The organism is Pseudomonas sp. dw_612 (assembly GCF_018449725.1).
GTDB lineage: Bacteria > Pseudomonadota > Gammaproteobacteria > Pseudomonadales > Pseudomonadaceae > Aquipseudomonas.
The window spans coordinates 115344-172117 of the sequence record NZ_JAAVVC010000005.1 but is presented as its reverse complement, the minus strand read 5'-3'; the positions used below and the strand labels follow the sequence as shown (position 1 = coordinate 172117).

Sequence of the window (56774 nt, the reverse complement as noted above, 5' to 3'; positions counted from 1 at the left end):
AGGGTAATGCGATCGGTGTTCACCGGCAGGCCATAGAAGCGCGGGCCGTTGAGGCTGGCGAACGCTTCGAGCTTGTCCAGCGCATTGCGCTGTTCGAACGCTTCGGCGTACATCTCGATCGCCGCATAAGCGGTGTAGCAACCGGCACAGCCGCAAGCGGCTTCTTTGGCGTGCTGGGCATGCGGCGCCGAGTCGGTGCCGAGGAAGAACTTCTCGCTGCCGCTGGTGGCGGCGTCGAGCAGGGCTTCCTGGTGCGTGTTGCGCTTGAGAATCGGCAGGCAGTAGAAGTGCGGCCGAATCCCGCCCACCAGCATGTGGTTGCGGTTGTACAGCAGGTGATGCGCGGTGATGGTTGCGCCAACGTTGGCAGGAGCCTCGTTGACGAACTGCACGGCGTCGGCGGTGGTGATGTGTTCGAACACCACTTTGAGCGTCGGGAAACGCTCGACCACGCGGCGCATGTGCTCATCGATGAAGATTTTTTCGCGATCGAACACGTCGACATCGCCACGGGTGACTTCACCGTGGATCAACAGCGGCATCCCGACTTCGGCCATGGCCTCGATCGCCGGGAAAATCTTGTCGATGCTGGTGACGCCAGAATCGGAGTTGGTGGTGGCGCCGGCCGGGTACAGCTTGGCGGCGTGAACGAAACCGCTGGCCTTGGCCTCACGAATTTCTTCGGGCTGGGTGCGGTCGGTCAGGTAGAGCACCATCAGCGGTTCGAAACGACTGCCGGCCGGGCGTGCAGCGAGAATCCGCTGGCGATAGCCGTCGGCTTCAGCGGCGTTGCGCACCGGAGGTACCAGGTTGGGCATGATGATGGCGCGACCAAAGGTGCGCGCGACATCCGCAACGGTATTGGACAAAACAGCACCATCGCGAAGATGAATATGCCAGTCGTCGGGACGCAGCAGGGTCAGGCGGTCGGACATGAGGGGATTCCAGGCGGGTCAAACTGAGGGGAATGCTACCGGAAAAGACTCTCTCAGGCACTCGCTATCAAGTTTTGCGGCAAGCTTCCGATATCCATTGGGTATGCCGTAAACGTATGTGTCGGTCTTTTTGTTGTAGAAGCCAGTGGAGCCTCCCGTGCGCCAGCGTTATTTAGCCTTGCTCAGTGTGTTTGCCAGCCTTCCTGCGATGGCGCTCACTTTCCAGACCCGTCTGGAGAGCATCGAGTGGACGGTCGAAGGTGACAAATTCGAATGCCGACTGACCCAGCCGATTACTGATTTCGGTTCCGGCGAGTTCGTGCGTCGCGCGGGTGAGCAGGCGATTTTTCGCCTCAAAGCCTATAACTCGATGATTGGTGGCGGTTCGGCGACCCTGCTCGCGGCCGCCGCGCCCTGGCAACCGGGGCGTGGCGATATCAATCTGGGCTCGGTGAACATTGGCAGCGGCAACGTGCTGTTCAACAGTTCGCAAGTGCAGGCCGGACGCCTGATCAGTGGTTTGATGGACGGCCGCAGCCCGGTCATTCGCCGCGCTTCGGGCGATGGTCGGGTGTCTGAAGTTCGCCTGCTGCCGGTCAAGTTCAGCAAGGCCTTCAATGACTATCAGGGTTGCGTGGCCAAGCTGTTGCCGCAAAATTTCGAGCAGGTGAAGCAGTCGGAAGTCGGTTTCCCCGGCGAAGGTGTCGATCTGGATCCCCAAGCCAAGGCCAAGTTGCAGGTCATGCTGGAGTTCATCAAAGCCGATCCGACGGTCAATCACATCGAGCTCGATGGCCATTCCGATAACAGCGGCAATCGCCTCACCAACCGCGAACTGTCACGCCGCCGGGCACTGGCGGTGATGGACTTCTTCAAGGCCAATGGCATCCAGGAATCGCAGATCACCATGCGTTTCCACGGTGAACGCTACCCCCTTGCGCCGAACACCAATGCGGCCAACCGGGCCAAGAATCGGCGGGTCGCGGTGCGTCTTGAGCGGGTTGCGCCCACCGAGAAACCGGCCCCTCAGTCAGCCTCTTCTGCGGGTGCGGCGACGACCTCCTGAACCTGCTGTAATCGTCGCTCGTTCGACATAATCTGTCGCTTCGTCGTCATTAGCTGTCGCGCCTCTGTAAATTATTGCGCATGAGCGGTAGACTTCACGGCTTTCCGTAAACCCCGTGGAGTGATGGCATGGCGGACGTAAACAAGGTCGTTCTGGCGTATTCCGGCGGCCTGGACACTTCGGTGATCCTCAAGTGGCTGCAGGATACTTATAACTGTGAAGTAGTGACCTTCACCGCTGACCTGGGTCAGGGCGAAGAGGTCGAACCGGCCCGCGCCAAGGCTCAGGCCATGGGCGTAAAAGAAATCTACATCGACGATTTGCGCGAAGAATTCGTGCGTGATTTCGTGTTCCCGATGTTCCGTGCCAACACCGTTTACGAAGGCGAGTACCTGCTGGGTACTTCCATCGCTCGTCCGTTGATCGCCAAACGCCTGATCGAAATCGCCAACGAAACCGGTGCTGACGCCATTTCCCACGGCGCCACCGGCAAGGGCAACGACCAGGTTCGTTTCGAACTCGGCGCCTACGCACTCAAACCAGGCGTGAAAGTTATCGCCCCTTGGCGCGAGTGGGACTTGCTCTCCCGTGAAAAGCTGATGGATTACGCTGAAAAGCACAACATCCCGATCGAGCGCCACGGCAAGAAGAAATCCCCATACTCGATGGATGCCAACCTCCTGCACATCTCCTATGAAGGCGGCGTGCTGGAAGACACCTGGACCGAGCACGAAGAAGACATGTGGAAATGGACCGTCTCCCCGGAGAACGCTCCTGATAAAGCGCAGTACCTCGAACTGACTTACCGCAACGGCGACATCGTCGCGCTGGACGGCGTCGAAATGACCCCGGCCACCGTGCTGGCGACGCTGAACAAAATCGGTGGCGAACACGGTATCGGCCGTCTCGATATCGTCGAGAACCGTTACGTGGGCATGAAGTCCCGTGGCTGCTACGAAACCCCTGGCGGCACCATCATGCTGCGCGCGCACCGTGCGATCGAATCGATCACCCTGGACCGCGAAGTGGCTCACCTCAAAGACGAGCTGATGCCGAAATACGCCAGCCTGATCTACACCGGTTACTGGTGGAGCCCTGAACGTCTGATGCTGCAACAGATGATCGACGCTTCCCAGGCTCACGTGAACGGTGTCGTTCGCCTGAAACTGTACAAGGGCAACGTGATCGTCACCGGTCGCAAGTCCGACGAATCGCTGTTCGACGCCAACATCGCGACCTTCGAAGAAGATGGCGGCGCCTACAACCAGGCCGATGCGGCGGGCTTCATCAAGCTCAACGCCTTGCGCATGCGTATTGCAGCCAACAAGGGTCGCAAGCTGTTCTGAGATCTTTGCCGCGGTAATTGAAGTGGTGACCCTGTTCGACAGGGTCACCACTCAACAAAAAAAGCGGTATCTCAAACATTAAATTTTCTTTGCACATCAGTCAGTTAGTCTTTCCCTGATTACTCATCAAGCGTCTGATCCAGTACCGTCACGCTCTGTGAATTCAAGTTGTAAACAACACAAAAGGTTTCGCACGCGCCTTTCTTTTTGTGTTTCGAACACTTGAGCACGCCTTCCTTCAGTAACTTCTCCGATTCGTTGCATGCGACAAACACGATCACCTTCGTGGGATGACCGCGCGGTTTGCGGATTTTCTCCATCAGGCTGGTGACGTCCGCCGGTGTGTTCGTCACGCGAGTATCAATGATGCTCAAATCCTTCATCGGCCCCGGCAGCGCGACGCTGTGTTGCACCCAGGCGTTTGGTTGCACGGTGTTTTGGGTCGGCGGGTCTTGCGCGTTCCAGAACCAGCAACGAAACCCTCTCACTTTGGTTGAAAGACCGGGAGGGGGCGGGCGCTCGGCATGATCAATGACTTTTATGAAGTACTTGTCTTTATCAAAGTCAGAGGGGGCGTAGAGCGATCGATAATTGAAGTTGAGCGTGAGAAAAAAAAGAAAGAGTAAGTAAAACGGAAAGCTGATCAAAAACCAGACATAGATTGCCCGTTCTTCGTTGTCAAGAAAAGGCAGGGAGATCGCTGCGGATGTTTCAGAGAGTGCTGCAAATATAGCAATGATGGTCATTGGGTTGGAGATTCTTTTTTTGAGTTTTTTCATGTTCTTTGCTCATAAAATGATGTCTTTTTCTCGTGTGAATTAAAGTGTTGGTGGAGTTTTAAGTTCTTGATGCTGTTTTCTAATAGTCTCCGTTCTGTGTAAAGGATGGTGATTATGTAGATTCACTGTAGTGCTCAGGGTATTTATATGTTGAGTGTTGTTGTTTCAAGGTTTTTATTGTGTGTTTACTGCGTTTTTTCAGGTGTGGACAGATATTTTGTGGTCTGCTTCTGGTATGGATCTTGATATTGAAAATATCAGTTACTTTTCAGCATGGGCCTGTAGGCAATGGATGCTGGATTAGTCGTGGGGCTGTCGGTAATACGCTGGATTGGTTGTAAGTCGATACAAATAAGGCAGGTGAAAGCGTAACGCTCTGAAGAACCCGTCGTTTCAAGCGCATTACATTCAAGGAATTTTTGTAGGATTAATCCGTGTTGCTTGTAGGGAATGTCTCTCGGTGTGGGTGCTCGGTGGGAGCGGCATGCCACGGGTGAAACGACTAGGCTATTGTGCGGGCTCTAAAAATTCGAACAGCGAAAATTGGACTTGCCCATGAATAAAGTGCTGATCGTGGATGATCACCCTGTCATTCGTCTTGCGGTGCGTTTGCTAATGGAACGTCATGGCTACGAAGTCATCGCAGAAACAGACAATGGTGTGGATGCATTACAACTTGCCCGAGAACAAATGCCGGATATTGTCATTCTGGATATTGGCATCCCGAAACTGGATGGCCTGGAAGTCATCGCGCGCCTTACATCGGTCGCGTTACCTATGAAAGTGTTAGTGCTGACCTCTCAGGCCCCGGGACATTTTTCAATGCGTTGCATGCAGTCCGGTGCCGCCGGTTATGTTTGCAAGCAACAGGACCTCACTGAGTTGCTCAGTGCTATCAAGGCAGTCTTGTCAGGCTACAGCTACTTTCCCAATCAAGCCTTGCATACGGTGCGGTCCAGCCTGGGTAATGCCAGTGAAGCCGATATGGTGGATCGTTTGTCGGGACGGGAAATGATGGTGTTGCAACAACTGGCTCGAGGAAAGACAAACAAGGAGATTGCCGATGGCATGTTCCTCAGCAACAAGACCGTCAGCACTTACAAGACCCGGTTGTTGTTGAAGCTTAACGCTCGCTCGCTGGTGGACTTGATCGAACTGGCCCAGCGCAATGGCCTGGTTTGACGGCATCTAGTAAAAAGCCTCCGTTTCGGGAGGCTTTTAGGTGTCATAGATCAAAATCGTAATCGGCCAATTGCTTTTGCAGTCGGCGCTCCTCCAGCAGATTGTCGATGGTACGGCGCTTGCTCAGGTTGGTTTTTGCCACCTCAACCACCGGTTCAGCGTCATCGGCTTCAACGGGGGTGAAGTCGTCTTCTACGTCCAATTGCTCTTTGCCAGTGCTCATTTTGTTACTCCAGGCTAAGACTGCCTTTGGCGCTCCTTATATCGACATTCTCCCGGCGGGTAAAAAAGATTTTTTCAATCGATAAATCAATAAATCTAATAGTGCATCAATCGTCCGAGGTCTTTTGCTTGTATTCGCACAAGTCCTCGATCCGGCAACTGCCGCAGCGGGGCTTGCGGGCCAGGCACACGTAGCGTCCGTGAAGAATGAGCCAGTGATGGGAATCGAGCAGAAACTCCTTGGGCACGAATTTCATCAGCTTGTTTTCCACTTCGACCACATTTTTGCCGGGAGCAATGCCGGTGCGGTTGCTGACCCGGAAAATATGGGTGTCCACGGCCATGGTCAACTGGCGGAACGCCGTATTGAGCACTACGTTGGCGGTCTTGCGGCCGACACCGGGCAAGGCCTCCAGCTCCTCGCGGGTCTGCGGCACTTCGCCGCCGTGTTTTTCCACGAGCAGGCGACAGGTTTCGATCACGTTCTTGGCTTTGCTGTTGAACAGGCCGATGGTCTTGATGTATTCCGTCAGCCCTTCGACTCCCAAGGCATGGATCGCCGCCGGGGTGTTGGCCACCGGGTAGAGCTTTGCCGTGGCTTTGTTGACGCCGACATCGGTGGACTGCGCCGACAGGATCACCGAGATCAGCAGTTCGAACGCTGAGGAATAGGCCAGTTCGGTCTTCGGTTCCGGGTTGTCTTCATGCAACCTGCGGAAGATTTCGTAACGTTTTGCGGCATTCATGGGTGATGCGTTTCCTCGAAAGCGGTCAGTTTGAGGGGCGGAACCAGGCTTGTTTCGCAGCGATCAACAGCCCCAGCAGAATAAATCCGCCGGGGGCCAACGTGGCCAGGCGCACGCCACCGTCGGCGGTCAGCACCCAACCGGGCCAGTCCAGCCCACCGGCCAGCCAGGACAGATGCGCGCCAACAGTGCCATGGCCAATCAGCTCACGCAGCAGGCCCAGGCCCACCAGCAGCGCGCCGAACACGCCACACAGGCGCAAGCGATCACGCCAAGGGCTCTGGAAAAAATCATTGTGGTCCAGCACGACGCATTGCAAGGCGATCAGTCCGGCATACAGCCCCAAATGTTGCTGCCATTGCAGTGACCAGGCTTGCCCGGCGAGCTCGGCGCAACTGGTCAGCGTGGCCGCCAGCAGAACGCTGGCCGGCACGCGTGTCCACGAGACGAGTCGAGTGCGCAAGGCGCCCATCCCCGCGCCATATGTAGCCGTCACCGCCACGAACATCAACCACAGGCCCAGGGCGGTCATCAGGGAATCGGTGGCACCGATCAGCGGCGCCAGCATCAGCGAGTTCTGCACAGAGGCCTTATTCATGGGCGCTGCTCCCGATCCACTGTTGCCGATGTTCATCAAAGTAGCGCAACGCATCATGAACGGCGTTGATGACGGCTCTTGAGGTGGTGGTAGCCCCGGCCATTTGGTCGAATTGCCCCTGATCCTTTTTCAGCGCCCAGCCAGTGTCAGCGGGATCCGTGCGCGATTTGCCGGTGAAGAGGTGCAGCCAGGCGTTCGGCCAGTCGGCGATACGGCCGCCCAGGCCCGGTGTTTCCGCCTGCTTGAGGGTTTTGACACCGAGCAGTTTGCCGTTGGCGTCGATGGCGATCAGCAACTCGATGGTGCTGGTGTAACCCACGGTCTGGCTGCGCAGCAACACGGCGCTGGGTTGGTTGGACCGGGTTGCCAGATACCCCCCCAGCAAGGTGCTGTTGGCCAGCGCAATGTTGTCGACGGCCAATGGCTGGTCGAGCGGCTGGTTGTCGTAGCTGCCGGCCGGCAACATATCCAGCAGCATTTGGCTATCGATCAAGCGTTGTTCAGTGGCAATCCGCGCCGCGCTGGTGTGATGCACAAGAAAGGTCACGCCCATTCCCAGGCCGGCCAATAACACCAGTGTCGCAACGCTGGTTGTCCGGTTCATGGTGCTGTTTGCTCCTGTCGTGCGGCGACAAACCGTTCCAGTGCCGGCACGCAGAGGTTCATCAGCAACACGGCAAATGCCACGCCGTCCGGGTAGCCGCCCCAGGTGCGAATCAGGTAGGTGAGCAGTCCAACGCCCGCGCCGAACATCAGCCGGGCACCAGGGCTTTTGGCGCCGGACACCGGCTCCGTGACGATAAAAAATGCGCCCAACATGCTCGCCCCCGTGAGCAGGTGAAACAGTGGCGAACCATGGGAGTCCGAGCCCGAGCCGTTCCAGCACAACAGGCTGATGATGAACAGGCTGGCGAGCATGCCCACCGGGGCATGCCAGCTAAACACCCGTTGCTGTAGCAGAAAGGCGCCACCGGCCAGAAACGCCAGATTGACCCATTCCACACCGCGACCGCCGAAATGGCCGAAGGTCGAATTGCCGGCGAACAGCTCATCCATGGTCAGGCTTTTATTGATACGCAGGCTGTCCAGCGCCGTGGCCTGGACCCAGGCATCCGGCGTCTGGCTTGAACTGAAACCGAAGATCTGCTGAAGGCCGCCGAGCAAGTCCATGCCATGGGAGGACGGCCAATGGGTCATCAGTTGGGGGAAGGTCACCAGTGCCAGGGCGAAACCGAGCATCGCCGGGTTGAACGGGTTCTTGCCGACGCCGCCATACAGGTGCTTGCCGAACAGCAGCGCGGCGGCGGCCGCACTGACCGTCAGCCACCACGGGCAATACGGCGGCAAGGCCAGCGCCAACAGCGTCGCGGTGACCACGGCACTGCCGTCGCTCAGCGTGGGCTTGACGGCGCGCCGACGCAGCTTCAGGACCGCGGCTTCTACGGCCAATGCCGTCATCGCCGTCAGAATCAGGTTGATCAATACGCCCCAGCCATACAGCCAAAACAACACCAGCATCCCCGGCACGGTAGCCAGCAATACCAGCTTCATGGCCTGCTGAAGGCGTTCGTCTACCGATTCAAGGGGCGACATAGGCCTCCACCATACGTTCGGCTTCTTGCAGCCGGACACGGGCCTTGTCCATCAACTCGGCAGGCGTATCGGGGTGACGTTCAAGTTTGCTGACGTCCGCGCGGGCGTAGGCCAATTCGGTTTTCAGCTGTCGAAGTTGGCTGTCGATCGGGCGTTTTTCGACGCGCTGCAAGTCAGGCAACGGTTGCTCGCTGATCGCTTCCGCCTCGTGCAAGGCCTGTTCGGCGTTTTTCAACGCGAGTTCTAACGCTTCGATCTGATCCGCCGAGGCTTCACTGGTTTGCGCTTTTTTCAGCTCGGCGCGGCGCATGGCCAACTGGATTTTTGCGCGTTTCAGCTCGGCGTCTTTCGCCGGTGCGACCGGTGCCGGGGCTGGTGGCGTGCTGCTTTCCAGTTGCGCCAGTACCTGTTCAGCGGCTTCGAACTGCTGTTGCAGGACGATCAGTTGCGACTGCTGCTCGAACGTCGGCGGATGCCCGAACGCCTTGAGCGATTTGTTCAATTGCGCCCGACTCATCGCCACGTCGATCTTGGCTTTTTTCAACGCCGCATCAGCCGTCGCTGCTTTCTGCGCGCGGACGCGCTCAAGGGCGGCCTGCACCGGATTGACCGTTACTTCGCTGGGTTGTGCGGCCCGTTGAACACGGGCCTGGCGCTCGGCGATTCGCTGTTGTTCTTCCCGTTGCAGTCGGGCGTTGCGCTGTTCGAACCGACGCCGCGCCCGATTGCGCTTGGTCGCCCGGGCTCTTTGTTCTTCTAGGCTGAACGCCAGTCCACCGACAATCGGTAGCACCGTGGCCAGCGGCAACGGGTGCATTTCGATGCAGTCCACCGGGCACGGCGCCACGCACAGGTCGCAACCGGTGCATTCATCGACGATCACGGTGTGCATCAGTTTCGCCGCGCCAACGATGGCATCCACCGGGCAGGCCTGGATGCACTTGGTGCAGCCAATGCATTCGGCTTCGCGGATGTAGGCAATTTGCGCCGGCGCCGAACCGCGACTGACGTCCAGTTCCAGCACCGGCACTTTCAGCAGATCGGCGAGGGCAGCGATCGTTTCGCTGCCGCCCGGCGGGCATTTGTTGATCGACTCGCCGCTGGCAATGCCTTCAGCGTAGGGCTTGCATCCGGGGTGGCCGCACTTGCCGCATTGGGTCTGGGGCAGGAGGGCGTCGATGCGTTGAATCAGACTCATGTTTTGATCAGTCCACTGAATCCGAGAAAGGCCACTGCGATCAGTCCGGCGCCGATCAATTGGATCGGCAAGCCACGAAAGGGCAGGGGAACATCGTTATCACGCGTGCGTTGGCTCAAATCGTTGAACAGACTCAGCACCAGCCAGAAACCCAACCCGGATCCGAGGCTCAAGGTGATGGCGTGGAGAAATCCCTTCTCGTTCTGGGCGTTGAGCAAGGTCAGCCCTAGAATGCCGGCATTCCCCAGCAGCAACGGCCAGAGGCCCTCGAACGTAAGTTTTGGCAGAGATCGCGACAGCCACTTCAGCAGCGGGGCGATCAGCAAAACGCTCAGCGGCAGGAACACAAACAGGCGCAGGGCCGTCAGCTCCAGTGGCAGCAATAGCCAGTGGTAGAGCGCGTAACCGAGCGTGCCGACGATCAGCATCAGGCTCGCCGTGGCAATGCCCAGTGCGTGGACCTGCCGTTGTTCTGAGCCCAACAACGGATCGACGCCCAGCGGCCATTGCAACACGAGGTTGTTGATCAGGGCGGCGCTGATTAGCGTAAGAAGCAGTTCGGTCATGATCTGTCTACCTGAGCGTCCGTATCCACAAATCGTTGGGCTGATGTTGAACCTGTAGGAGCTGTCGAGTGAAACGAGGCTGCGATCTTTTGATCTTGATCTTTAAAAAATCAAAGTCAAAAGATCGCAGCCTCGTTTCACTCGACAGCTCCTACAGGGTGGGGCCCGAGCTCAGAGACAGTATGGGCCAGACATGAAAATCCCACAGTCATGCCGGGCACGACTATGGGATTTGTTCAGCGCAGTACTTACTTGATGCGCTGACCCGGCTTGGCGCCGCTGTCGGGGCTAAGCAGGTAGATTTCTTCACCGCCAGGACCGGCCGCCATCACCATGCCTTCGGAGATCCCGAACTTCATTTTCCGTGGCTTGAGGTTGGCGATCATCATGGTCAGACGACCATTGAGCTTGGACGGGTCCGGGTAAGCGCTCTTGATCCCGGAGAACACGTTGCGTTGCTCGTCACCAATGTCGAGGGTCAGGCGCAGCAGTTTGTCGGCGCCTTCCACGTGTTCAGCCTTGACGATCAGCGCGACGCGCAAATCGATTGCTGCGAACGCATCGAAATCGATTTCCGGCGACAGCGGATCCTTGGCCAGTTCGCCGTTACCCGTCGGCGCGGTTTCACCGGTGTCGGTGGCGCTGGCGGTCAGGTCTTCTTTCGAGGCGTCGGTCATGGCTTGCACTTTGACCGGGTCGATGCGGGTCATCAACGGCTTGAACTCGTTCAACTGATGATTGCTCAGCAGCGTGGCGTGATCGTTCCAGGTCAGTGGCGCGACGTTGAGGAACGCCTCGGCATCGGCGGCCAGCAGCGGCAGCACCGGTTTGAGGAAGATCACCAGTTGGCGGAACAGGTTGATGCCCAGGGCGCAGATGGCCTGGACTTCGTCGTGCTTGCCTTCCTGTTTGTTCAGCGACCACGGCGCCTTGTCGGCGATCCAGGCGTTGGCGCGGTCGGCCAGGCCCATGATCTCGCGCATGGCCCGGGCGAAGTCGCGAGCCTCGTAGGCTTCGGCGATGCCTGGCGCGGCAGCCAGGAACGCATCGGTCAGTTCCGGCGCGGCGTTACCCGCCACCAACACACCGGCGTTGCCTTTCTGGATGAAACCGGCGCAACGGCTGGCGATGTTGACGACTTTGCCCACCAGGTCGGAGTTGACCTTCTGCACGAAGTCTTCGAGGTTCAGGTCGAGGTCATCGACGCCACGGCCCAGCTTGGCCGCGTAGTAGTAGCGCAGGTATTCCGGCGACAGGTGGTCCAGGTAGGTCCGGGCCTTGACGAAGGTGCCCCGGGACTTGGACATTTTCTGACCGTTGACGGTCAGGTAGCCGTGCACGTTGATGCCGGTCGGTTTACGGAAACCCGCACCTTCGAGCATCGCTGGCCAGAACAGCGCGTGGAAGTTGACGATGTCCTTGCCGATGAAGTGGTACAGCTCGGCGGTGGAATCCTTGGCCCAGAACGCGTCGAAATCCAGGTCCGGACGACGGGCGCAGAGGTTCTTGAAGCTGGCCATGTAGCCGATCGGCGCGTCCAGCCACACGTAGAAGTATTTGCCTGGCTCGCCCGGGATCTCAAAGCCGAAGTACGGCGCATCGCGGGAGATGTCCCACTGTTGCAGGCCGGCGTCGAGCCATTCGGCGATCTTGTTCGCCACGGCTTCTTGCAGGGTGCCGCTGCGGGTCCAGGCCTGCAGCATTTCCTGGAAGTCCGGCAGTTTGAAGAAGAAGTGCTGGGAATCCTTGAGCACCGGGGTGGCGCCAGAGATGGCCGACTTCGGATCCTTCAGGTCGGTGGGGGCGTAGGTCGCACCGCATTTTTCGCAGTTATCGCCGTACTGGTCTTCCGTGCCGCATTTCGGGCAGGTGCCCTTGATGAAGCGGTCGGCCAGGAACATTTTCTTTTCCGGGTCGAAGTACTGCGTGATCGAGCGCTGGGCAATGTGCCCGGCGTCGCGCAGCTTCAGGTAAATCTGGCTCGACAGCTCACGGTTTTCTTCGGCGTGAGTGGAGTGGAAGTTGTCGAAGTCCACCAGGAAGTCGGCAAAGTCGGCGCTGTGTTCAGCCTGGACGTTGGCGATCAGTTGTTCCGGGGTGATGCCTTCCTTTTCTGCGCGCAGCATGATGGCCGAGCCGTGAGCGTCGTCGGCGCAGACATAGATGCATTGATTGCCGCGGTGCTTCTGGAAGCGCACCCACATGTCGGTCTGGATGTATTCCAGCATGTGGCCAAGATGGATCGAACCATTGGCATAGGGCAGGGCGCTGGTGACGAGGATCTTGCGTGGCTCGGACATGGGGCTCGGCTACTTGATGAAACGGAGGTCGGCCACTATAAAGCGCTGGCGCATATTTTTCACCCCCGGCACAGGCCATCACGGTCCCTTGTAGCAGCTGGCGAAGCCTGCGTTCGGCTGCGAAGCAGTCGTAAAATTGGACACGGAGGTGTTTCAGGCAGTAACCGGTGTCCGGTTTGGCGACTGCTGCGCAGCCGAACGCAGGCTTCGCCAGCTGCTACAGAATGCGTGTGGTCACCGGATAATTGTCACATCCTGAAAGCATGCCGTCCGGCCTGTAGAACAGGTACGATACCCGCCTGATTTTCCTGTCTTGCTATCGGAGTTGCCCATGAGCGCCCTCAATCGCGCAGCGGTGGAAGCCGTCCTTCGCCAATACACCGACCCTTATCTGAACCAGGACCCGGTCAGCGCCGGGTGCGTGCGCAACATCGACATCCAGGGCGACCGCGTCAGCGTCCAGCTGGAGCTCGGTTACGCCGCCGGCCTGTTCAAAAGTGGCTGGGCGCAATTGCTGCAAATGGCCATCGAAGGGCTGGATGGCGTCACTGTTGCTCGCGTCGAGATCACCAGCGTCATCGCCGCGCACAAGGCCCAGGCGCAGATCCCGGGCCTGGCCAACGTCAAGAACGTAGTGGCCGTGGCTTCGGGCAAGGGTGGCGTAGGCAAGTCCACCACCGCTGCCAATCTGGCCTTGGCCCTGGCCCGTGAAGGCGCCAAGGTCGGGATTCTCGACGCCGACATCTATGGTCCGAGCCAGGGCATCATGTTCGGCATTGCGGAAGGGACCCGACCGAAGGTCAAGGATCAGAAATGGTTCGTGCCGATCGAGTCCCAGGGCGTCGAAGTGATGTCCATGGCGTTCCTGACCGACGACAACACGCCGATGGTCTGGCGCGGTCCGATGGTCTCCGGCGCGCTGTTGCAACTGGTCACACAAACCGCGTGGGGCGACTTGGATTACCTGGTCATCGACATGCCGCCAGGCACCGGCGATATCCAGTTGACCCTGGCACAGAAAGTCCCGGTAGCCGGTGCGGTGATCGTTACTACGCCGCAGGATCTGGCGCTGCTGGACGCACGCAAAGGCGTGGAAATGTTCCGCAAGGTCAACATTCCGGTGCTGGGCGTGGTGGAAAACATGGCCGTGCACATCTGCTCCAACTGCGGACATGCCGAGCATCTGTTTGGTGAGGGCGGTGGGGTGAAACTGGCCACTCAGTACGGCGTCGAACTGCTGGCTTCATTGCCTCTGGCGATGGCCATCCGCGAACAGGCCGATGGCGGCAAGCCAACCGTGATCGCCGAGCCGGACAGCCCGATTGCGATGGTCTACCAGGAACTGGCCCGCCACGTCGGCGCACGGATTGTGTTGCAGGAAGCGGCGACCCCGGCGATGCCGAATATCACCGTCAGCGACGATTGATTCGCTGAAAAGATGTTGTAGCAGCTGCCGAGGCACGAGGCTGCGTTGGGCTGCGTAGCGGCCCCCCGAGGGCGGTCCTACGGACACGCAACGCAGCCTCGTGCCTCGGCAGCTGCTACAGCGAGCGAGGCTGCGATCTCTTGATCTTGTTTTAGATGCGCAACCCGCCATCCATCTCCAGAATCCGACCGGTGTAGTAGTCGTTCTCGAAAATGTACGCCGCCGAATGGGCAATCTCGTCCGGTTTGCCCATGCGCTTGAGCGGAATCCCGGCAGTCATTTTCTCCAGCGCTTCCGGCTTCATGCCCAGCGTCATCTCGGTTTCGATAAAGCCTGGCGCAATGCCCGCCACACGAATACCGTAGCGCGCCAGTTCCTTGGCCCAGGTCACGGTGGCCGCTGCCACGCCAGCCTTGGCGGCGGAGTAGTTGGTCTGGCCCACGTTACCGGCCCGGGAGATCGACGAGATATTGATGATCGCGCCGCTGTTTTTCAGCTCGACCATTTTCGCCGCGACTTCACGGGTGCACAGGAACACGCCGGTCAGGTTGACGTCGATCACCGCCTGCCATTGGGCCAGGCTCATCTTGGTCATTTCGCCGTCCTTGACCTTCAGTAGCAGACCGTCGCGCAAGATCCCGGCGTTGTTGATCAGGCCATGGATTGCGCCGAAATCTTCGGCCACCTGGGCGACCATGTGCGTCACTTGCTCTTCATTGGCGACGTTGCACAGGTAGGCGCGGGCCTCGACACCTTTGGCTTTGCACGCGGCGACCGTGTCGTCGAGCTTTTCCTGGTTCAAATCGACCAGCGCCAGTTTCGCGCCCTTGCCGGCGAAATACTCGGCCATCGAACGGCCTAAACCCTGGCAACCGCCCGTGATAATGATTACTTTGTCAGTGAGTTGCATTCGCATGCCCCAATAGCAGGTCTGAGTGGTGTCCTAGTAGAGGGCCTCTCGATCTGCACCTGATGTGGCCTGGTTGCACATGAGAACTGCCCCGATGGCGTGCTGGATACTTATCCCCAGGCGCCTGTCCGTTTTTTCGACGGATTCTATATAAGGAGTCATAAATTGAGCGTTGAAGCGGCCAAGAATGCCCGAGAATTGCTTCTCAAGGAATACCGCGGAGTGCTTTCGACGCACTCCAAGGCCATGCCCGGTTTCCCTTTCGGCTCGGTGGTTCCGTACTGCCTGGACGAGCAGGGCCGGCCGCTGATCCTGATCAGCCGCATCGCCCAGCACACCCACAATCTGCAGAAAGATCCGAAATGCTCACTGTTCGTGGGTGAGCGCGGAGCCGAAGACGTGCAAGCCGTTGGTCGCCTGACCTATCTGGCCGAGGCCGAAAAGATTGAAGACGCCGCTGCCATTGACGCGGCCGCCGAGCGTTATTACCGCTACTTCCCGGATTCGCAGAACTACCACAAGGCTCACGATTTCGATTTCTGGGTGCTCAACCCCGTGCGCCACCGCTACATCGGCGGTTTTGGTGCGATTCACTGGGTCGATCAACTGACCCTGGCCAACCCGTTCGCCGGCAAGGCCGAGGTAAGCATGGTCGAGCACATGAATGCCGACCACACCAAAGCCATCGCGCACTACGTCGAACTGGCCGGTTTGCCGAAGACCGAACCAGCGCTATTGGCCGGCATCGACACCGAAGGTATGCACCTGCGCATCGGCCAGGCGCTTTACTGGCTGCCGTTTCAAGCACCGTGTAACACGCCGACACAAGTGCGCGAAGCCTTGGTTTTCCTGGCTCACGCCGAGCATTGGCCGAAAAATGAAGTGGCTGACGCTTGAATTCACGAATCGGCGACGTCATCTAAGGAACACTGGCAAGGCATTCTTGCGTTGAGGAACCATTTGATGCGCCCTTTTTTATTGCTCTTTGTACTGTTTCCGGTGTTGGAGCTGTTCGTATTCGTCAAGGTCAGCGGGGCGATCGGGTTTTTCCCGGCCCTGCTGCTGATCATTCTCGGCTCGATGCTCGGCGTGTTCGTGCTGCGCATCGCCGGTCTGGCCACTGCACTGCGTGCCCGTGAAAGCCTGAACCGCGGCGAGCTGCCGGCCCAGACCATGCTGGAAGGCTTGATGCTGGCATTGGCGGGCGGTCTGTTGATCCTGCCGGGTTTCGTCACGGACGTGCTGGGCCTGATCATGCTGCTGCCGCTTTCCCGTCGGTTGCTGGCGAACAAGATGCGTCAGCGCGCCGAAGAGGCTGCGATCCGCCAGCGTGCATTCGCCGATGACCTGCAGTCCCGGGGCGGTCCTGCTCCACGACAGCAACCGCTGGGCCGCGAACCCAACGTGATCGAAGGCGAATTCGAACACCACGATCCCAAGTAAAGCGTTTCAGCTGCACGGCACCTTCGGGTGCCGTGTTCGTTAGGGGGCAATCTCATGAAAAAATTTGCCTGCTCGCCCTTGTAATAAGCTTATGCGCCCTTATGTAACGGTCACCGCAAGGTTTCTGGCGATCATGCCAGACAGACTTCCGCGGTTCGCTTGACGAACCGCACCCGGCGCCGCCGGATTTGTTAAACCCGCCGGGAATACACCGGCCGATGAAAACCACAATTAGGAGAGATCGACAATGAAGCTTCGTCCTCTGCATGACCGCGTCGTCGTCCGTCGCAGCGAAGAAGAAAAGAAAACCGCTGGCGGTATCGTCCTGCCAGGTTCGGCTGCTGAAAAGCCAAACCAGGGCGAAGTCCTCGCTGTAGGCCCGGGCAAAGTCCTGGACAACGGTGAAGTACGTGCGCTGTCCGTGAAAGTGGGTGACAAGGTTGTGTTCGGCCCTTACTCCGGCAGCAACACTGTGAAAGTTGACGGCGAAGACCTGCTGGTCATTGGCGAAAGCGAAATCCTCGCTGTTGTCGAAGGCTGATTCCCCGCTCATTTTCCCGCTACTACAAAGTATTTAAGGAATATCGATCATGGCTGCTAAAGAAGTAAAATTCGGCGATTCCGCCCGCAAGAAAATGCTCGCCGGTGTCAACGTCCTGGCTGACGCAGTAAAAGCGACCCTGGGCCCTAAAGGCCGTAACGTGATCATCGAGAAGAGCTTCGGCGCTCCGACCATCACCAAGGACGGCGTTTCCGTAGCCAAAGAAATCGAACTGAAAGACCGTTTCGAAAACATGGGCGCGCAGCTGGTCAAAGACGTTGCTTCCCGTGCCAACGATGACGCAGGCGACGGCACCACCACCGCTACCGTTCTGGCTCAATCGATCGTCAACGAAGGCCTGAAAGCCGTCGCTGCCGGCATGAACCCGATGGACCTGAAACGCGGCATCGACAAAGCGACCATCGCTATCGTCAAAGAGCTGAAAGCCCTGTCCAAGCCTTGCGCTGACACCAAGGCCATCGCTCAGGTCGGCACCATCTCGGCCAACTCCGACAACTCCATCGGCGACATCATTGCCGAAGCCATGGAAAAAGTCGGTAAAGAAGGCGTGATCACCGTTGAAGAAGGCTCGGGCCTGGAAAACGAACTGTCGGTTGTTGAAGGCATGCAGTTCGACCGTGGCTACCTGTCCCCGTACTTCGTCAACAAGCCAGAAACCATGACCGCCGAGCTCGACGGTCCGCTGATTCTGCTGGTCGACAAAAAGATCTCGAACATCCGCGAAATGTTGCCAGTACTGGAAGCCGTTGCCAAAGCCGGCCGTCCACTGCTGATCGTGGCCGAAGACGTTGAAGGCGAAGCCCTGGCGACTCTGGTTGTGAACAACATGCGTGGCATCGTCAAAGTCGCAGCCGTCAAGGCTCCAGGCTTCGGCGACCGTCGCAAGGCCATGCTGCAGGACATCGCCGTCCTGACTGGCGGTACCGTTATCTCCGAAGAGATCGGTCTGAGCCTGGAAAGCACTACCCTGGAACACCTGGGTAATGCCAAGCGCGTGATCCTGTCCAAAGAAAACACCACCGTGATCGACGGCGCCGGCGTTGAAGCTGATATCCAGGCTCGCGTTCTGCAAATCCGTCAGCAAGTGGCCGACACTTCGTCCGACTACGACCGTGAAAAACTGCAAGAGCGTCTGGCCAAGCTGTCCGGCGGCGTTGCAGTGATCAAGGTTGGCGCTGGTTCCGAAGTTGAAATGAAAGAGAAGAAAGCCCGCGTTGAAGACGCCCTGCACGCTACCCGTGCAGCCGTTGAAGAAGGCGTGGTACCTGGCGGCGGCGTGGCACTGGTTCGCGCTCTGCAGGCTATCTCCGAACTGAAAGGCGACAACGCCGATCAGGACGTGGGTATCCAGTTGCTGCGTCGCGCTGTTGAAGCGCCGCTGCGCCAGATCGTTGCCAACTCCGGCGACGAGCCAAGCGTTGTAGTCGACAAGGTCAAGCAGGGTTCGGGTAACTACGGTTACAACGCTGCTACCGGCGAATACGGCGACATGATCGAAATGGGCATCCTTGACCCGGCTAAAGTGACTCGTTCGGCTCTTCAGGCAGCGGCTTCCATCGCCAGCCTGATGATCACGACCGAAGCCATGATCGCCGAGATCAAGGAAGAAGGCGGCGCTGGCGGCGGTATGCCAGACATGGGCGGTATGGGTGGCATGGGCGGCATGATGTAAGCCAGCCTTACCCCTATAAAAAAACCCCGTCTGCGAAAGCAGGCGGGGTTTTTTATTGTCTAGGATTCGCCATCACACTGAACCCCTGTGGGAGCGGGCTTGCTCGCGAAGGCGGTGTATCAGACAACATTGATGTCGATTGATACACCGCCTTCGCGAGCAAGCCCGCTCCCACATTTGGATCTGTGTGTCAGGCGTTGACCGGTTTGGCCTCGATGACTCGCTCAGCCTTCGAAGCCGGGCGATACAGGATGTAGTAGTACGATCCCAGACAAATCAACCAACAGAAAATCGCCGTCCACACGTTGTGCGAAAAGAAGTGCGCGCCCTGCATCATCCGGCTGATGGAAAACACCGTGCCCAACGCGGCGGCAAAGATAAACGCCTTGCGCGCCAGCCGCGGACGGCGATCACGCAGCACAAAGAACAGCGCAAACAACGTGAAACCGGTAGCCGCATGACCACCCGGCCAGCAACGGCCCGGTTTGTCGGTGTGCGGGCGCGGGCTCAGCAACTCGCTGTAGGTTTCATGACCGCCGAACTGTTCCAGACTCCAAGGGCATTGCACCGACGTCACCACTTTCACCGGAGTGACAAAGGACGTGGCCAGGCCCAGGGACAGCACCAGGCAACCCAGCTCCCGTTTGAACGGTTTGAGTCGTTCAACAAAAAACGCACAGATGAAGCCGATCACCGCAAACACCGAGAAAGCGATAACTACTTGTTTGGCCCGGTCATGCAGAATGTCTTCGAGGAAGTAACTGTGCCGGCCGATGAAGTCTCCGGCGACCGGGTCATAAAAAACTTTGGCCAGGTCCATGTCCAGGTCGGTCAGTTCGAGCAGCACCAGAATGATTGCCGCAACGGCGGGAACGCCCAGGCACACCCAGAAATTGAGCGGGCGGGATGCGGGACGGACAGCGGTCGAAACCATAGCAGTTCCTTGGTCGGTTAAATGTTCTGATGGGGCAGCCGCGCGGAGTTTGCGCCGGATGCTGTCGTCGGCGTGTGAATCGATAGTGAAAAAATCGTTAAGACTACGGCAGGGTTGTCGAGGGGCTTCACCGTTGCACACAGCCCTAGCCCTGAGCCACCCGAGGCCTTAAGCTGCGCGAGCCGAAGACGGCCGTTACTGTGTACGGAGGAGTGCCCATGCGAATTCTATTGGTTGAAGACAACCGCGATATCCTGGCCAATCTGGCCGATTACCTGGGGCTTAAAGGCTATACCGTGGATTGCGCACAGGACGGTTTGTCGGGGCTGCACTTGGCCGCCACCGAGCATTACGACTTGATCGTGCTCGACATCATGCTGCCTGGCATCGACGGCTACACCCTGTGCAAGCGCCTGCGTGAAGATGCGCGCCGCGACACGCCGGTGATCATGCTCACCGCCCGGGATCAACTGGACGACCGGTTGCAGGGCTTCAAGTCCGGTGCCGATGACTACCTGATCAAGCCGTTCGCCTTGTCCGAACTGGCCGCGCGCATCGAAGCGGTCATGCGCCGTGCCCAGGGCGGCGGTCGCCGTGCGTTGCAGGTCGGTGACCTGAGTTACGACCTCGATACTCTGGAAGTGACCCGCGAAGGCCGTCTGCTGAAACTCAACCCGGTGGGCCTCAAGTTGCTGGCGGTGCTGATGCAGAAAAGCCCCCACGTGCTGCGTCGCGAAATCCTCGAAGAAGCCCTGTGGGGCGATGACTGCCCGGACAGCGACAGCCTGCGCAGCCACGTCCATCAACTGCGCCAGGTGATCGACAAGCCATTTGCCAAGCCACTGCTGCAAACCGTGCACGGTGTGGGTTATCGCTTGGCCGAGGGCCGTGATGGAGTTTAAGCAGAGCCTCGCTCAACGGATCATCATCGCCTTTGCGCTGATGAGCGCACTGGTGGCAGGGGCCTTCGCCATGGGCATTGTGGCGACCGTGCACCTGGTGGAAGAGAAACTCATATCGGCAGGCCTGGGCGGCGATTTGCAGCGCCTGTTGCTGATGGACAGCGTCTCGGACTGGAGCCACCGCCCGGAGCCTGACCAACTGTTCTATTTCAGCGGTGGGCAAGGGGACTTCGAACTGCCCAAGGATCTACGCCATCTGGACCCCGGCTTTCACGAAGTCTTTCGCGAACAACTGTCGTATCACGCCATGGTCGAAATCGTCGACGGGCGGCGTTACGTGCTGTTGCAGGATCAGAGTGATTTCGAAGAGCGTGAGCGGGTGCTGTTTGCGGTCGTGCTGGTGGGCTTTGTGCTGAGCCTGGCACTCGCGGTATTTCTCGGCTGGATCCTGGCACGCAAAGTCATGGCGCCCGTGGTGCGCCTGGCCCGTCAGGTACGCCACCGCGATCAGTTGCTGGGCTTGGCGCCCCCCCTGGCGCCGGACTACGCCGCTGATGAAGTGGGCGAGCTGGCGGTGGCTTTCGACGCGACCCTCGGGCGTCTGCGCCAGGCCTTGACCCGCGAGCGTTTGTTCACCAGCGACGTCAGTCATGAATTGCGCACCCCGCTGATGGTCCTGGCCAGTTCCTGTGAACTGCTGTTGGAGAACCCGGGCATCGACCAGCGCGGTCGTGCCCAGGTCGAGCGCATCGCTCGGGCCTGTGAGGAAATGCGCGAATTGGTGCAGACCTTCCTGATGCTCGCCCGCGCCCAGCGTGAAGACGCCAGCATGTCGCCGCAGCAGACCGTCAGTCAGGTCGCCGAAGGGTTGTTGAGTCTTTGGCGCGAGCCGATTGAGTACAAAGGGCTGACGCTGAACTTCGAGCCGGGTAATCCGCCGGACAACCGCTACAACGCGACCTTGCTGCATGCCGTGATGGGCAATCTGTTGCGCAATGCCCTGCACTACACCGAAACCGGCTTCATTCGCCTGACCCTCACCCACACCGGGTTTATGGTCGAGGACAGCGGCGTCGGCATTCCCGAGGAAAAGCGTGAGGCCATGTTCGAGCCTTTTGTGCGTGGCAGCGAGAAACGCGGTGAAGGCCTGGGGCTGGGGCTGTCGCTGGTGCAGCGGATTTGTGAGAACCAGGGCTGGACCGTCAGCCTGACCACCATGGAGCCCAACGGCTGCCGCTTTGAGGTGCAGTTGCATACCGCAAAAGTGCGCTGATCGGGTTGCAGCTGACGGGTGGCTCCGCACCCGCTTTCCTATCCTGAAAAACCCTGAAATACTTCGCCGTTTTACACAACGAAGTTTTCACAAAGTCATGACCTGACGCTGACACGGCGCTACCTAAGGTGGTTGTCATCAGCAGTCAGGAGACTTTAATGATGGCAAGCCCTATCAAACTGGATTTTTCCGAAAAGTACGACGATGAACACGCGCAAAAATACCTGCGCAAACATCAGGAAGGCCTTGGTCGTCGACTGTCCCATTGGCGAGACGAACAATTGGCGCGTAAAGCGCTGACCCTGGCCGGTGAGCCGGGGCTGGTTCTTGATTTACCCTGCGGTGCCGGACGTTTCTGGCCGCTGCTGGGGGAAAAACCCAACCGTGTGATCATCGGGGCTGACAACTCTGAGTCAATGCTGAAGATCGCTACGCAGGCACAACCCGCCGAAGTGGTAAAACGGGTACAACCCTTGCACACTTCAGCATTCGACATTGCTTTACCCGATAACGCTGTCGACAGCATTTTCTGCATGCGTTTGCTCCATCACATCGGTGAAGCCGAGCATCGACTGGCTATTTTGCGCGAATTCCAGCGTGTCACTCGCGACAGCGTGATCCTTTCGTTGTGGGTGGATGGCAATTTCAAGGCCTGGAAACGCAAGCGCGCAGAGAAAAGGCGTGAGAAAGAAGGTTACCAAAATCGCTTTGTGTTACCGGCGGCAACGGTTGAAAAGGAATTCGAGCAGGCGGGTTTCCGTATTCAGGAACAACTGGACTTTATACCGCTCTATGCCATGTGGCGGGTTTACGTATTACGCAAGAGGTAACGGGATGGCAGTGCAATATGCAGCAGAAACGGAAGTCGCTCCTCAGGACCGCTTCGATTATTTCTGGAACCAGCGTGGTGAATGGGTCGAAGAACCCAACGTTCGCCGCGGTGGGGAAAGTGGCGTGCAGCGCGTCAGGGGCAGCGACGGACAACTGCTGTATGCCAAGCGTCAGACCGGGCACATCTATCGCAGTTGGCTACACCCTTTCGGCCGACCGACCGTATTGCGCGAGCGTGATGCGCTGACCGGTTTGAGTGCGCTTGGCGTACGTGTCCCGGAAATGGTGTTCTGCGGCGCCCAGCGTGACCCTGTACACAAATGGCGTGCCTTGCTGGTGACCAAGTCGCTGGATGGCTTTGAGGAAATCGAACACTGGTTAGCCGGTGGCGGTCGTGAGCGTCACGGCGAGTCGGTGTACGAGCGCGTCCTCAAGGATATGGCCGAGAATATGGCCCGCATGCACAAGGGCCGTTGGCAGCACAGCTGCATCTACATCAAACACGTATTCGTGCGGGTTGTTGGTGAAGGTGAAGCGGCCACGGTTGAAGTGGCGTTGATCGATCTGGAGAAATGTCGCCAGCGTTTGTTGGCCCGCCAGGCCGCCGCTCATGACCTGAAACAATTGCGTCGCCACTCGTCGTTCAGCGATACAGACTGGAAGAATCTGGTCTATTTTTATGAGACGGCGTTTGGCAGCGCTATCAAAGGTTTATAGCGATGAAACTCGAAATTGCACGAGGTGTGTTTCTTCTAGGAGCCTTGGCAGTTGCTTCATTGGCGGTGGCGGCTTGGGAGCAGCCCCGCACGCAGGTCCTCAGTGCAGTGAACGGTGACGCTCACTGCCCGTTGCCACGGGTTGCCAAAGCAGCCGTGGCCACACAACCTGACCATGACTTGTTACTGTTCATGTTCGGACTTTCACAAGGATTGAGGCCGCAGAGTTGAACAGATTGAAGCCCAAATAAAAGACCTCGCAGATGCGGGGTCTTTTTTTTGCCTGATGTTCAGCAACAACACCGAACCCCTGTGGGAGCGGGCTTGCTCGCGAAAGCGGTGTGTCATTCAGCGATGATGCTGACTGACAGGGCCCCTTCGCGAGCAAGCCCGCTCCCACAGGGGGATTGGCGTGATTCAGGGCTTATCGGGCTTAGCCAGTAGCGTGTAAACGCAGGGCAACACGAACAGGGTGAACAACGTCCCGATCGACATCCCCGTGGCGATCACCGTGCCGATATCGAACCGACTGACGGCACCCGCGCCGGTGGCCAGAATCAACGGCACCATGCCGAACACCATTGCCGCCGTGGTCATCAGCACCGGCCGCAGACGAATGGCGGCTGCTTGCTCGACCGCGTCGCGCGGGCTCAAGCCCTTTTCCTTGCGCAGTGTGTTGGCGAACTCGACGATCAGGATGCCGTGCTTGCTGATCAGCCCGATCAGCGTCACCAACCCGACCTGGGTGTAAATGTTCATGCTCGACCAACCCAGAAACAAGGGGATCAACGCGCCACAGATCGACAGCGGCACGGTGACCAGTATCACCAGCGGATCACGGAAGCTTTCGAACTGCGCCGCCAGTACCAGGAAAATGATCGCCAGCGCCAGCGCGAAGGTCACCCACAGAGCGCTGCCTTCCTGGACGAATTGCCGTGACGTGCCGCCGTAGTCAAAGGCAAAGCCCACCGGTGCTTCTTCCTGGGCGATCTGGCGTACGACTTCGATGGCTTCGCCCATGCTCACCAGCGGGAACCCGGTCACGGCCGCCGCATTGAGCTGCTGGAACTGGTTCAACTGCCGTGGCCGCGCCCGGTCGGTGACGGTAATCAGGGTCGACAGGGGCAGCAGTTCGCCCGCAGTGTTCTTGACGTAGTAATTGTTCAGCCAGTCGGGGTTGTCCCGGTACGCCCGCTCGACCTGGGCGATGACCTTATAGCTGCGCCCTTCAATGGTGAACCGGTTGATCTCAGCCTCACCCAGCAGCGTCGCCAGGGTGCCGCCGAGGTCCTGCATCGACACGCCCATCTGTGCAGCCTTGGCGCGGTCGATATCCACCACCACTTCTGGCTTGTCGAACGCCAGGTCGATGTCGACAAAGGCGAACTTGCCGGATTCCAGCGCGCGTTTTTTCACCCGATCCGCCACGTCCAGCAGCGACGCGTAATCGTTGGCGGTGTTGATGATGAACTGAAACGGCAAGCCTTCACCGGTGCCCGGCAGGGACGGCAGGTTGAAGCCGAAAATCTGCAAACCGGGAATGTTCCCCAGTTTGGCCTGAACCTCGGGCAGGATCTGCATTTGCGTGCGACTGCGCTCGTTCCACGGCTTGAGCAGGAAACCGCCGATACCCGATTGCACGCCGTTGAAGCCATTGATCTGGAACGAGGAGTAGTACTCGGGGAACTCTTTGAATATCTGGATGAACTCGTCGGTGTAGGCGTTCAGGTAATCGAGGTTGGTCGGCTGCGGGGCGTTGGCCATCATGAAAATGATGCCCTGGTCTTCGTCCGGCGCCAGCTCCGACTTGGCGAACTTGAGAAACACCGGGATCAGGCACAGCACGATTACCGCGAACACCATCACCACCGGCCGGGTATTGAGTGTGCCGTGGAGCATGCTCCGGTAACGGCGCTTGAGGCCTTCGAAAATCAGGTCCAGGCGATGGGCCAGGCCGCTGGGGTTTTCGTCGTGGCGCAGCAAAAAGGCGCACATCATGGGTGACAGCGTCAGGGCCACAATGCCCGAGATCACCACCGCACCGGCCAGCGTCAGGGCAAACTCCTTGAACAGCGCCCCGGTGAGGCCCGTGAGGAAACCGATCGGCGCATACACCGCCGCCAGGGTGATCGTCATGGACACCACCGGCATGGCGATTTCCCGGGCGCCTTCAATGGCCGCGTCCAGCGGTGTCTTGCCTTCCTCGATGTGCCGGTGGATGTTCTCCACCACCACAATCGCATCGTCCACCACCAGCCCGATGGCCAGCACCATCGCCAGCAGGGTCAGCAGGTTGATCGAGTAGCCCATCATCTGCATGAAGAACATCACGCCGATCATCGACAGCGGGATGGTCACCACCGGGATCACCACCGAACGCAGGGCCCCGAGGAACAGAAACACCACCACAATCACGATCAGTACCGCTTCGAACAGGGTTTTGATCACCTCGTTGATGGAGGCCTGGATAAACAGTGTGGCGTCGTAGGCAATTTCGCTTTTCAGGTTGGGCGGTAGCTGGGCTTCCAGCTCCGGCATGATCTTGCGCACTTCCTTGATCACGTCCAGCGGGTTGGCGCCGGGTGTTGCCTTGATACCGATGTACACCGACGGCGTTCCGCCGAAAGAACTGATGGCGTTGTAGTTCTCGGCGCCCATCTCGACCCGCGCCACATCACTGAGCAGCACCCGGCTATCACCCGACACCTTGAGCGGGATCGCGGCAAAGGCCTCGGCGGACTTGAGTTCGGTATTGGCGTTGATGCTGGTGACCACGTACTCGCCTTTCACTTCGCCGGCGGCGGAGAGGAAGTTGTACTGGCGCACGGCGTTGGTCACGTCGCTGGCGCTCAGGCCGAAACCGGCGAGTTTTACCGGATCCAGCCACAGGCGCATGGCGAACACCTGGTTGCCAAGAATCTCGGCTTCGGCCATGCCCGGCAAGGTCGCCAGTTTGGGCTGGATGACCCGGGATAAATAGTCGGTGATCTGCGGGTTGTTCAGCTCCTTGCTGAAGTAGCTGATGTACATCAGCGCCGAAGCGTCGGCCGCTTCCTTGCTCAGCACCGGGTCTTCGGCGTCCTGGGGCAGCTTGTTCTTCACTTCGTTGGCCTTGGCCAGCAGCTCGGTGAACAAGCGGTCGCTGTTGGAGCCGATGCGCGCGTAGATCGAGATCACCGAGAAGTTCTGGCGACTGACCGAGGTCATGTAGTCGATGCCCTCGGCACTCGCCAGACTCTGCTGCATCGGTTGGGTGATGTAGCCCTGGATCGTTTCGGCGTTGGCCCCGGGGTAGGCGGTGGTCACCGTGATCAGGGCGTTTTCCATTTGCGGGTATTGGCGCAGGGGCAGCTTGCTCCAGGCCTGGAAGCCCAGCAGCACAATCAACAGGCTGACCACGGTGGCGAGCACCGGGCGGCGGATGAACGGATCGGTAAAAGCCATGAGGATTCCTTGATCAGTCAGTACGTGGCTGACTGTTCTTATCGGTCAGGGTCTTGTCGTCGCTGATGGCAATGTGTGCGCCGTTGTCCAGTTTGATCTGGCCGGCCGTGACCACTTGTTCGCCGCTCTGCACGCCTTTGTTGATCATCACCAGACCATCACGGCGTTCGCCGGTTTCGATGAACCGTCGCTCGGCGATCAGGATCGGTTGGCCCTTGTCGTCTTTTTCCAGCGTGCCGTCCTCGGCTTTCTTCTGCCCAACCACGTACAGCGAGTTGCCGTACAGAGTGTAGGTGATCGCACTTTCCGGCACGACGATGTGCTTTTGCGGGTCCGGCAACATGACTTGCAGGCTGGCGAACATCCCCGGCAGCAACTTGCCATCCGGGTTGGCCAGCGTGGCGCGGACCAGGATGTTGCGGGTGCTGTTCTCGACCTTCGGGTTGATCGCGCTGATGGTGCCGGGGAAGTTCTGCGTCGGGTAGGCCGAGACGAAGACCTGCACCGGTTGGCCAAGAGCGATCTTCGGCACCGATTGCTCGGGCAGGAAGAAGTCGACATAGAGGCTGCTGAGGTCTTGCAGGGTGGCGATCATCGTGCCGCTGGCGAGATAGTCGCCGACGTCCACCTGACGAATGCCGATGGTGCCACTGAAGGGCGCGAGGATGCGTTTCTTGGCCAGGGACGCCTTGAGTTGATTGACCGTCGCCTTGTTCTTTTGCAGTTGCGCCGAGAGCCGGTCGTACTCACCTTTGGAAATGGCTCGGCTGTCGACCAATTGACTGCCCCGGCCGAAATCCAGCTGTGCCAGCCCGAGGTCAGCCTGGGCGGTTTCCAGCAGGGCGCTCTCCACGGCGCTGTCCAATTGCAGCAGCGGTTGCCCGGCCTTGACCTTCTGTCCGGACTCGAACATCAGGTCTTTGACGGTGCCGGAAATCTCCAGGCTCAGGTTCACCCCTTGCAATGCCTTGAGCGTGCCGACGGTGGGCAGGCGCATTTGCCACGGCTGTTCGGCGGCCGTGGCCACGGCGACACTGATGGGCGGTTTCGGCTTGGCGAAACCCTGGATCATCGTGTAAATCGAAAAGGCCTTGTAACCGCCCAGGGCCAGCACGATCAGCAACACAACACCCAACATGATCAGCATGCGGCGACGCAGCATATTTCCACTTCCTTGGAGAAAATCAGGCGAGACAGGCGGGAACATTACTCCGAGTAGGAAGGGGAATCCAACTGTAGCCGCTGGCGTAGCCTGCGTTCGGCGGCGCAGCCGTCGTAAATCCATTCACCGCGGGTTGCCTGACACATCGCGTTGTCGGACATCACGACGGCTTCGCCGCCGAACGCAGGCTTCGCCAGCTGCTACACAAGACCTGTTCAGATCAGATGCAGATGGTTATCCCAAAGCCCCGCCGGCAGCTCCAGCGGTTTTGCAACAAGATCTGTCTGACGGCAATCGTAATACCGGCAACGCCCCTGGCCCGAGGTCACGACAAACCCGTCGGCCACCGCACCGACCCCGGCGCAATCCGGCAGCGGCGCATCCAGGCGCACTTCGCCGCTGTCCAGGTCCCAGATGAAAAAGCGATTGCCGCGCGGCGCGGTCAACGCGACCAACCGCAGTTCGCTGTGCACCGCGACGCTGGCGGTGTAGTGCCCCATGGCTTGCAACTGATGCTCAGGCACCGGGAACGCCACGAACGGCTGGCCCGGACGCTTGATGGCCAGCAACTCCGACGACTCTTGGGACGGCCCCATGAACTGCTGGCTGGCGAGGATCGTGCCGTCGCTGGCAATCCCGAGATGGCGCACGCTGTTCATCTGTTGGGCGAGGGTTTCCTTGCTCAACAAGGTGCCGTCGCGCTGCATCATCACCAGGCTCGGTTCCATGGCGTTGAGGTTCATCTCGACCCGGCTTTCGGCCTCGGTGCGAATCCCGCCGTTGGCCACCACCAGGGTTTCACCATCGGGCATCCACGACACCTGATGCGGACCGACGCCATGGGTAGGAATTTCGCCGCTGTGGATAAGTCGCTCGCCTTCGAACTTATACACACCCAGCAAGCCTCGGCCCGGATCAGACGTGTCGTTCTCGGTGGCGTACAAGAACTCACCATCCTTGTGAATCACCGCGTGCCCGTAGAAATGCCGGTTCGGCTGCGACGTCACGGTTTGCAGCAGCGTGCCGTCGCGCAGGTCGATCAGGTAACTCTCGGTACCGGGGCGCCTGGCGACAAACAGCGCAATCGCCAGCGTCGGGTGATTGATGATGTCGTGGCAGCGCTGGCCGACCTGGGTGGTGAACACCCGGGTGCCGTCCAGCCGATAGCCGACGGCGTAGTGCTTGCCGTCGGTATCGTCCCGCGCCGACAGCAGCAGCGAGCTCTGATCCTTGCGTTTGAACAGCGTCCAGCCGCCCAGTGTCACTGCTCCCAGCAGCAAACTACCTAAAGTCAGAGCCTGACGTCGCAGCATGGCACTCGCCCTCATCAGTCACCGTCGTTGGCGTTGAAGCCCAGTTGGATGCCCAGCGCCTTGGCCAGCTCGCCTTCGTGCAGGCGATGGACGACGTTGAGGCTGTCGTAGATATCGTTGAGTTGCTGGCGACCGGCATCGTCGTTGAGCATTTCGGTCAGCGAGCGCTGGTTGCTGGCGAACAGCTTGAGCGAGGCAGCGTAGGCGGCGTCGATCTTGTCGGCCAACGGTTTCTGATCGCTCGGCAACAGACCGCGCAGGCCTTTGTTATCGACCCCGACCCAGACGGTTTGCGCGGCGGCCAGGCTGGCTTCCAAACCAAGCAGCGACGACTGGCTGCGCCACGCGTCAGCCTGGAACGGCTGTGGAATGCCTTTGGTCTGGCGCCCCATCGGCGTGCCGAGTTTTTTCTTCAGGGTGTCCAGCGCCGTGACCTGTACCCGCAGCAGATCGGCGATCGCTTCGTGGGAATCGGCGTAACGCTGGTTCGGGAATTTGCTCATCTGCGCGAGCATGCCGTCGTTGGTGTTCCAGCGCGACAGGATCTCTTCGGCCAATTGCTTCTGGCGTTCGCCGATGGCGGTCAGCAGCGGGCAATACTTGGCTTTCTGAGTGGCGTCGGCCATGTCGATCTTGCTGTCGAACAGAATGTATTCGTAGGCCGACAGGCCCTGAACCACCACGCTCGATTTGGCCAGGGCCGCGGCATCGATCTGCGGCTGTGCGGTGACCAGTTGCTCGACTTGACGGCCGACCAGGTTTTTCTTGTCCGGCCAGAATTGCACCTGCCACGCACGGTTGCCCTCGGCCAGTGGCCCGATCAGCAACGGTTGCAGCTGTGCCCAGGCTTTCTGCGCGTGCAGGAAGTCTTTACGAGCGGTGTCGAGGTCTTCCTTGCCTTGGCAGTAGGCGAGGGCGCTGACGGCCAGTTGACGATCGGCTTCGACCCAACGGCTGTAGGTCGGCAGGATCACTTGTTTGGCGATGGCCGCCGAGGTGACGGCTTGCGGATCTTGCGGCGAACAGGCGCCCAGAGCGAGCGCTGCAAGGCTGGTGAACAACAATTTGGGACGGAACATGTCGGGCTCCCGATTCTTTTATAAAGCGCTTAGAGAGAATTCAAAAACGCCAGCAACGCAGCGCGCTGCTCGGCATTGAAAGACAAAACCTGTTGCTGTGCCGCGTTCGCTTCGCCGCCATGCCAGAGCACGGCTTCAAGCAGGTTGCGCGCGCGGCCATCGTGCAAAAACTGGGTGTGGCCGCTGACCGCTTGCGTCAAGCCAATGCCCCACAACGGTGGGGTGCGCCAGTCGCGGCCACTGGCCTGGAATTCCGTACGGTTATCCGCCAGGCCGTCACCCATGTCGTGCAGCAGCAGATCGCTGTAGGGTCGAATCACTTGATTGGCCAGTTCAGGTTCGGCGGCGTTGGCGGTGGTGGTGTATTTCGGCGTGTGGCAGGACTGGCATCCCGCCTGGAAAAACAGATTCTTGCCCGCCAGCACTTGCGGCGCGTTTATGTCGCGGCGAGCGGGCACGGCGAGATTACGGCTGTAGAACAGCACCAGACGCAGAATGTTGTCGCTGACTTCCGGCTCGCCATTGGGGCCATTGCCGTTGGGCGCTTGCTTGCAGGCGGTTTGCGCCTCGGTGCAGTCATCGAAGGGCCGCAGGCTGGTGGTCAGGCCCATGTCCCCCGAGAACGCGTGAACATTCTGTTGATTGAGGTTGGGCTGCCCGGCCTTCCAGCCAAAGCGGCCGAGGACGGTTTTCTGTTGGGCGTCATCCCAGACCTGGTTCGGGCGTCCGGCGATGCCGTTCTTTTCTTTGGCCTGGGCCTCGGCATTGGCCAGGATCGCTGCGTCGGGGATCGCTTCGAGCAGGCCCAGGCCGATCATCGGCGGTGCAACCCGCGCCGAAAATCGTGTGTCCGGGTGCATCGGACCGTAGCCCAGTTGGGTGATCTGTAAGGTCGGTTTGCGCAGCTCGACTTCAGTGCCGTCCTTGAAGCGAATCGGCACCGGCGTGTAGTCGACCCGCACCTTGCCTTCCGGCGCGACGCCGGGCACTGACATGTCCTGCAACTGGCCGCCGTAGACTGGTTCCGGGACCACGCCGATGTGCTCGATGACCTTGGCATAGGCCGGCGCATCGGGGATCGACAGGCGTACCAGCATCGACACCGCATTATTGGCGTCCGGCGTCGGCGGATGACCGCGACCGTCCTTGATGTGGCAGTTCTGGCAGGCGTTGGTGTTGAGCAAGGGGCCGAGGCCATCCCGGGCGGTGGTGGTCGACGGGGCGATCACCCAAGGGCTGCGGAAGAAACTGTTGCCGACACTGAAATCCACCCGCCGTGACGGCGGCAGATTGGCGGAGGGCAGGGAAAACGCGTTCTGATCGGTCTTGCGCACCGTCGCGCTGCCACCGGACCGCGCTTCACCGGGCTCGGCCTTGGTAAAACGCGGGACGTCATCGCAGGCACTCAGGCCCAGGGCCATGAACAGGGTGCACCAACGAAGAGGCAATGACGGCATCAGGTTTCCTGAAAGACGAGCAAAACAAGGGCGCAAAGTCTAACAGGGCAGGGGAAATTGAATAAGAGGAATTATCGTTTGGTTGATGTGGGACAGTTTTATCTACACACCATAATGCCCCTGTGGGAATGCAATCCAATGTGGGAGCGGGCTTGTTCGCGAAAGCGGTGTGTCAGTCGCCAGCAATGTTGGATGTGAGGACGTTTTCGCGATCAAGCCCGCTCCCACAATTTGCTCGGTGTGATGCCCGATTTTGTGCCCGCCATCAATCCCCTGTGGGAGCGAGCTTGCTCGCGAAAGCGGTGTATCAGTCACCAAAAATGTTGGATGTGATGCCGTCTTCGCGAGCAAGCCCGCTCCCACAGGGATTGTGTTCAGGGCATGAAAAAGGCGACCGGAAGGTCGCCTGATTCAGTCACTCAGCCAGCGTTGATCAGAATTCGTGATCAGCGTTGTCCGGGTTCAGGTCGCTGATGCCCAGTTTGCCAGCGGCTTGTTCGATCGAGCCGGTCTGCTTGACCAGCGACGCGATGGCGTCACGGACGATCTGGTTGCCTGCGGTGTTGCCAGCGGCGATCAATTGGTCGTAGTGCTCACCCTTGTTGGCGTGATCGACCATGACCTGGATCTTGGCTTCGGTCGCGGCCAGGTCGGCTTTCAGGGCGGTGTCGGCAGCCGGGTCGGCCTTGGCCACCAGGGACGACAGGCTTGCGCCGGTCATTTTGGTGCCGTCGACACGGGTGTATTCGCCCAGGTACACGTTACGCACGCCTTTGGCATCGTAGAAGTGCGAGTTGTGGGTGTTGTCGCTGAAGCAATCCTGTTCGTCTTCCGGGGAGTTGGCTTCCAGGGAAACCTTCATGCGCTCGCCCGCCAGTTCGCCCAGGGACAGACTGCCCATGCCGAACAGCATTTTGCGCAGGCCGGTTTCGGCCGGCTCGGCTTCCAGGGTGGCGCGGTAGTTGTCGGCCACGTTCGGCTTCCAGTTACCGACCATTTCTTCCAGGTCGCTGACCAGCAGTTGGGTCACGGACTTCAGGTAAGCGCGGCGACGATCGTTGTGACCGCCAGTCGCGCCTTTGCCTTCCAGGTAGTCGGAAGCAGGACGGTTGCCGGCGCCAGGGCCGGTGCCGTTCAGGTCCTGGCCCCACAGCAGGAATTCGATGGCGTGGTAGCCGGTGGCGACGTTGGCTTCGGCACCGCCCAGCTCGTTCAGGCTGGCGAGTTTTTCCGGGGTGATGTCTTTGACATCGACCTTGTCTTCGCCGACCTGGACTTCGGTGTTGGCGATGATGTTGGCGGTGGCGCCCGGGTTACCCAGTGCGTGTTCGTAGGACTTGTCGACGTAGTCGATCAGGCCTTCGTCCAGTGGCCAGGCGTTCACCTGACCTTCCCAGTCGTCGATGATGGTGTTGCCGAAGCGGAACACTTCGCTCTGCAGGTAAGGAACGCGAGCAGCGACCCAGGCAGCCTTGGCGGCTTTCAGGGTGTCGGCGTTCGGCTTGGCGAGGAAGGCATCGACGGCAGTTTGCAGGGTCTTCGCGGTAGATTCGGCATCGCTGTAAACGGCGAAGACCATGTCGGCGTAATGCGCGACCACGGCTTTGGCGGCGGCTTCGTCGACTTTGCCGGCGGCGGCTGGCGCAGCAGCCGGGGCCGCAGCAGTGGTGCTGGCGGCCGGCGCAGGCGTTGGCGCAGCGGCGGTCTTGTCTTTGCCTTCGCCGCAACCGGCGAGGGAAATAGCGATGGCCAACAGACTGGCGGTAGCCAGAGGCATACGAATCATGGCGAACATCCTGCTTCGATAGGGGGTGGAATGGCGCTGTGGGCGCGCAAAACTGCGACATAATGCAAATCTTTCGCATTATGTGTAAAGGGTTGTGCTTGGAAATATTTCGTATTTAGCGGTTGTGGTGCCGCAGATCAAAAGATCGCAGCCCTGTAGCAGCTGGCGCAGCCTGCGTTCGGCGGCGAAGCCGTCGCAAATTCAGGCCGTGCGGTCTGCCTGACACACCGAGGTACATGATTTTACGACTGCTGCGCAGCCGAACGCAGGCTTCGCCAGCTGCTACATAGCTCCTGTATCAGAGGATGGCTGCGTTACTGCGCTGGGCTTGCTTTAAATAAGCGCTCAACTCCCGAGCCGGCAGTGGTTTGCTGTAGTGGTAACCCTGACCTTCGTGGCAGCCCTCGGAAATGATGTAGGCCTCTTGCTCGGCGGTTTCCACGCCCTCGGCAATCACCTGCATGCCCAAACTCTTGCCCAGTTGGATGATGGCCCGGACGATGGTCGCATCGTCGTCGTCATCGAGCAGGTCCTGGACGAAGCTCTTGTCGATCTTGATCTTGTCCAGGGGCAGGCTTTTCAGATAACTCAGCGACGAATAGCCGGTGCCGAAGTCGTCGATGGCGATCAGCGCACCGGAGCGCCGCAGGCTCAGCAAATGTTGGGCGGCGGTGCTGATGTCTTCCATCAGGCCGGTTTCGGTGACTTCCAGCTCCAGGCTGCGGGGCGGCAGGCGGTAGATTTGCAGCAGGTTGTTGACCACCCGTGGCAATTCGGCGTGGTGCAGTTGCACGGTGGACAGGTTCACCGCCATGCGCAAATCGGCGAAACCCTGGTCATGCCACTCGCGCAACTGCTTGCAGGCCTGATCCAGTACCCACTCGCCGATGGCAATGATGGTGCCGTTCTGCTCGGCCAGCGGGATAAACAGGTCTGGCGGAACCAGCCCGTGTTCGGGGTGCTGCCAGCGAATCAAGGCCTCGACGCCGACCACGCGGTGATCGCGGTAGCTGATCTGCGGCTGATAGACGAGGTAAAACTGATCACGGATCAAGGCGTCGCGCAGGTCTTTTTCCAGTTCGCGGCGTCGGCGCATCTCGCTGTCCACACTTGCGATGTAGAACTGATAGCGGTTGCGCGAACGAGTCTTGGCCAGGGTCATGGTCTGCTCGGCTTTTTGCAGCAGTTTTTCGGTGCTGTCACCGTCCTCGGGGAACAGGGTGATGCCGATGGTGGCGCGCAGGCGGATTTCCTGATGATCGAGGGCAAACGCCGCTTCCAGGTCATCGAGAATGCTTTGGGCCAGTTCGGCGGCTTCGTAAGGTTGTTCGATGTCGGCCTGGACCAGCGCAAACTGATCGCCACCGAGGCGGGCGAGGGCGCCGAGGCGACCGCTGTGGGCGCGCAGGCGATCGGCCAGGGCCAGCAACAATTGGTCGCCGGTCTGGTAGCTGAACTGTTCGTTGATGCCCTTGAAATCATCGAGGCCGACGACCAGAACTGCGACCCGACGCTGCAACTTGCCGGCGTCCACCAGGATCTTGTCCAGTTGTTGTTGCAATTGCTGTCGGTTCGGCAGGCCGGTGAGGAAATCGTACTGGGCCATGCGCAGCAGGCTGTTTTCTGCTTCGTGGCGCAAATGGGTGTTGCGCTCGATGGATTCGAGCAACTGGTTGGCGGTGTTGATCCAGATTCCCAGTTCGTTCTTTTCGTGGCCCTTGAGCTGCGGAATCTTGTGTTCGCTGGGGCGGTCGGGGTTGATTTCGGTCAGGTGTTCGATGATCCGCGACAGCGGCTTGGTCAGCAGCCAGTGGTAAACCAGGTACAGCACCAGGCCCATGGCGAGGGCGCGCAACACTCCGGAAATGAAGATGATCACCGAGCTGACGATGAAGCCCTGGCCATACGTGGCGGTGTCGAGGGTGATGCTCAGGTCGCCGTAATACTCGCTGTAGGGCCCACGACCCACCAGTTGGGTGGTGAACGTGCGTTCCTGGCCGAGGATCAGGTCGGTCAGCCAGCGGCTGTTGGAGTGCTGCAACTCGCGGGATTTCTGCGCGAGCATGGCTTCATTCGGATGGCCGATGGAGGCCTGGCGCACGGCGTCGTCCTGGAACAGGCCTTCGATCACCTGCATGCCCATTTCCCGGTCCAGGCTGTAGACGGCCTGGGTCGAGGGGTCACGGAACATGTCGAGGATGCGTTGGGCATCGCCGGCCACGGCCTGGCGTGTTTTATAGGCATCGAAAACGATCTGCGCGCAGCTCAAGACCACGCCGACGATCAATGCCGACAGGAGCACGACCCGGAGCAACTTCACCGACAAGCTGTTCTTGAGTTCCAGCTTCAAAGGGTTATTCCTTGTTCCGTGCGGGTAGCATCAAGTTGCCATGAGTATTGGCAATCCCGTGATGGCAGTCAAAGGGACAATTCAGCTCAGGGGATTTTGCCTGCAGCTTGGCCAATATGCTGTTGTTTTGAGTATTTGTCCTAGTTGTACTGTGTCGGTAGTTTTGGCCTTCAACTTGAGGGGGATCGGGACTATTTTTCCTTTGGGTTGATGTTAGTCCGCTGTGGCGTTGGGGCAAGGGGGTGTTTGCTTGTTTCATCGTAGGAAAATGCGATTGGGCGGGTGGGCCTTGGCGGCCTTTGGGCCGACCATGCTCTTGGTGTTTGTGTACATATCCGTTGCTGCGGTAACGGCGGCTTATGGTTTCGCTCTTACAGCGAGTCCCTTTTGGCAAACGCCCCAAAAGGAACCAAAAGGTCTCGCCCCGGCGTCCGGCCCCTCGCTTGGGCTCGGCGTTCCCTCGCTCCGGTCCTGCTCCGTGGGCCCGCCGCCATCGGCCATCCATGGCCGGGGGCGGCTAGCCCGGCATCCATGCCGGGCTGCCCACTACGCAGAACCTCCACTCGGCCTCCCGAAGGGGCGGGTAGATCAAAAGCAGGCGAGCTAACGCTCGGCCTAATGAGTGGGGAGAAGCGCGCCGCTCTGCTCCCGCTTTTTGTAGGAGCGAGGCTTGCCCGCGAAGGCGTCCTGAAAGCCGACCCATTGTTATCGGATGTACTGCGCTCTGTAGGAGCTGCCGAAGGCTGCGATCTTTTGATCTTGATCTTGATTTTTATTCGGGCCGTTGAAGATCAACGTCAAAAGATCGCAGCTTTCGGCAGCTCCTACGGGGTGTTTAATGGTGGTGGAAAATATCAGAACCTTCCCACGAGGTTTTCAGGTTGCCCGTAGGAAGCGGGTTCAATAACCTTTTGGGTGTCGCGGAAAAATTCTGCGACCGGGTGTGAGATCCCCAGACTAAGCAATTGGAAACCAGTGCTCGGCCCTCCATAATTGCCGGCAGCTTGAGGCTGTAAGCAACGTTTATGGCGGCTGTGTGCGGGCGGACTTCGGTCCGGCCGGGTTCCTTTTGCCGGTGATCTCACCCTGCACATAGCTGCCACCTCTTTCTTCGAGTGAGATCGGGAATTGATGGCGCGAACCTCAAAAGGAGATTCAAGTGGATAAATTAATCCCAGACCCACCCTACAAACCCACCCCCATGTTCAATGTCTCCCTGGACAAGAACATCGAATCCCTCCTGGCCCACGCTTGTGAGTCGTTAGCCTCGGCGAATGTCCTGGCCAGTGATTTCGCCACCTACCTGAGCGGTTCGCAGCGCAGTACGGCGCTGGCCATTGCGCAGGTCGTCATGCTGGCGCAGTTGGCGGTTAATCGGGCGTTGGATATCGTCGATCCGCAGGATTAGGCGTTCCGTCAGCTAGACCGCGTTATCGTTCTTCGCGAGCAAGCCCGCTCCCACATTGGATCTGTGTCTTGCGCAAAATCCATGAGCACCCCCAATCCCTGTGGGAGCGGGCTTGCTCGCGAAGGCGTCAGAACAGACAACAACTTTCCAGCGCCCATAAAAAAACCCGACCTAAGCCGGGTTTTTTTGACTGGTTTCGATCTTAAGCAGTGAAGGTTTTGCCTTCGAACTGCTCAGCCACGAATTTCCAATTGACCAGGTTCCAGAACGCTTCGACGTACTTCGGACGAACGTTGCGGTAGTCGATGTAGTAAGCGTGTTCCCAGACGTCGCAGGTCAGCAGCGGGGTGTCGCCGTTGGTCAGCGGGTTGCCGGCGCCGATGGTGCTGGCCAGGGCCAGGGAACCGTCAGCTTTTTTCACCAGCCAGCCCCAGCCGGAACCGAAGGTGCCGATCGAAGTTTTGCTGAATTCTTCTTTGAACTTGTCGAACGAACCGAACGAAGCGTTGATGGCTTCAGCCAGCGCGCCGGTAGGTTGACCGCCGGCGTTTGGCGCCAGGCAGTTCCAGTAGAAGGTGTGGTTCCAGACCTGAGCGGCGTTGTTGAAGATACCGCCGGAGGAAGATTTGACGATCTCTTCCAGGGTCTTGCCTTCGAACTCGGTGCCTGGCACCAGGTTGTTCAGGTTCACGACGTAGGTGTTGTGGTGCTTGTCGTGGTGGTATTCCAGTGTTTCCTTGGAAATGTGCGGCTGCAGGGCATCGTGTGCGTAGGGCAGCGGCGGCAATTCGAAAGCCATGGTGATTCTCCTAATCAGGTCAGTTGCGGTGAGCGCAAGGCCGATCACGGGCGGCCAGACAAGCGCCGGGGAGTTTGTACTCTTTGCGGCGCATCGAACCGGATCATAGCACCGGGGGTGCGGCATAACCACGCAACAACTGTGTGGAATAGAGGTTCCAGAGCCTTTTGGAATAAATCACGAACTGATAATGAGTTGGGCCGCTACGGTGAACATCATGATCGCTACCAGCAGGTCGAGAATCCGCCAAGTGCTTGGCCGTGCGAGCCATGGCGCCAGCCACGCAGCGCCCAGCGCCAGGGTGAAAAACCACAACAACGAAGCACTCGCCGCACCGACGACATAGGCGCCCGGCTCGGTCTGTTGTGCGCCGAGGGAACCGATCAGCAACACCGTATCCAGATAAACGTGCGGGTTCAGCAGCGTTACCGCCAAGGCACTGAGCATCACTGCCCGCAGCGAGCGCACGGTCTGGTTTTCGCCTTGTTGCAGGCTCTGTTTCGAGCAGGCCCGACGTAATGCCTGGCTGCCGTACCAAATCAGGAATACCGCACCACCCCAGCGGGCCACCGCCAGCAGCGTCGGATTATGCGCCAGCACCGTCGCCAGACCGAACACGCCTGCGGCCACCAGCAGCGCATCGCAAACGACGCACAGCGCCGCCACCGGCAAGTGATGCTCACGGCGCAGACTTTGCGCCAGCACAAACGCATTCTGCGTACCGATCGCCATGATCAGCCCCGCCGCGACCAACAGGCCGTTTACATAGCTTTGCCACATGATTGTCTACTCCGCGTTGGCTGCCAGGTCCCGCAGCACTTGCATCGCCCGTTCGGCATCGGCCTGCCCGACAAACAAATGATCGTGGTAGTAGCCGGCGATCACGTTGCAGCTGATCCCGGCTTTGCCCAATGCGGTGGCGAACGCGGCGGTCAGGCCGACGGCTTCGAGGGCTGAGTGCACGTTCAAGGTGATCCATGCGGCGACGTAGTCGAAGCTGAAACCAGCCTGTTCGGCGTGGGACTTTTCCAGAATGACCGTCAGGCCTTCATGCTCGCGAAAGCTGCCGATGATCTCCAGCCCCGCCGGCAGCGTGCCGTCGGGCAGGGTGCAGAACACGAATTCCCCGGCGTTGAGTTGCGGGCTCATGCTGCGCAGCAGGGTTGCCAATGAAGTTTCGCCAGCCATGTCAGTGTTCCTTGTGAAAGAGTTCTTGCTGGCCATTCTCCGGGGCTTCGCTGTATAAGAAAAACCAATAGTGCTGATCGCTCATTAGGAAAACTGATGTTCGACTATAAATTACTTTCTGCCTTGGCCGCCGTGGTCGAGCAGGCCGGATTCGAACGTGCCGCCCAGGTGCTGGGTTTGTCGCAATCGGCGATTTCCCAGCGCATCAAGTTGCTGGAGGCGCGGGTCGGCCAACCGGTGTTGGTGCGGGCCACGCCGCCAGCGCCGACGGAAATCGGTCGGCGTTTGCTCAACCATGTGCAGCAGGTGCGCTTGCTGGAGCGGGATTTGCTGACACTGGTGCCGGCGCTGGACGAAGAGGGCCTGCCGGAACGCCTGCGCATTGCTCTCAATGCCGACAGCCTCGCCACGTGGTGGGCCGAGGCGGTGGGGGATTTTTGCGCCGAGCAACACCTGTTGATGGACTTGGTGGTGGAAGACCAGACCGTAGGCCTCAAACGCATGCGCGCCGGGGAAGTGGCGGCGTGTGTCTGTGCCAGCGAACGCCCGGTGGCCGGGGCCCGCAGCGTGTTGCTGGGCGCCATGCGCTACCGGGCGCTGGCCAGCCCGGCATTCATTGCCCGGCATTTTCCGGACGGGGTACGCGCCGAGTTATTGCCGCGCACGCCAGCGCTGGTGTTTGGCCCGGACGATTTCCTACAGCATCGCTACCTCGCTTCCTTGGGCGTGGGCGGCGGTTTCGAGCACCATTTATGCCCATCGTCCGAAGGCTTTATCCGCCTCACGGAAGCCGGGCTCGGTTGGGGGCTGGTGCCGGAATTGCAGGTGCGCGAACAACTGCAACGCGGTGTTTTGGTGGAGCTTTTGCCAGATAAGCCGATCGATGTGCCGCTGTACTGGCATCATTGGCGCAATGGCGGTCAGTTGCTGGGGTTGCTGACTGACCAATTGGTACGTTCGTCGAAGCAATGGCTGGTGCCTTCGGCACAGTTGTAAGCGTCAAGCTGCAAGCTGCAAGCTGCAAGTGAAGTGTTGCGGTGTGTTTTTATCTTGCGGCTTGAAGCTTGGAGCTCGCAGCTGTTTTTTGGAGCTTTACATGAAAATTCTGGTCACCGGCGCAAGCGGCTTCATTGGCGGGCGCTTTGCGCGTTTCGCCCTGGAGCAGGGCCTGGACGTGCGGGTCAACGGTCGCCGGGCCGAGGGTGTCGAGCACCTGGTGCGCCGAGGCGCTGAATTTATCCAGGGTGACTTGAGTGACCCGGAACTGGTGCGCGACCTGTGCTCGGACGTCGAAGCCGTGGTGCATTGCGCCGGCGCCGTCGGGTTGTGGGGACGTTATCAGGACTTCCATCAGGGCAACGTTCAGGTCACCGAAAACGTGGTCGAGGCCTGCCTGAAGCAACGGGTTCGGCGTTTGGTGCATTTGTCGTCGCCGTCGATCTACTTCGATGGCCGCGATCACCTGGGCCTGACCGAAGAGCAAGTGCCCAAGCGCTTCAAGCATCACTACGCGGCGACCAAGTTTCTCGCCGAGCAAAAGGTCTTCGGCGCTCAGGAGTTCGGCCTCGAAACCATTGCCCTGCGCCCGCGTTTCGTGACCGGTGCCGGCGACATGAGCATCTTCCCGCGCCTGCTGAAGATGCAGCGCAAGGGGCGTCTGGCGATTGTCGGCAACGGCCTGAACAAGGTCGATTTCACCAGCATGCACAACCTCAACGAAGCGTTGCTCAGCAGTTTGCTGGCCGGCGGTTCGGCGCTGGGCAAGGCCTACAACATCAGCAACGGTACGCCGGTGCCGTTGTGGGATGTGGTGAATTACGTGATGCGCAAAATGGACGTCCCACAGGTCACGCGCTACCGGTCCTACGGCCTGGCCTACAGCGTCGCGGCGCTCAATGAAGGGATGTGCAAGCTGTGGCCGGGGCGTCCCGAGCCGACCCTGTCGCGCCTGGGCATGCAGGTGATGAACAAAAATTTCACGTTGGACATCAGCCGCGCCCGGCATTATCTGGACTACGATCCGAAAGTCAGTCTGTGGGCCGCCCTCGATGAGTTCTGCGGTTGGTGGAAGGCTCAGGATATTCGCTGATTGGCGTAGGACCTGTCGCGATACTGAACCGAGTGTGGGGTTGAGGGTCAACCCATGCGGCAGTGGGGGTTATACTTCGCCGCACACAGCCATCACCGCGTTTCACAAAGGTTGCCTCAATGTCCATGCGTAACGATGCCAACGACGACTTCGACGATGTACCGAGCCTGCGTGCCGACCCCCTCGATGACGACGATTTCCCGCCGACCGCTCGCACCACCGTGCATTCGCGGCCGGTACCCGCGGTCAAAGTCAAAAGCGCCAGCACCGGCCCGTTGTGGGCATTGGTCGGCGCCTTGTTCTTCGCCTTCGCGGGTTTGGCCTGGTGGAGCTTCCAGCAGATCTCGCTGATGGAGCAGCAATTGGTGGCGACCCAGGAAAGTTTCGCGCGGATCAGTGAGGAAGCAGCGGGGCGCTTGCAGGACATTTCCGGCAAGGTTGTGGCCAGTCAGTCCAATGTCAGCAGTGACAGCGAAGCGTTGAAACTGCAGATCAAACAACTGGAAAGCAAACTCCAGGATCAGAGCCAGGCCCAGCAAGGCGTGGTCGGCCAGACCAGCGAACTGGACAAGCGCCTGGCGCAAATGACCGCGCAGACCACCGCGCAAACCGCAGCCAACACGCAGTTGCAGACTCAGGTCAAAACCCTGAGCGATGAACTGACGGCCCTGAAAAACGCCCCGGCCGACACCAGCAAAGTCGACGCCGAGCTGAAAAGCCTCAACGCCGACATCGCGGCGCTGAAGAAACAGGGCAATCCGACGGCGGCGATCGATCGTCTGGAGCAGGAAATCGTCGTGCTCAAAAGTGAGCAGGACAACCGTCCGGCGGCCGTCACGCCAAACCCGACCAACACCGCCGAGTTCGACGCCTTCCGCGCCCAGACCACCCGCAACCTCAATACCCTGCAAGCGCAGATCCAGAACCTGCAACAACAGATCAACGCCCGGGCGAAATAGCCCGGCATACCTTGTGTAGCAGCTGGCGAAGCCTGCGTTCGGCGGCGAAGCCGTCGTAAATCCATACAACGCGGTTTGCATGACACACCGCGTCGTCTGATCTCTCGACGGCTTCGCCGCCGAACGCAGGCTTCGCCAGCCGCTACGAGGTTCGTGAATACCTATACATATCCCCAACCCGTCTACGCTCTTGAAACATCAACAAGAACGAGGGATGCGCTATGGGGGTTATGCACAAGCTGGCGTGGCTGGTGGGGATGCTGTTACTGAGTCTGGGCCAGGTTCAGGCAGCGACGGCAGCGACGGCAGCGACGGCAGCGAAGGATGACAGTCAGGCCGCCCGGGTCTTGCTGGAAAAAGCCCTGGCGTACTACCACGACAACGGCGACAAGGCGTTCGCGGCGTTCAGCCGTCAGGGCGAGTTTGTCGACAAGGACCGTTACGTATTCGTGGTCGACACCAAAGGCGTGATGCTCGCCAGCGGTGGGCCGTCCTCGGCATTGATCGGGCGCGACGTGTCCGAGACGCTGCCGCCGGATTTGCAGAAAGCCTTCAAGGACGCCCTGAAAGTGCCGGAAGGCAACGGCATCCAGCAAGCCGAATACCGCTGGCAGAACTGGGCCGACGGCAAGGTCGAACGCAAGCACGTGTTCTATCAGCGCATCGGCCAGCGGATTCTGGCGGTCGGTTACTACCTGCCGCGAGCGTCGGCGCAGCAAGCCCAGGCACTGCTCGATAAAGCCGCGGCTGACCTGGCCAAGGACGAGAAGGGCACGCTGACGGCGATCAACTCGCTCAAGGGCGGGTACTTGCAGGACGATTTATATGTGTTCGTGGTGGACCTGGATAACCAGCGCTACGTCGCCCACGGCACCAATCTGCGGCTGATCAATACCGACTTCGGCAAGGTCAACGACCCGGAAGGCAAACCGGTGGGCGAGCCGATTCTGGCGTTGATGGGCAAGCAGGATCAGGGCGAGTATGAATATCGGTGGAAGAACCCGGTGACCGGCAAGGTCGAGGACAAGCATGCGTGCCTGAAGAAGGTTGGGCATTTTCTGGTGGCTGTGGGGTATTACAGCCCTTGAAGATCAAAAGATCGCAGCCTTCGGCAGCTCCTACAGGGAAATGCGTACTCCTGTAGGAGCTGCCGAAGGCTGCGATCTTTTGCTTTTAGCGAACCTTATCTTCACGCCCGCGCAACACCTTATTCGGCATCGCAATCGCCGCCGCCAGCCCCAGCAACGACACCGCCGCGCTGACCATCAGCAAATGCCGGAACGTCAACAGCAGCTCCGCCCGCAAGGCATTCTGCGCATCCCCCGGCGCGGCGTTCAAACCGTCCAGCAACACATTCCCCGAATGCCCCTCGCCCACCAGTGCCGAGCCGCTCAAGTGGGCGAAACTCGAATCCTGTAACAGCGCCAGCAACAGCGCCGACATCAACGCCACCCCCACCGCGCCTCCCAGCGAGCGGAACAGGTTGGTGGTGCTGGTGGCGACGCCGATGTCCCGTTGTTCCACCGAATTCTGTGTGCCCACCAACGACGTCGGAAACTGCATGCCGCTGGCGATGCCGCTGAGCAACATAAACAGGCTGCTCATCAACAAGTCCTGAGGCGCACTGAACGCCATGCCGAGAATCGAGAGCGGCATCAACAGCGCGCCGGTCAGGATCATCGGCTTGTAGCGCCCGGTCACCGAGGTGCGGCGCCCGGCGAAATAGGCACCAATCGGCAAACCGATCGCCAGAGGCAACAGGTGCAACGCGGCGCTGTCAGCCCCGGCGCCGGTGACGCTCTGGAAGCGCAACGGCATCAGCACGATCAGCGAAATGGCCTGGAAACTGGTGAAGAAAATCGTGCACCAGCAATAGATCGCATTGCGGTTGGCGAACAAATGCATCGGCAGCAACGGCTCCCGCGCCCGTCGCTCATGCCAGACGAACACCGCCAATACCAACACCGCGCAAGCGAGCAAACCCAACACTTCGGCACTACGCCACGAATGACCCTGACCCACCTGAGTGATACCGAGCAACAGCGCGGTCAAGCCGATGATCATCAGCACCGTGCCGAGGTAATCGATGATCGGCTTGCGTTGCGGCACCGGCAGCCCGACCAGCGTGCGATTGGCCACCAGCCACGCGCCCAGGCCCAGTGGCAGGTTGATCAGAAACACCCAGCGCCACGACAGATATTCGGTCATGTAACCGCCGAGCACCGGCCCGGCCACGCTGGCCACCGCGTACATGCTGCTGAAGTAGCCCTGATAACGACCGCGCTCCCGGGGCGGGACGATGTCGCCGATGATCGCCTGGCTGACCGAAATCATCCCGCCGGCGCCGATGCCCTGGATGATCCGCGCCAGCACCAGTTGCTCCATGCTCTGGGCCATGCCGCAAAAGAACGACGCAACGGTGAACAGCCCCATGCCGAACAGCATCAACTTGCGCCGACCGTACAGATCGCCGAGCTTGCCGTAGATCGGCACCGCCACGGTCATCGCCACCATGTAGCCGGAAATCACCCAGGCCAACAGGCTGACGTCTTTGAACTGCGCGGAAATGGCCGGCATCGACACGGCCACGATGGTCTGGTCCAGCGCGCCGAGAAAGATCGCCAGCATCAGGGCGATCAACACACTGCGGATGGCCGGTTTGGGCGTTTCAGGCTGGTTCAGATTGGTCACGGGTAAAACCTGCGGGCAGTGATTGTCCCGCAAGAGGCACGGCGAGCGGGTTAGTGCTCGCCAGTGTAAGTCGGTAGCAGGCTATTCGATAGCCTCGTATGGAAGTCCGACGTAATTTTCTGCAATGGTTTTTCGGCCGGCCTCGGAGTTGACGAAGTAGTCCAGCTCCGAAGCGCTGATGCGCTGGCTGAAGGCATCATGCTCGTCGAAGCGGTGCAGCATCGAGGTCATCCACCAAGAAAACCGCTCGGCTTTCCAGACCCGGCGCAGGCAGATTTCCGAGTATTTCTCCAGCAAGTCAACGCGCCCTTCGCGGTAGACCTTCAGCAAAATATTGAACAGCGTGCTGACATCGCTGGCCGCCAGGTTCAAGCCTTTGGCGCCGGTGGGGGGGACTATATGTGCGGCGTCACCGACCAGGAACATCCGCCCGTACTGCATCGGTTCCACCACAAAACTGCGCAGCGGCGCGATGCTTTTTTCGATGGACGGCCCGGTGACCAGTTTGCCTGCCAAGGCTTGGGGCAAACGGGATTTGAGTTCATCCCAGAAACGCTGATCGGACCAATCCTCGACCTGTTCCTCGGCCGGCACTTGCAGGTAATAGCGGGTGCGGGTCGCCGAACGCATGCTGCACAGGGCAAAACCGCGTTCATGGCGGGCGTAGACCAGCTCTTCGTGGACCGGCGGGGTGTCGGCCAGAATTCCCAACCAGCCGAACGGATAAACCCGCTCGAAGACTTTCAGGCACTCGGTGGGAATCGACTGCCGCGCCACACCATGGAAACCGTCGCACCCGGCGATGTAGTCGCAATCGAGGCGCCAGGTTTCGCCATCCTTGTCGAACGTGACGAAAGCTTCGTCGCTTTTCATGCCGTGGGGAACGACATTGCTCGCTTGATAAATCGTCTGTGCACCCGCGTCCCGACGGGCGGCCATCAGGTCGCGGGTGACTTCGGTCTGACCGTAGATCATCACGGTTTTGCCGCCAGTCAGGGCTTGCAGATCGATGTGCACCTGACGACCATCGAGGGCCAGGTCGAAGCCGCCATGCACCAACCCTTCGGCGTCCATGCGCTGACCCACGCCAGCCTGGCGCAGCAGCTCTACCATGCCTTGTTCGAGCACGCCGGCGCGGATTCGGCCGAGTACATAATCGGGTGTCTGGCGTTCGAGAATGACCGTGTCGATGCCGGCGTTGTGCAGCAATTGGCCGAGCAATAAACCGGATGGACCGGCGCCGATGATGGCGATTTGGGTTTTCAGCGTTTTCATTGTTTTTATGACTCGCAAGCTTCACGCGACCAGGGCCGGTGAATAATTTTTATGGATCGAGTGCTTGCATTTTTCCCTTGCGAGTCTGTCAATTGAAGGTGAAAACTGAGCCGATACCTGTACATTCTGCCAATCGGTGCGATTATCGCCCCGTCTACCACGAGGCCTGGATTGAAGTGATGAACAAGCCTGACCTGTCTTCGATTCCGGTGTTCAAGCTCTACGGTGAAAGCCTGGACTGGCCGACCCCCGACTTGCTGCACTGTGAAACCATTTCCAAACGCAGCCGCGAACATCAATGGGAAATCAAACCCCACCGCCACGCTGATTTGTGCCAATTACTCTTCGTCTTCAAAGGTCAGGCAGAGCTTGAAATCGAAGGGAAACGCACGCAACTGACCGAGCCGGCGATGCTGATCCTGCCGCCACTGTCGGTGCACGGTTATCGCTTTTCCGAGGACGTCGAAGGGTTTGTCGTGACCCTCGCCGCGCCGCTGGTGGCGCATTTGCAGTCACAACTGGGCAACTCGGTGAACACCCTCGCCCAGGCCGAAAGCTATCCGGCGGGCAAGGACAGCGAGTACCTCAACAGTCTGTTCGCCGCGCTGCAAAACGAATACACCGGCCACCAACCAGCCCGGGAAATGCTCATGCATTCCCTGGTCAGCGTGATCATGGTCTGGGTCAGCCGTCAGGTGATCCAGCGCCGCAGCGCCAGTCAGCGACCGCAGCGCGCCCGGGAATACCTCAACGGTTTTATTCAACTGGTGGAAGAGACTTACCGCCAGCACGTCAAGGTCGAAGACCTGGCCCATCGGCTGGGGATTTCGGTGTCGCACCTCAACGGCACGTGCCGAGAACTGGCGGGACAACCGGCGTTGCAGATCATGCACGAGCGGCAGTTGCTGGAAGCCAAGCGCCTGCTGACCTACACCAGCATGACCATTTATGAAATGTCCGACGTGTTGGGGTTTTCCGATCCGACCAACTTCACGCGCCTGTTCCGACGCCGGGTGGGGATCTCGCCCAAGGCCTTCCGCGACCGCTTGAAGGCCGATCAGGACAACGAGGCCTGACACGCCGCGTTAGCGCAGGGCGTTGAGGGTCGCGTTGTGGGGAATGCAGCGCTCGTAGTTGCAGCTCGCGTATTCGCGGGGCAGTTGCCGCAACTGCTCGACCCGCCAGGCCGCGGTGCCATACAGCGCCAGCGTCGCCGCGCAGGTGACGAAAATGGCGAGGTATCTTCTTGTTTTGATGTTCATGGCGTTGACCTCTGAACGAATACCCTTGGGTACTTACATTCAGCATAGGTCAGCGCTCATGAGTTGCCACTGATGTGGCTTTCGCATGTCACCCGCTATTCAAAACACTGATAAACCCCTGTGGGAGCGAGCTTGCTCGCGAAGGCGATTATTCATTCAACACTGATGTTGACTGATCCATCGCTTTCGCGAGCAGGCTCGCTCCCACATGATCTACTTCAAAGTCCGATATCCCACGCGGGTTCCTCGGGGAATCTGAGCACCAGGAAATCCAGCATGCTGCGCATCGTCGCCGGCATGTGCTTGCGGGAGGCGTAGACCGCGTACATGTTCATCTGCCGGGGTTCGGCGTGTGCCAGCAGGCGGATCAGTTCGCCGCTGTGGATGTGCACGCCGGCCTGGTAGCTGGGCAGCATCGCCACCCCGGCGCCGGCCATGGTCGCGCGCAGCAGGGTGCTGGCCTCGTTGGCGCTGATGTTGCCCTGTACCGGCACCGACACCTGCTCGCCATCCTGTTCGAAATGCCAGAGGCTTTTGCCGAAGTAGGAGTGCGTCAGGCAGTTGTGCTGGCTCAAGTCCTCGACCCGTTGCGGCGTCGGATGTTCTTCCAGGTAAGCGGGGGAGGCGCAGATTACCGAGCGGCACACCGTCAACCGGCGGGCGATCAGGTTCGGGTCGAGGTCGTTGCTGGTGCGGATCGCCAGGTCGATGCGTTCGTCCACCAGGTTCACCGTGCGGTCGATCATCTGCATGTCGATGCTGACACCGGGGTAGCGCTTGACGTAGTCGGCCATGGCGTCCGCCAGTTGCGCCTGGCCGAACGACGTGCTGACGCTGATTCGCAGCAGGCCACGGGGCGCCTCGTCCGGTTCGCTGATGGCGGCCTGCATGTCAGTGGTCAGGTCGAGCATCTGCCGGCAGCGCGGCAAAATTTCGCTGCCCGCTGCCGTCAGGCTCAACTTGCGCGTGGTGCGATGCATCAGCCGGGCGCCGACCCAATCTTCCAATTCCGCCAGATAGCGCGAGACCACCGGCCGCGACAGGTCCAGGTGATCGGCCGCCGCCGACTGGCTGCCGAGGTCCACTACCGCGACGAACACCTGCATTGCTTGAAGCCGATCCATGATTTGCCCACTTTTAGAAACAAACTATGTTCCAGCATCGCATTTTTTGTACCGAGTCTGGCAACTAAGCTCTGTTCCCTGTAGGCGCTTGTAGGAGCTGTCGAGTGAAACGAGGCTGCGATCTTTTGATCTTTCGCTTCAGATTCAAGTGAGCCTGGAAAGATCGCAGCCTCGTTTCTCTCGTCAGCTCCTACGCCCTACGAACCACCGGCCACCCTGGCCATCGATAACGGAGCTATAGATGATCGGTTTCACCGCACTCAAGCGCATTCTCCTGGCAACCGCCGCCCTCGGCTTCGCGGCGCATGCCGCAGCAGCCTCGACCCTGACCCTGGATGTCTACAACCCGGGCGACAAGGCGATCTTCCCGGTGACCTCGGTGCTGGTCAGCGGCGAAAAAGAGGCGATCCTGGTGGACGCGCAGTTCGGCAAATCCCAGGCCGAGCAAGTGGTGCAAAAGATCCGCGCCAGCGGCAAGCAACTGACCACCATCTACATCAGCCACGGTGACCCGGATTACTACTTCGGCCTCGACACCCTGACCGCCGCATTCCCGAACGCCAAAGTGCTGGCCTCGCAGCCGACCGTTGATCACATCAAACACACCGTCGACGGCAAACTGGCGTTCTGGGGCCCGAAAATGGGCGCTGACGTGCCGGCCAAAACCATCGTACCGGGCGTGCTCAAGGGCGACAGCCTGATGCTCGAAGGGCAGAAATTGCAGGTGATCGGTCTGGACGGTAAACAACCGGATCGCAGCTTTGTGTGGATTCCGTCGATCAAGGCGGTGGTCGGTGGCGTGGTTGTCGCGGAAAACATCCACCTGTGGATGGCCGACACCCAAACCCCGCAGTCCCACGCCGATTGGTTGACTACGCTGCATTCGATCGAAACCCTGAAACCGAAAACCATCGTGCCGGGGCATTACCTGGGTGAGAGCGCTCGCTCCGTGGCCGCCGTGCAGTTCACTGCCGACTACATCAAGGCCTTCGACGAAGAAACCGCCAAGGCGAAAGACTCTGCCGCGCTGATTGCAGCGATGAAAAAACGCTACCCGACCCTCGGCGACGAAAGCTCGCTGGAACTGAGTGCCAAAGTCGCGAAGGGCGAGATGAAGTGGTAACCCGCCGCTACTGAACGCACTTGATCCCGTAGGAGCTGCCGAAGGCTGCGATCTTTTGATCTTGATCTTTTCCAAACAACACCAAGATCAAAAGATCGCAGCCTTCGGCAGCTCCTACAGGACCGGATTAATCGAACCTGATGCACCTACGCAACTGGAGAACGTCATGAGCAAAATCGCAATCATCGGGGCCACCGGTCGTGCCGGTAGCCAACTGTTGGAAGAAGCCCTGCGTCGCGGTCACAGCGTTACCGCCATCGCCCGCGACACCTCGAAAATCGGCCAGCGCGCCGGTGTGGTCAGCAAGAACGTTGATGCCCTGGATGCCGAAGCACTGCAAGCCGCCGTCGCCGGGCATGACGTGGTGATCAGCGCCGCGCACTTCTCGACCTTGCCTGCCGCCGCCGTGATCGGGCCGGTGAAAAAGGCCGGGGTCAAACGTCTGTTGGTGGTGGGTGGTGCCGGTTCGCTGTTGCTGCCCAATGGCGGTCGCGTGATCGACAGCGAAGGCTTCCCGGAGGAGTACAAGGCTGAGGCCAGTGCCGGTGCTGTGTTCCTGGAAAATCTGCGTCAGGAGCAGGAACTGGACTGGACGTTCGTGTCGCCGTCGGCGGAGTTTGTGGAAGGTGAGCGCACCGGGAAGTTCCGGATCGGCAAGGATGATTTGCTGGTGAGTGCCGAAGGGCGCAGCTGGATCACGTTCGCCGATTATGCGATTGCGCTGCTGGATGAAGTGGAAGCGCCGAAGCATTCGCGGCAGCGGTTTGCTGTGGGGTATTGAGGTTTGGCGGGGGCGTGGTTTTTGAGAGATTTGTCTGGCTTTAGAACCACCCCTCACCCCAGCCCTCTCCCCAGAGGGGAGAGGGGGAAAGGGGGCCGATCTGCGTTTTTTTCAAACCTGAATTCGGCGTTTGATCGCAGTAGGTCGGCGTTTTTTCAAACCTGAATTCGGCGTTTGATCGCAGTAGGTCTGCGTTTTTTCAAACCTGAGTTCGGCGTTTGATCGCAGTAGGTCTGCGTTTTTTCAAACCTGAGTTCGACTCGATATTTCAGGTCGATGTAGCTCGAATAAACAACTCGGTCAGTCCCCTCGCCCCTCTGGGGAGAGGGTTAGGGTGAGGGGTGGATCGCAATGACACCCCACATCACCCACATCACCGAGCCTGCGCCTGCTCCACCAACCACCCCAACAATTCCTGCAACTTCGGCGAAGGTGCCGGTTTCTGCGGCAGGACCAGGTAATAGCCCAACCCGGTTTTCACCTTCAATTCAAACGGCATGACCAGCCGTCCGGCGCTCAAATCGTCGCCGATCAACGACCAGTCCCCAATCGCCACGCCCGTCCCTTGGGACGCCATCGACATCGCCAAATCCAGTGTTTCGAAGTGCTGACCCTTGCTGACATTGTTCAAGTGCACATCGGCGCTGGCCAGCCATGCTTTCCAGTCCCGTTCGTCGCGGGTCGGGTGCAGCAGCATGTGTTGTTCCAGATCTTCCGGCGCCTGCAAGGGCGCCGGTCCTTCGAGGTACGGCTTGGAGCAGACCGGCGTCAGTTGCTCATCGAACAGCCGATGGGACGCCAGTGACGTCTCTGGCGGTACGCCGTAAATCACCGCCGCGTCGAACTGCTCGCGATGAAAATCCACGCCGTGGCGCACCGTCGTGGTCAGTTCAACCGGCACGTCCGGGCGTTCCTTTTGCCATTGCATCAGGCGTGGCAACAACCAGCGCATCACACAGGTCGGGGCCTTGAGTTGCAGGGTTTCGCGCTTGGCGCCGATCTGTTCCACCGCCTCGCCGATCAGGCCGAAAATCTGCTGCACCCGTGGCAGCCATTCCCGTCCTTCCGCCGTTAAATCAAGGCCTCGGGCCTGGCGGATGAACAACTCATAACCGAGATGATCTTCCAGCCCGGCGATCTGCCGACTCACCGCGCCCTGGGTGATGTGCAACTGCTCGGCGGCCCGGGTGAAGTTGCAGCACTGTGCGGTGATCAGAAAAGTGTGCAGGGCGGGCAGGGGAGGCAGTCGTTTCATGAGGACCCAAGGTATGACGTGAGGACATGGCTAGTATGACTTTTTATCCATTGTTGCGGCTACGTGTCGCCCGTTCCAATGAGGCCATCCCTGGGCTTGCCTTCGCATCATAAACACTGCGCAGGCCCGGCGTCTCAAACGAACAAGAAGGGCAAAGACATGGCGACGTGCGGCGAAGTATTGGTCAAGTTACTCGAAGACTACGGGGTCGAGCAGGTGTTCGGCATTCCCGGGGTGCATACCGTTGAGCTGTATCGCGGGTTGGCCCGTTCGAGCATCAACCACGTCACTCCGCGTCACGAACAGGGCGCCGGTTTCATGGCCGACGGCTATGCCCGCACCAGCGGCAAACCGGGCGTTTGCTTCATCATCACCGGCCCGGGCATGACCAACATCACCACGGCGATGGGCCAGGCCTACGCGGATTCGATCCCGATGCTGGTGATCTCCAGCGTGCAGACCCGCAATCAATTGGGCGGCGGGCGCGGCAAGTTGCATGAGCTACCAAACCAGAGCGCCCTGGTCGGCGGCGTGGCCGCGTTCTCCCACACCCTGATGTCGGCGTCGGAGTTGCCGGGCGTATTGGCCCGTGCGTTCGCGCTGTTCCAGGCCGGTCGTCCGCGTCCGGTGCACATCGAAATTCCGTTGGACGTGTTGGTCGAAGAGGCTGACGACTTGCTCGCCAGCGTTGCGGTCAATATCGACCGCGCCGGTGCCGCGCCGAGCGCCGTGTCGCGCATGACCGAATGGCTGGCGGGCGCCAAACGTCCACTGATCCTGGCCGGTGGTGGCGCCATCGACGCTGCCGCCGAGCTGACGGAACTGGCGGAATTGCTCGACGCACCGGTCGCGCTGACCATCAACGCCAAAGGCATGCTTGAGTCCAACCATCCGCTGCTGATCGGTTCGACCCAAAGCCTGGTCGCCACCCGCGCGCTGGTGGCGGAGGCCGACGTGGTGCTGGCGATCGGCACTGAACTGGCCGAAACCGACTACGACGTGACCTTCGCCGGCGGCTTCGAAATCCCCGGCAAACTGCTGCGCGTCGACATCGACCCGGACCAGACCGTGCGCAACTATCCGCCGCACGTGGCGCTGGTGTCCGACTCGCGCAACGCCGCCCAAGCCTTGCTCAGTGCGTTGTCTCACAAGTCGTTGGCCGAGCGCCGCAACGATTGGGGCCAGGTACGCGCCGCTCGCCTGCGTGAAGAACTGGCCGCGACCTGGGATGCGCCGACCCTGGCCCAGACCCGGTTCCTCGAAACCGTGCTCCACGAATTACCCAACGCGGTGTTCGTCGGCGATTCGACCCAACCGGTGTACACCGGCAACCTGACGTTCAACCCCGAGCGTCCGCGCCGCTGGTTCAACTCGTCCACCGGTTACGGCACCTTGGGTTACGCCTTGCCGGCGGCGATTGGCGCCTGGCTTGGCGGCAGCGTCGAGGGCGGCTCGCGTCCTCCCGTTGTTTGCCTGATCGGCGACGGCGGCCTGCAATTCACCTTGCCGGAACTGGCCAGCGCTGTGGAAGCGCGCACGCCGGTGATCGTGCTGCTGTGGAATAACCAGGGCTACGAAGAGATCAAGAAATACATGGTCAACCGCGCCATCGAACCGGTGGGCGTGGACATCTACACCCCGGACTTTATCGGTGTGGCCAAAGCATTGGGCTGCGCGGCGGAAGCGGTCAACGGTGTCGAGCAACTGCGCAGCGCCTTGCGTGCCGCCACGGATCGCCAGGGCCCGACCCTGATCGAAATCGACCAGACCCAGTGGATGAAGGCGGTTTCGAAATGAGTTTTCCAACCACGTTGGATGGCCTGTACATCGACGGCCAATGGTCCGCTGGTCAAGAACACTTGCGTGTAATCAATCCGGCCACCGAAGCGTTGCTGACCACCGTGAATGGCGGCGATGAAACCGCCGTTGATCAAGCCGTCAACGCTGCGACCATTGCCTTCAAGGACTGGTCGAAAACCACCGGCGCGGAGCGTGGCGCGATCCTGCGCCGCATCGCTGCTGGCGTCGCGGCCGGTCGCGAACAGTTGATGCATTTGCAGTCGAGCAACAACGGCAAACCGCTGTTCGAAGCCGCCATCGACGTCGATGACGTGATCGCCACATTCGAGTATTACGCCGGTCTGGCCGAAGGCCTCGACGCGAAGCAGGACAGCGCCGTCGAATTGCCGAGCGACGACTTCAGCGCGCGCCTGCGCCGTGAGCCGTGCGGTGTGGTCGGCCTGATCGTGCCGTGGAATTTCCCGATGGTCACCACCGCGTGGAAACTCGCCCCGGCCCTGGCCGCCGGGTGCTGCGTAGTGCTCAAACCGTCGGAAGTCACGCCGCTGCCGGAACTGGAATTGGCCGCGATCATCGCCGAGGCCGGTTTGCCTAAAGGTGTGTTCAACCTGGTGTGCGGCACGGGCCTGGCGGTCGGCGCGCCGATGTCGGCGGATCCGCGCATCGCCAAGATTTCCTTCACCGGCAGCAACGCCGTGGGCGTTCAGGTGATGCAACGCGCCGCCGAAACCGTGAAAGGCGTGAGCCTGGAACTGGGCGGCAAGTCCTCTCTGCTGGTGCTCAAGGACGCCGACCTCGAACTGGCGGTTGAAGTCGCCTGCGGCGGTGGCTTCTTCAACGCCGGACAGATGTGTTCCGCCACCAGCCGCGTGCTGGTCGCCGATGAACTGGCGGATGAATTCCTGATTCGTTTGCAGGCTCGGGCCGAGGCGATTCGCGTGGCCGACCCGTTCGACCCGAACGTCGAAATGGGCGCGCTGGTCAATCAGGCGCAATACCAGCGCGTGCTTGGCCACATCGATCGCGGTTTGAGTGCGGGCGCCAAGCTGATTTGCGGCGGCAATCGCCCAGCCGATCTGCCGCGCGGATATTTTTTGCAGCCGACAATCTTCACCGAAGTGCCCCTCGACAGTGCGCTGTGGTGCGAAGAGATCTTTGGCCCGGTGATTTGCGTGCGCAGTTTTGCTTCCGAAGCCGAGGCGATTGCCCTGGCCAACGACAGTCAGTTCGGCCTGGTGGCCAGCGTGGTCAGCCGTGATGTTGAAGCCGCGGATCGGGTCGCCAACGCCCTGCAGGCGGGCCTTGTGTGGATCAACGCGCCGCAAGTGATCTTCCCGCAGACCGCTTGGGGTGGCTACAAACAGAGCAGCCTCGGCCGCGAGTTGGGGCCGTGGGGTTTGCAGGCATTCCAGGAAATCAAACATGTGATTCGGGCGGTCTAGACGCTCGAAAAAGGTGAGCGCATGCCTCGTTCTGAGGCATGCGCCAGCGTCATGGCTTCAATGAGTTTTTATCGATAGTCAGGTGTTTTGCACGACCTCAGGATGAACCCGTCGGCTCAGTGCAAGTCCTTTGAAACCGGGGACTTCACGCTGGTCTGGCCGCGCGGATGCAACGGTTGCGACCAACCTCATACTTAAAAAAACAAAGGGAGTCCTTCATGGGCGAGCATGATCTGAACAGACGTCAATTCATCAAAACCGTGGGCGTGGCGTCGGTAGCTGCGGCGGCCATGAGCATGCCCTTCATCCGGGCCAACGCCAGCGACACTCGCTTCCAGGGCAAGACCCTGCGTTTGCTGACCTGGTCCGATGACACCGGGCTCGCGGCACTGCGCAACATCGCGGCGACCTTCGAAGCCAAGTACGGCTGCAAGGTCATCGCTGACCGCACCGGCAGCACCTCGGAAATGGTCGCCAAACTCAAGGCCGGTGGTGATCGTCCGCAGTACGACATCATCACCTTGGCCGGCGTCGGCGCCGAAGGCCTGGCCGCCGCCGACTTGCTGGAAAAACCCGACCTCAACCGCATCCCCAATCTGGTGGACGTGCCGGAGAAATACCGCACGGGCGCCAACGGTCACGGCATCGGTTACCTGCTGTGGTGCAACAGCCTGGTCTACAGCACCCGTACCCAGACCGAAGCGCCAACCAGTTACGCCGCGCTGTGGGATGCCGAGTTGGCGCCGAATATTTTCCTGCCGCCGCCGAACTGGACCGAAGCGATGGACCTGATCATCATCGCCGCCAAACTGGCCGGTGGTGACGAACACAACATCGAGCCGGGCTTCAAGAAACTCGCCGAGTTGAAGGATCGCGTCGTCACGTTGGGCGAAAACCCGAACCAGATTGCCGAGCTGTTCCGCACCGGTTCCCTGGACATGGGCGGCCTCTACGCCCCGGCGTTTTTCCCGAAACAGATCCGCGATCCGAACTACGGCCTCGGCGCCACGTTCGGCATGAAGGAAGGCTTCTACACCGACCTGATGCTCTCGGTGATGCCGAAGAATCGCCCGGGCGATACCGACCTCGCCTACGCCTTCATCAACCACTCCCTGGACCCGCTGGTGCAGGGCAAGATGGCCGAAGACATCTACAACGGCCCGGTCAACGCCAAGGCAATCATCTCCGCTGAAGCGCGCAAGAGCCCGTTCATCCTTACGCCAGAGCAGATTGCCGACAAGGCGATCATGCACGACAACGCCTTCCTGGCCACCGTGCATGACCAATGGATTCGTCGCTACACGGAAATCTTTTCTTCCTGATCTGCGCAAGGTCTGAAGCGGCACCGAATCCCCCTGTAGGAGCTGCCGAAGGCTGCGATCTTTTGATCTTGATATGGCTTGGAAAAGACCAGGATCAAAAGATCGCAGCCTTCGGCAGCTCCTACAGGGATCGGGTTAGCACTTCGGCATCGCTGCGCAATTGATCTTCCATTGACGAGACCCTTGCTATGGAACACCAACCCCATCTGACTCATCCGGTCGCCGCCGCGCCAGCGCCTATGCGCCGGGGTGTGTCGCCGACCACCCGCGCCTGGATTTTCCTGTCGCCGTCGATGCTGTTTCTCGGCGTGTTGATTGCCGCGAGCCTGTTGGTGCTGCGCATGAGCGTCGGCACCAAGGGCGCGGAATGGACCGGGTTCAGCCTGGCCAGTTACGCGCAGTTACTGGAACCCTACTACCTCAAATCCCTGATGCTGACGTTGCGCCTGGCGTTGTTCAGCGCGG

General features: G+C 59.8%; 52 protein-coding genes and 1 pseudogene (2 of these 53 cut by a window edge). 25 read left to right on the top strand and 28 right to left on the bottom strand.

What is annotated here, in order from left to right; genetic code table 11:
- A protein-coding gene (gene pyrC, locus HB680_RS10220; protein ID WP_213938355.1) for a dihydroorotase crosses the window boundary here: on the bottom strand, positions 1-935 show its 5' portion. The gene continues 112 nt to the left of window position 1, outside the view; 935 of the gene's 1047 nt are visible here — the first part of the coding sequence; it begins with the start codon at positions 933-935; the stop codon falls past the left edge of the window.
- A gap of 157 nt (positions 936-1092) precedes the next feature.
- Here pyrC and HB680_RS10215 point away from each other — a divergent pair, with 157 nt between their 5' ends.
- Together HB680_RS10215 and HB680_RS10210 are read left to right on the top strand one after the other, a co-directional pair.
- Positions 1093-2001, top strand: coding sequence for an OmpA family protein (locus tag HB680_RS10215; RefSeq protein ID WP_213938354.1), 909 nt, complete (start codon positions 1093-1095; stop codon positions 1999-2001).
- A gap of 128 nt (positions 2002-2129) precedes the next feature.
- Complete coding sequence (locus HB680_RS10210) at positions 2130-3347, top strand: argininosuccinate synthase (RefSeq protein ID WP_213938353.1); 1218 nt, start codon at positions 2130-2132, stop codon at positions 3345-3347.
- A gap of 119 nt (positions 3348-3466) precedes the next feature.
- Here the strand turns inward: HB680_RS10210 and HB680_RS10205 are convergent, their stop codons facing one another.
- Complete coding sequence (locus tag HB680_RS10205; protein ID WP_213938352.1) at positions 3467-4126, bottom strand: hypothetical protein; 660 nt, start codon at positions 4124-4126, stop codon at positions 3467-3469.
- 555 nt (positions 4127-4681) lie between these two features.
- Between HB680_RS10205 and HB680_RS10200 the strand changes: the two genes are divergently transcribed.
- Positions 4682-5308, top strand: a complete 627-nt coding sequence (locus HB680_RS10200; protein ID WP_213938351.1) for a response regulator transcription factor — start codon at positions 4682-4684, stop codon at positions 5306-5308.
- Positions 5309-5351: 43 nt separating this feature from the next.
- Here the strand turns inward: HB680_RS10200 and HB680_RS10195 are convergent, their stop codons facing one another.
- The 8 genes from HB680_RS10195 to metG all read right to left on the bottom strand — a co-directional run bounded on the left by HB680_RS10195 (position 5352) and on the right by metG (position 12531).
- A complete protein-coding gene (locus tag HB680_RS10195; RefSeq protein ID WP_007898493.1) occupies positions 5352-5531 on the bottom strand; it encodes a hypothetical protein in 180 nt (59 codons plus the stop codon).
- 106 nt (positions 5532-5637) lie between these two features.
- A complete protein-coding gene (nth, locus tag HB680_RS10190) occupies positions 5638-6276 on the bottom strand; it encodes an endonuclease III (RefSeq protein ID WP_213938350.1) in 639 nt (212 codons plus the stop codon).
- Between the two features lie 25 nt (positions 6277-6301).
- Entirely contained in the window at positions 6302-6874 is a 573-nt protein-coding gene (locus HB680_RS10185; RefSeq protein ID WP_213938349.1) for an Rnf-Nqr domain containing protein, read from the bottom strand.
- Positions 6867-7478 (bottom strand): RnfABCDGE type electron transport complex subunit G, encoded by a 612-nt coding sequence (locus tag HB680_RS10180; RefSeq protein ID WP_213938348.1) that lies wholly within the window; start codon positions 7476-7478, stop codon positions 6867-6869. Before HB680_RS10180 ends, HB680_RS10185 begins: the two co-directional genes overlap by 8 nt.
- Positions 7475-8467, bottom strand: a complete 993-nt coding sequence (locus HB680_RS10175; RefSeq protein ID WP_213938347.1) for an RnfABCDGE type electron transport complex subunit D — start codon at positions 8465-8467, stop codon at positions 7475-7477. Before HB680_RS10175 ends, HB680_RS10180 begins: the two co-directional genes overlap by 4 nt.
- Positions 8454-9665, bottom strand: a complete 1212-nt coding sequence (rsxB, locus tag HB680_RS10170; RefSeq protein WP_213938346.1) for an electron transport complex subunit RsxB — start codon at positions 9663-9665, stop codon at positions 8454-8456. Before rsxB ends, HB680_RS10175 begins: the two co-directional genes overlap by 14 nt.
- Complete coding sequence (locus HB680_RS10165) at positions 9662-10231, bottom strand: Rnf-Nqr domain containing protein (protein ID WP_213938345.1); 570 nt, start codon at positions 10229-10231, stop codon at positions 9662-9664. Before HB680_RS10165 ends, rsxB begins: the two co-directional genes overlap by 4 nt.
- Before the next feature lie 248 nt (positions 10232-10479).
- Positions 10480-12531 carry a methionine--tRNA ligase gene (gene metG, locus HB680_RS10160; protein WP_213938344.1) on the bottom strand — a complete coding sequence of 684 codons (2052 nt, stop codon included), beginning with the start codon at positions 12529-12531 and terminating at the stop codon, positions 10480-10482.
- Positions 12532-12862: 331 nt separating this feature from the next.
- Here metG and apbC point away from each other — a divergent pair, with 331 nt between their 5' ends.
- Positions 12863-13957, top strand: coding sequence for an iron-sulfur cluster carrier protein ApbC (gene apbC / locus HB680_RS10155; RefSeq protein ID WP_213938343.1), 1095 nt, complete (start codon positions 12863-12865; stop codon positions 13955-13957).
- Positions 13958-14108: 151 nt separating this feature from the next.
- Here the strand turns inward: apbC and HB680_RS10150 are convergent, their stop codons facing one another.
- Positions 14109-14867 (bottom strand): SDR family oxidoreductase, encoded by a 759-nt coding sequence (locus tag HB680_RS10150; RefSeq protein ID WP_054045171.1) that lies wholly within the window; start codon positions 14865-14867, stop codon positions 14109-14111.
- Positions 14868-15032: 165 nt separating this feature from the next.
- Between HB680_RS10150 and HB680_RS10145 the strand changes: the two genes are divergently transcribed.
- The 4 genes from HB680_RS10145 to groL all read left to right on the top strand — a co-directional run bounded on the left by HB680_RS10145 (position 15033) and on the right by groL (position 18544).
- Entirely contained in the window at positions 15033-15764 is a 732-nt protein-coding gene (locus HB680_RS10145; protein WP_213938342.1) for a HugZ family protein, read from the top strand.
- A 66-nt stretch (positions 15765-15830) separates the two neighbouring features.
- Positions 15831-16310, top strand: a complete 480-nt coding sequence (locus HB680_RS10140; protein WP_213938341.1) for an FxsA family protein — start codon at positions 15831-15833, stop codon at positions 16308-16310.
- 247 nt (positions 16311-16557) lie between these two features.
- The gene (locus tag HB680_RS10135; protein ID WP_007948593.1) at positions 16558-16851 is read left to right on the top strand and encodes a co-chaperone GroES; all 294 of its coding nucleotides are present in this window, start codon (positions 16558-16560) and stop codon (positions 16849-16851) included.
- A 49-nt stretch (positions 16852-16900) separates the two neighbouring features.
- Positions 16901-18544, top strand: coding sequence for a chaperonin GroEL (gene groL / locus HB680_RS10130; protein ID WP_054045163.1), 1644 nt, complete (start codon positions 16901-16903; stop codon positions 18542-18544).
- A gap of 190 nt (positions 18545-18734) precedes the next feature.
- Here groL and HB680_RS10125 read toward each other — a convergent pair whose 3' ends face one another.
- Positions 18735-19478: a phosphatase PAP2 family protein gene (locus HB680_RS10125; protein ID WP_213938340.1), complete on the bottom strand. Its 744-nt coding sequence runs from the start codon at positions 19476-19478 to the stop codon at positions 18735-18737.
- 218 nt (positions 19479-19696) lie between these two features.
- Between HB680_RS10125 and colR the strand changes: the two genes are divergently transcribed.
- The 5 genes from colR (at position 19697) to HB680_RS10100 (ending at position 23431) form a co-directional block, all read left to right on the top strand.
- Positions 19697-20380, top strand: a complete 684-nt coding sequence (gene colR, locus HB680_RS10120) for a two-component system response regulator ColR (RefSeq protein WP_054045155.1) — start codon at positions 19697-19699, stop codon at positions 20378-20380.
- Positions 20370-21653 carry a HAMP domain-containing sensor histidine kinase gene (locus tag HB680_RS10115; RefSeq protein WP_213938339.1) on the top strand — a complete coding sequence of 428 codons (1284 nt, stop codon included), beginning with the start codon at positions 20370-20372 and terminating at the stop codon, positions 21651-21653. The genes colR and HB680_RS10115 overlap by 11 nt, the downstream gene beginning before the upstream one ends.
- A 161-nt stretch (positions 21654-21814) precedes the next feature.
- Positions 21815-22483: a class I SAM-dependent methyltransferase gene (locus HB680_RS10110; RefSeq protein ID WP_213938606.1), complete on the top strand. Its 669-nt coding sequence runs from the start codon at positions 21815-21817 to the stop codon at positions 22481-22483.
- A gap of 4 nt (positions 22484-22487) precedes the next feature.
- Positions 22488-23201 (top strand): lipopolysaccharide kinase InaA family protein, encoded by a 714-nt coding sequence (locus HB680_RS10105; RefSeq protein WP_213938338.1) that lies wholly within the window; start codon positions 22488-22490, stop codon positions 23199-23201.
- A 2-nt stretch (positions 23202-23203) separates the two neighbouring features.
- On the top strand, positions 23204-23431 hold the full coding sequence (locus tag HB680_RS10100) for a hypothetical protein (RefSeq protein ID WP_213938337.1): 228 nt from the start codon (positions 23204-23206) through the stop codon (positions 23429-23431).
- Positions 23432-23510: 79 nt separating this feature from the next.
- Here HB680_RS10100 and HB680_RS32730 read toward each other — a convergent pair.
- The 8 genes and pseudogenes from HB680_RS32730 to HB680_RS10065 form a co-directional block, all read right to left on the bottom strand.
- A pseudogene (locus HB680_RS32730) lies at positions 23511-23621 on the bottom strand (metal ABC transporter ATP-binding protein); the annotation flags it as partial.
- Positions 23618-26644: a multidrug efflux RND transporter permease subunit gene (locus HB680_RS10095; protein ID WP_213938336.1), complete on the bottom strand. Its 3027-nt coding sequence runs from the start codon at positions 26642-26644 to the stop codon at positions 23618-23620. The pseudogene HB680_RS32730 and the gene HB680_RS10095, both read right to left, overlap by 4 nt.
- Before the next feature lie 13 nt (positions 26645-26657).
- Complete coding sequence (locus tag HB680_RS10090; protein WP_213938335.1) at positions 26658-27806, bottom strand: efflux RND transporter periplasmic adaptor subunit; 1149 nt, start codon at positions 27804-27806, stop codon at positions 26658-26660.
- A 215-nt stretch (positions 27807-28021) separates the two neighbouring features.
- Complete coding sequence (locus tag HB680_RS10085; protein ID WP_213938334.1) at positions 28022-29119, bottom strand: DUF1513 domain-containing protein; 1098 nt, start codon at positions 29117-29119, stop codon at positions 28022-28024.
- Between the two features lie 14 nt (positions 29120-29133).
- Positions 29134-30198, bottom strand: coding sequence for an imelysin family protein (locus tag HB680_RS10080; RefSeq protein WP_213938333.1), 1065 nt, complete (start codon positions 30196-30198; stop codon positions 29134-29136).
- Between the two features lie 29 nt (positions 30199-30227).
- Positions 30228-31655 (bottom strand): di-heme oxidoredictase family protein, encoded by a 1428-nt coding sequence (locus tag HB680_RS10075; RefSeq protein WP_213938332.1) that lies wholly within the window; start codon positions 31653-31655, stop codon positions 30228-30230.
- 433 nt (positions 31656-32088) lie between these two features.
- The gene (locus HB680_RS10070) at positions 32089-33441 is read right to left on the bottom strand and encodes an imelysin family protein (RefSeq protein WP_213938331.1); all 1353 of its coding nucleotides are present in this window, start codon (positions 33439-33441) and stop codon (positions 32089-32091) included.
- 298 nt (positions 33442-33739) lie between these two features.
- The gene (locus HB680_RS10065; RefSeq protein WP_213938330.1) at positions 33740-35791 is read right to left on the bottom strand and encodes a bifunctional diguanylate cyclase/phosphodiesterase; all 2052 of its coding nucleotides are present in this window, start codon (positions 35789-35791) and stop codon (positions 33740-33742) included.
- 1159 nt (positions 35792-36950) lie between these two features.
- Between HB680_RS10065 and HB680_RS10060 the strand changes: the two genes are divergently transcribed.
- Positions 36951-37199, top strand: coding sequence for a DUF6124 family protein (locus HB680_RS10060; protein WP_213938329.1), 249 nt, complete (start codon positions 36951-36953; stop codon positions 37197-37199).
- Between the two features lie 202 nt (positions 37200-37401).
- On the opposite strand, the gene HB680_RS10055 is transcribed toward HB680_RS10060, so the two are convergent.
- From HB680_RS10055 to HB680_RS10045, 3 genes are all read right to left on the bottom strand, one after another.
- The gene (locus HB680_RS10055; protein ID WP_008034365.1) at positions 37402-37998 is read right to left on the bottom strand and encodes a Fe-Mn family superoxide dismutase; all 597 of its coding nucleotides are present in this window, start codon (positions 37996-37998) and stop codon (positions 37402-37404) included.
- Positions 37999-38175: 177 nt separating this feature from the next.
- Positions 38176-38778, bottom strand: coding sequence for a LysE/ArgO family amino acid transporter (locus tag HB680_RS10050; protein WP_213938328.1), 603 nt, complete (start codon positions 38776-38778; stop codon positions 38176-38178).
- A 6-nt stretch (positions 38779-38784) separates the two neighbouring features.
- Positions 38785-39186, bottom strand: coding sequence for an ACT domain-containing protein (locus HB680_RS10045; RefSeq protein WP_213938327.1), 402 nt, complete (start codon positions 39184-39186; stop codon positions 38785-38787).
- Positions 39187-39282: 96 nt separating this feature from the next.
- Between HB680_RS10045 and HB680_RS10040 the strand changes: the two genes are divergently transcribed.
- The 4 genes from HB680_RS10040 (at position 39283) to HB680_RS10025 (ending at position 43322) form a co-directional block, all read left to right on the top strand.
- Positions 39283-40182, top strand: coding sequence for a LysR family transcriptional regulator ArgP (locus tag HB680_RS10040; protein WP_213938326.1), 900 nt, complete (start codon positions 39283-39285; stop codon positions 40180-40182).
- Between the two features lie 100 nt (positions 40183-40282).
- A complete protein-coding gene (locus HB680_RS10035; RefSeq protein WP_213938325.1) occupies positions 40283-41275 on the top strand; it encodes an NAD-dependent epimerase/dehydratase family protein in 993 nt (330 codons plus the stop codon).
- A 119-nt stretch (positions 41276-41394) separates the two neighbouring features.
- Positions 41395-42234, top strand: a complete 840-nt coding sequence (locus HB680_RS10030) for an ATPase (protein WP_213938324.1) — start codon at positions 41395-41397, stop codon at positions 42232-42234.
- A 221-nt stretch (positions 42235-42455) separates the two neighbouring features.
- The gene (locus HB680_RS10025) at positions 42456-43322 is read left to right on the top strand and encodes a cache domain-containing protein (protein ID WP_213938323.1); all 867 of its coding nucleotides are present in this window, start codon (positions 42456-42458) and stop codon (positions 43320-43322) included.
- 85 nt (positions 43323-43407) lie between these two features.
- Here the strand turns inward: HB680_RS10025 and HB680_RS10020 are convergent, their stop codons facing one another.
- Positions 43408-44925 carry a DHA2 family efflux MFS transporter permease subunit gene (locus tag HB680_RS10020; protein ID WP_213938322.1) on the bottom strand — a complete coding sequence of 506 codons (1518 nt, stop codon included), beginning with the start codon at positions 44923-44925 and terminating at the stop codon, positions 43408-43410.
- An 81-nt stretch (positions 44926-45006) separates the two neighbouring features.
- Positions 45007-46191, bottom strand: coding sequence for a 4-hydroxybenzoate 3-monooxygenase (gene pobA, locus HB680_RS10015; RefSeq protein ID WP_213938604.1), 1185 nt, complete (start codon positions 46189-46191; stop codon positions 45007-45009).
- Positions 46192-46379: 188 nt separating this feature from the next.
- Here pobA and HB680_RS10010 point away from each other — a divergent pair, with 188 nt between their 5' ends.
- Positions 46380-47276: a helix-turn-helix domain-containing protein gene (locus HB680_RS10010; protein WP_213938321.1), complete on the top strand. Its 897-nt coding sequence runs from the start codon at positions 46380-46382 to the stop codon at positions 47274-47276.
- A gap of 9 nt (positions 47277-47285) precedes the next feature.
- Here HB680_RS10010 and HB680_RS10005 read toward each other — a convergent pair whose 3' ends face one another.
- Together HB680_RS10005 and HB680_RS10000 are read right to left on the bottom strand one after the other, a co-directional pair.
- Positions 47286-47462, bottom strand: coding sequence for a hypothetical protein (locus HB680_RS10005; RefSeq protein WP_185058301.1), 177 nt, complete (start codon positions 47460-47462; stop codon positions 47286-47288).
- A 218-nt stretch (positions 47463-47680) separates the two neighbouring features.
- Complete coding sequence (locus HB680_RS10000; protein ID WP_213938320.1) at positions 47681-48586, bottom strand: LysR family transcriptional regulator; 906 nt, start codon at positions 48584-48586, stop codon at positions 47681-47683.
- A gap of 241 nt (positions 48587-48827) precedes the next feature.
- Between HB680_RS10000 and HB680_RS09995 the strand changes: the two genes are divergently transcribed.
- Complete coding sequence (locus tag HB680_RS09995) at positions 48828-49709, top strand: MBL fold metallo-hydrolase (RefSeq protein ID WP_213938319.1); 882 nt, start codon at positions 48828-48830, stop codon at positions 49707-49709.
- Positions 49710-49875: 166 nt separating this feature from the next.
- A complete protein-coding gene (locus HB680_RS09990) occupies positions 49876-50490 on the top strand; it encodes an NAD(P)-dependent oxidoreductase (RefSeq protein WP_213938318.1) in 615 nt (204 codons plus the stop codon).
- A 373-nt stretch (positions 50491-50863) separates the two neighbouring features.
- Here HB680_RS09990 and HB680_RS09985 read toward each other — a convergent pair whose 3' ends face one another.
- Positions 50864-51745, bottom strand: a complete 882-nt coding sequence (locus tag HB680_RS09985; RefSeq protein ID WP_213938317.1) for a LysR substrate-binding domain-containing protein — start codon at positions 51743-51745, stop codon at positions 50864-50866.
- 159 nt (positions 51746-51904) lie between these two features.
- Here HB680_RS09985 and HB680_RS09980 point away from each other — a divergent pair, with 159 nt between their 5' ends.
- The 4 genes from HB680_RS09980 to HB680_RS09965 all read left to right on the top strand — a co-directional run.
- Positions 51905-53542 (top strand): 5-guanidino-2-oxopentanoate decarboxylase, encoded by a 1638-nt coding sequence (locus HB680_RS09980; protein ID WP_213938316.1) that lies wholly within the window; start codon positions 51905-51907, stop codon positions 53540-53542.
- Complete coding sequence (locus HB680_RS09975) at positions 53539-54987, top strand: aldehyde dehydrogenase family protein (RefSeq protein WP_213938315.1); 1449 nt, start codon at positions 53539-53541, stop codon at positions 54985-54987. Before HB680_RS09980 ends, HB680_RS09975 begins: the two co-directional genes overlap by 4 nt.
- A 218-nt stretch (positions 54988-55205) precedes the next feature.
- Complete coding sequence (locus HB680_RS09970) at positions 55206-56309, top strand: ABC transporter substrate-binding protein (RefSeq protein ID WP_213938314.1); 1104 nt, start codon at positions 55206-55208, stop codon at positions 56307-56309.
- Between the two features lie 188 nt (positions 56310-56497).
- Positions 56498-56774, top strand: the start of a protein-coding gene (locus tag HB680_RS09965) for an ABC transporter permease (RefSeq protein ID WP_213938313.1). The gene runs 635 nt beyond the window's last position; the window shows 277 of its 912 coding nt (coding positions 1-277); the start codon lies at positions 56498-56500; its stop codon lies beyond the right edge, outside the window.

What these genes read in the sequence shown, in the direction of transcription:
- HB680_RS09975 (WP_213938315.1), top strand. Translation starts at nt 53,539, where the DNA reads ATGAGTTTTCCAACCACGTTGGATGGCCTGTACATCGACGGCCAATGG.
- HB680_RS09995 (WP_213938319.1), top strand. Translation starts at nt 48,828, where the DNA reads ATGATCGGTTTCACCGCACTCAAGCGCATTCTCCTGGCAACCGCCGCC.
- HB680_RS10140 (WP_213938341.1), top strand. Translation starts at nt 15,831, where the DNA reads ATGCGCCCTTTTTTATTGCTCTTTGTACTGTTTCCGGTGTTGGAGCTG.
- HB680_RS10100 (WP_213938337.1), top strand. Translation starts at nt 23,204, where the DNA reads ATGAAACTCGAAATTGCACGAGGTGTGTTTCTTCTAGGAGCCTTGGCA.
- HB680_RS10055 (WP_008034365.1), bottom strand. Translation starts at nt 37,998, where the DNA reads ATGGCTTTCGAATTGCCGCCGCTGCCCTACGCACACGATGCCCTGCAG.
- HB680_RS10115 (WP_213938339.1), top strand. Translation starts at nt 20,370, where the DNA reads ATGGAGTTTAAGCAGAGCCTCGCTCAACGGATCATCATCGCCTTTGCG.
- HB680_RS10105 (WP_213938338.1), top strand. Translation starts at nt 22,488, where the DNA reads ATGGCAGTGCAATATGCAGCAGAAACGGAAGTCGCTCCTCAGGACCGC.
- HB680_RS10210 (WP_213938353.1), top strand. Translation starts at nt 2,130, where the DNA reads ATGGCGGACGTAAACAAGGTCGTTCTGGCGTATTCCGGCGGCCTGGAC.
- colR (WP_054045155.1), top strand. Translation starts at nt 19,697, where the DNA reads ATGCGAATTCTATTGGTTGAAGACAACCGCGATATCCTGGCCAATCTG.
- HB680_RS09970 (WP_213938314.1), top strand. Translation starts at nt 55,206, where the DNA reads ATGGGCGAGCATGATCTGAACAGACGTCAATTCATCAAAACCGTGGGC.
- HB680_RS10195 (WP_007898493.1), bottom strand. Translation starts at nt 5,531, where the DNA reads ATGAGCACTGGCAAAGAGCAATTGGACGTAGAAGACGACTTCACCCCC.
- HB680_RS10095 (WP_213938336.1), bottom strand. Translation starts at nt 26,644, where the DNA reads ATGGCTTTTACCGATCCGTTCATCCGCCGCCCGGTGCTCGCCACCGTG.
- HB680_RS09990 (WP_213938318.1), top strand. Translation starts at nt 49,876, where the DNA reads ATGAGCAAAATCGCAATCATCGGGGCCACCGGTCGTGCCGGTAGCCAA.
- HB680_RS10045 (WP_213938327.1), bottom strand. Translation starts at nt 39,186, where the DNA reads ATGGCTGGCGAAACTTCATTGGCAACCCTGCTGCGCAGCATGAGCCCG.
- HB680_RS10075 (WP_213938332.1), bottom strand. Translation starts at nt 31,655, where the DNA reads ATGCCGTCATTGCCTCTTCGTTGGTGCACCCTGTTCATGGCCCTGGGC.
- HB680_RS10070 (WP_213938331.1), bottom strand. Translation starts at nt 33,441, where the DNA reads ATGATTCGTATGCCTCTGGCTACCGCCAGTCTGTTGGCCATCGCTATT.
- HB680_RS10185 (WP_213938349.1), bottom strand. Translation starts at nt 6,874, where the DNA reads ATGAATAAGGCCTCTGTGCAGAACTCGCTGATGCTGGCGCCGCTGATC.
- HB680_RS10050 (WP_213938328.1), bottom strand. Translation starts at nt 38,778, where the DNA reads ATGTGGCAAAGCTATGTAAACGGCCTGTTGGTCGCGGCGGGGCTGATC.
- HB680_RS10090 (WP_213938335.1), bottom strand. Translation starts at nt 27,806, where the DNA reads ATGCTGCGTCGCCGCATGCTGATCATGTTGGGTGTTGTGTTGCTGATC.
- rsxB (WP_213938346.1), bottom strand. Translation starts at nt 9,665, where the DNA reads ATGAGTCTGATTCAACGCATCGACGCCCTCCTGCCCCAGACCCAATGC.
- HB680_RS10135 (WP_007948593.1), top strand. Translation starts at nt 16,558, where the DNA reads ATGAAGCTTCGTCCTCTGCATGACCGCGTCGTCGTCCGTCGCAGCGAA.
- HB680_RS10125 (WP_213938340.1), bottom strand. Translation starts at nt 19,478, where the DNA reads ATGGTTTCGACCGCTGTCCGTCCCGCATCCCGCCCGCTCAATTTCTGG.
- HB680_RS10005 (WP_185058301.1), bottom strand. Translation starts at nt 47,462, where the DNA reads ATGAACATCAAAACAAGAAGATACCTCGCCATTTTCGTCACCTGCGCG.
- metG (WP_213938344.1), bottom strand. Translation starts at nt 12,531, where the DNA reads ATGTCCGAGCCACGCAAGATCCTCGTCACCAGCGCCCTGCCCTATGCC.
- HB680_RS10180 (WP_213938348.1), bottom strand. Translation starts at nt 7,478, where the DNA reads ATGAACCGGACAACCAGCGTTGCGACACTGGTGTTATTGGCCGGCCTG.
- HB680_RS10200 (WP_213938351.1), top strand. Translation starts at nt 4,682, where the DNA reads ATGAATAAAGTGCTGATCGTGGATGATCACCCTGTCATTCGTCTTGCG.
- HB680_RS10150 (WP_054045171.1), bottom strand. Translation starts at nt 14,867, where the DNA reads ATGCAACTCACTGACAAAGTAATCATTATCACGGGCGGTTGCCAGGGT.
- HB680_RS10110 (WP_213938606.1), top strand. Translation starts at nt 21,815, where the DNA reads ATGGCAAGCCCTATCAAACTGGATTTTTCCGAAAAGTACGACGATGAA.
- HB680_RS10010 (WP_213938321.1), top strand. Translation starts at nt 46,380, where the DNA reads ATGAACAAGCCTGACCTGTCTTCGATTCCGGTGTTCAAGCTCTACGGT.
- HB680_RS10205 (WP_213938352.1), bottom strand. Translation starts at nt 4,126, where the DNA reads ATGAAAAAACTCAAAAAAAGAATCTCCAACCCAATGACCATCATTGCT.
- HB680_RS10040 (WP_213938326.1), top strand. Translation starts at nt 39,283, where the DNA reads ATGTTCGACTATAAATTACTTTCTGCCTTGGCCGCCGTGGTCGAGCAG.
- nth (WP_213938350.1), bottom strand. Translation starts at nt 6,276, where the DNA reads ATGAATGCCGCAAAACGTTACGAAATCTTCCGCAGGTTGCATGAAGAC.
- groL (WP_054045163.1), top strand. Translation starts at nt 16,901, where the DNA reads ATGGCTGCTAAAGAAGTAAAATTCGGCGATTCCGCCCGCAAGAAAATG.
- HB680_RS10025 (WP_213938323.1), top strand. Translation starts at nt 42,456, where the DNA reads ATGGGGGTTATGCACAAGCTGGCGTGGCTGGTGGGGATGCTGTTACTG.
- HB680_RS10175 (WP_213938347.1), bottom strand. Translation starts at nt 8,467, where the DNA reads ATGTCGCCCCTTGAATCGGTAGACGAACGCCTTCAGCAGGCCATGAAG.
- HB680_RS10085 (WP_213938334.1), bottom strand. Translation starts at nt 29,119, where the DNA reads ATGCTGCGACGTCAGGCTCTGACTTTAGGTAGTTTGCTGCTGGGAGCA.
- HB680_RS10030 (WP_213938324.1), top strand. Translation starts at nt 41,395, where the DNA reads ATGTCCATGCGTAACGATGCCAACGACGACTTCGACGATGTACCGAGC.
- HB680_RS10165 (WP_213938345.1), bottom strand. Translation starts at nt 10,231, where the DNA reads ATGACCGAACTGCTTCTTACGCTAATCAGCGCCGCCCTGATCAACAAC.
- HB680_RS09980 (WP_213938316.1), top strand. Translation starts at nt 51,905, where the DNA reads ATGGCGACGTGCGGCGAAGTATTGGTCAAGTTACTCGAAGACTACGGG.
- apbC (WP_213938343.1), top strand. Translation starts at nt 12,863, where the DNA reads ATGAGCGCCCTCAATCGCGCAGCGGTGGAAGCCGTCCTTCGCCAATAC.
- HB680_RS10080 (WP_213938333.1), bottom strand. Translation starts at nt 30,198, where the DNA reads ATGTTCCGTCCCAAATTGTTGTTCACCAGCCTTGCAGCGCTCGCTCTG.
- HB680_RS10035 (WP_213938325.1), top strand. Translation starts at nt 40,283, where the DNA reads ATGAAAATTCTGGTCACCGGCGCAAGCGGCTTCATTGGCGGGCGCTTT.
- HB680_RS10000 (WP_213938320.1), bottom strand. Translation starts at nt 48,586, where the DNA reads ATGGATCGGCTTCAAGCAATGCAGGTGTTCGTCGCGGTAGTGGACCTC.
- HB680_RS09985 (WP_213938317.1), bottom strand. Translation starts at nt 51,745, where the DNA reads ATGAAACGACTGCCTCCCCTGCCCGCCCTGCACACTTTTCTGATCACC.